The 54398-nt window shown below is 63.7% G+C and carries 59 protein-coding genes and 2 pseudogenes; 34 read left to right on the top strand and 27 right to left on the bottom strand.

Features of this window, described 5'->3' with window-relative positions; all coding sequences use genetic code 11:
• Positions 1-38: 38 nt before the first annotated feature.
• Entirely contained in the window at positions 39-245 is a 207-nt protein-coding gene (locus tag ED21_RS09535; protein WP_369765821.1) for a hypothetical protein, read from the top strand.
• Between the two features lie 51 nt (positions 246-296).
• Here the strand turns inward: ED21_RS09535 and ED21_RS09530 are convergent, their stop codons facing one another.
• The 8 genes and pseudogenes from ED21_RS09530 to ED21_RS09490 all read right to left on the bottom strand — a co-directional run bounded on the left by ED21_RS09530 (position 297) and on the right by ED21_RS09490 (position 8536).
• Positions 297-2435 carry a prolyl oligopeptidase family protein gene (locus ED21_RS09530; RefSeq protein WP_034922171.1) on the bottom strand — a complete coding sequence of 713 codons (2139 nt, stop codon included), beginning with the start codon at positions 2433-2435 and terminating at the stop codon, positions 297-299.
• A 153-nt stretch (positions 2436-2588) separates the two neighbouring features.
• Entirely contained in the window at positions 2589-2846 is a 258-nt protein-coding gene (locus tag ED21_RS09525) for an ATP synthase F1 subunit epsilon (protein WP_006833672.1), read from the bottom strand.
• A gap of 4 nt (positions 2847-2850) precedes the next feature.
• A pseudogene (gene atpD / locus ED21_RS09520) lies at positions 2851-4307 on the bottom strand (F0F1 ATP synthase subunit beta).
• Between the two features lie 19 nt (positions 4308-4326).
• Positions 4327-4689: a hypothetical protein gene (locus ED21_RS09515; RefSeq protein WP_233995730.1), complete on the bottom strand. Its 363-nt coding sequence runs from the start codon at positions 4687-4689 to the stop codon at positions 4327-4329.
• 38 nt (positions 4690-4727) lie between these two features.
• Positions 4728-5540, bottom strand: a complete 813-nt coding sequence (locus ED21_RS14730) for an FkbM family methyltransferase (RefSeq protein WP_006833668.1) — start codon at positions 5538-5540, stop codon at positions 4728-4730.
• Entirely contained in the window at positions 5540-6412 is an 873-nt protein-coding gene (locus tag ED21_RS09500) for a F0F1 ATP synthase subunit gamma (RefSeq protein ID WP_006833667.1), read from the bottom strand. The genes ED21_RS14730 and ED21_RS09500 overlap by 1 nt, the downstream gene beginning before the upstream one ends.
• Before the next feature lie 27 nt (positions 6413-6439).
• Positions 6440-7969: a F0F1 ATP synthase subunit alpha gene (gene atpA, locus ED21_RS09495; RefSeq protein ID WP_006833666.1), complete on the bottom strand. Its 1530-nt coding sequence runs from the start codon at positions 7967-7969 to the stop codon at positions 6440-6442.
• A 12-nt stretch (positions 7970-7981) separates the two neighbouring features.
• Positions 7982-8536 (bottom strand): F0F1 ATP synthase subunit delta, encoded by a 555-nt coding sequence (locus tag ED21_RS09490; RefSeq protein ID WP_006833665.1) that lies wholly within the window; start codon positions 8534-8536, stop codon positions 7982-7984.
• 207 nt (positions 8537-8743) lie between these two features.
• Here ED21_RS09490 and ED21_RS09485 point away from each other — a divergent pair.
• Positions 8744-9571, top strand: a pseudogene (locus ED21_RS09485) (TauD/TfdA dioxygenase family protein).
• Here the strand turns inward: ED21_RS09485 and ED21_RS09480 are convergent.
• Entirely contained in the window at positions 9568-11148 is a 1581-nt protein-coding gene (locus tag ED21_RS09480; protein ID WP_034922165.1) for a S1C family serine protease, read from the bottom strand. The pseudogene ED21_RS09485 and the gene ED21_RS09480 overlap by 4 nt on opposite strands.
• 108 nt (positions 11149-11256) lie before the next feature.
• On the opposite strand from ED21_RS09480, the gene ED21_RS09475 reads away from it, so the two are divergent.
• The gene (locus tag ED21_RS09475; RefSeq protein ID WP_006833661.1) at positions 11257-12306 is read left to right on the top strand and encodes a bifunctional transcriptional activator/DNA repair enzyme AdaA; all 1050 of its coding nucleotides are present in this window, start codon (positions 11257-11259) and stop codon (positions 12304-12306) included.
• A 230-nt stretch (positions 12307-12536) separates the two neighbouring features.
• Here the strand turns inward: ED21_RS09475 and ED21_RS15125 are convergent, their stop codons facing one another.
• Entirely contained in the window at positions 12537-12929 is a 393-nt protein-coding gene (locus tag ED21_RS15125) for a CBS domain-containing protein (protein WP_083800427.1), read from the bottom strand.
• A 192-nt stretch (positions 12930-13121) separates the two neighbouring features.
• On the opposite strand from ED21_RS15125, the gene ED21_RS09470 reads away from it, so the two are divergent.
• Positions 13122-13334, top strand: coding sequence for a hypothetical protein (locus ED21_RS09470; protein WP_006833659.1), 213 nt, complete (start codon positions 13122-13124; stop codon positions 13332-13334).
• A 50-nt stretch (positions 13335-13384) separates the two neighbouring features.
• Here ED21_RS09470 and ED21_RS09465 read toward each other — a convergent pair whose 3' ends face one another.
• From ED21_RS09465 to ED21_RS09455, 3 genes are all read right to left on the bottom strand, one after another.
• Complete coding sequence (locus ED21_RS09465; RefSeq protein WP_006833658.1) at positions 13385-14965, bottom strand: cryptochrome/photolyase family protein; 1581 nt, start codon at positions 14963-14965, stop codon at positions 13385-13387.
• 125 nt (positions 14966-15090) lie between these two features.
• On the bottom strand, positions 15091-15567 hold the full coding sequence (locus ED21_RS09460) for a hypothetical protein (RefSeq protein WP_034922163.1): 477 nt from the start codon (positions 15565-15567) through the stop codon (positions 15091-15093).
• Between the two features lie 85 nt (positions 15568-15652).
• On the bottom strand, positions 15653-17818 hold the full coding sequence (locus ED21_RS09455) for a primosomal protein N' (protein WP_034922230.1): 2166 nt from the start codon (positions 17816-17818) through the stop codon (positions 15653-15655).
• 65 nt (positions 17819-17883) lie between these two features.
• Between ED21_RS09455 and ED21_RS09450 the strand changes: the two genes are divergently transcribed.
• From ED21_RS09450 to ED21_RS09420, 7 genes are all read left to right on the top strand, one after another.
• Positions 17884-18597: a DUF4197 domain-containing protein gene (locus ED21_RS09450; RefSeq protein ID WP_006833654.1), complete on the top strand. Its 714-nt coding sequence runs from the start codon at positions 17884-17886 to the stop codon at positions 18595-18597.
• A 65-nt stretch (positions 18598-18662) separates the two neighbouring features.
• Positions 18663-19322, top strand: a complete 660-nt coding sequence (fsa, locus tag ED21_RS09445; protein ID WP_006833653.1) for a fructose-6-phosphate aldolase — start codon at positions 18663-18665, stop codon at positions 19320-19322.
• 10 nt (positions 19323-19332) lie between these two features.
• On the top strand, positions 19333-21159 hold the full coding sequence (gene cobT / locus ED21_RS09440) for a cobaltochelatase subunit CobT (RefSeq protein ID WP_006833652.1): 1827 nt from the start codon (positions 19333-19335) through the stop codon (positions 21157-21159).
• Positions 21160-21585 (top strand): hypothetical protein, encoded by a 426-nt coding sequence (locus ED21_RS09435; protein ID WP_233995729.1) that lies wholly within the window; start codon positions 21160-21162, stop codon positions 21583-21585.
• Positions 21582-22253: a nitroreductase gene (locus tag ED21_RS09430; RefSeq protein ID WP_006833650.1), complete on the top strand. Its 672-nt coding sequence runs from the start codon at positions 21582-21584 to the stop codon at positions 22251-22253. Before ED21_RS09435 ends, ED21_RS09430 begins: the two co-directional genes overlap by 4 nt.
• A 116-nt stretch (positions 22254-22369) precedes the next feature.
• Complete coding sequence (gene cysS, locus ED21_RS09425; protein WP_006833649.1) at positions 22370-23818, top strand: cysteine--tRNA ligase; 1449 nt, start codon at positions 22370-22372, stop codon at positions 23816-23818.
• Between the two features lie 41 nt (positions 23819-23859).
• Positions 23860-24798 (top strand): D-2-hydroxyacid dehydrogenase, encoded by a 939-nt coding sequence (locus ED21_RS09420; protein ID WP_006833648.1) that lies wholly within the window; start codon positions 23860-23862, stop codon positions 24796-24798.
• Here the strand turns inward: ED21_RS09420 and ED21_RS09415 are convergent, their stop codons facing one another.
• Together ED21_RS09415 and ED21_RS09410 are read right to left on the bottom strand one after the other, a co-directional pair.
• Entirely contained in the window at positions 24799-25152 is a 354-nt protein-coding gene (locus ED21_RS09415; RefSeq protein WP_034922160.1) for a hypothetical protein, read from the bottom strand.
• Complete coding sequence (locus ED21_RS09410) at positions 25142-25354, bottom strand: hypothetical protein (RefSeq protein WP_006833646.1); 213 nt, start codon at positions 25352-25354, stop codon at positions 25142-25144. Before ED21_RS09410 ends, ED21_RS09415 begins: the two co-directional genes overlap by 11 nt.
• Before the next feature lie 177 nt (positions 25355-25531).
• Here ED21_RS09410 and ED21_RS09405 point away from each other — a divergent pair, with 177 nt between their 5' ends.
• Both ED21_RS09405 and ED21_RS09400 read left to right on the top strand, forming a co-directional pair.
• Complete coding sequence (locus tag ED21_RS09405; RefSeq protein WP_006833645.1) at positions 25532-26170, top strand: S24 family peptidase; 639 nt, start codon at positions 25532-25534, stop codon at positions 26168-26170.
• 91 nt (positions 26171-26261) lie between these two features.
• Positions 26262-26588, top strand: coding sequence for a hypothetical protein (locus ED21_RS09400; RefSeq protein WP_156787428.1), 327 nt, complete (start codon positions 26262-26264; stop codon positions 26586-26588).
• Positions 26589-26609: 21 nt separating this feature from the next.
• On the opposite strand, the gene ED21_RS09395 is transcribed toward ED21_RS09400, so the two are convergent.
• Positions 26610-26963, bottom strand: coding sequence for a hypothetical protein (locus ED21_RS09395; RefSeq protein WP_006833643.1), 354 nt, complete (start codon positions 26961-26963; stop codon positions 26610-26612).
• A 123-nt stretch (positions 26964-27086) separates the two neighbouring features.
• Between ED21_RS09395 and ED21_RS09390 the strand changes: the two genes are divergently transcribed.
• Together ED21_RS09390 and ED21_RS15420 are read left to right on the top strand one after the other, a co-directional pair.
• Positions 27087-27728 (top strand): MBL fold metallo-hydrolase, encoded by a 642-nt coding sequence (locus ED21_RS09390; RefSeq protein ID WP_006833642.1) that lies wholly within the window; start codon positions 27087-27089, stop codon positions 27726-27728.
• 107 nt (positions 27729-27835) lie between these two features.
• Positions 27836-28147: a hypothetical protein gene (locus tag ED21_RS15420; RefSeq protein ID WP_156787427.1), complete on the top strand. Its 312-nt coding sequence runs from the start codon at positions 27836-27838 to the stop codon at positions 28145-28147.
• 1022 nt (positions 28148-29169) lie between these two features.
• Here ED21_RS15420 and ED21_RS09380 read toward each other — a convergent pair.
• On the bottom strand, positions 29170-29571 hold the full coding sequence (locus tag ED21_RS09380) for an MAPEG family protein (RefSeq protein WP_006833640.1): 402 nt from the start codon (positions 29569-29571) through the stop codon (positions 29170-29172).
• Positions 29572-29811: 240 nt separating this feature from the next.
• Here ED21_RS09380 and rpmF point away from each other — a divergent pair, with 240 nt between their 5' ends.
• From rpmF to ED21_RS09355, 5 genes are all read left to right on the top strand, one after another.
• Entirely contained in the window at positions 29812-29994 is a 183-nt protein-coding gene (rpmF, locus tag ED21_RS09375) for a 50S ribosomal protein L32 (protein ID WP_006833639.1), read from the top strand.
• A 28-nt stretch (positions 29995-30022) separates the two neighbouring features.
• Positions 30023-31060: a phosphate acyltransferase PlsX gene (plsX, locus tag ED21_RS09370; protein ID WP_006833638.1), complete on the top strand. Its 1038-nt coding sequence runs from the start codon at positions 30023-30025 to the stop codon at positions 31058-31060.
• Positions 31057-32022, top strand: coding sequence for a beta-ketoacyl-ACP synthase III (locus ED21_RS09365; RefSeq protein WP_006833637.1), 966 nt, complete (start codon positions 31057-31059; stop codon positions 32020-32022). Before plsX ends, ED21_RS09365 begins: the two co-directional genes overlap by 4 nt.
• Before the next feature lie 124 nt (positions 32023-32146).
• Positions 32147-32449, top strand: coding sequence for an integration host factor subunit alpha (locus ED21_RS09360; protein ID WP_198005845.1), 303 nt, complete (start codon positions 32147-32149; stop codon positions 32447-32449).
• A 20-nt stretch (positions 32450-32469) separates the two neighbouring features.
• Positions 32470-32835 carry a MerR family transcriptional regulator gene (locus ED21_RS09355; RefSeq protein ID WP_006833635.1) on the top strand — a complete coding sequence of 122 codons (366 nt, stop codon included), beginning with the start codon at positions 32470-32472 and terminating at the stop codon, positions 32833-32835.
• A 15-nt stretch (positions 32836-32850) separates the two neighbouring features.
• Here ED21_RS09355 and ED21_RS09350 read toward each other — a convergent pair whose 3' ends face one another.
• The 5 genes from ED21_RS09350 to ED21_RS09330 all read right to left on the bottom strand — a co-directional run bounded on the left by ED21_RS09350 (position 32851) and on the right by ED21_RS09330 (position 39852).
• A complete protein-coding gene (locus tag ED21_RS09350; protein ID WP_006833634.1) occupies positions 32851-34203 on the bottom strand; it encodes a M24 family metallopeptidase in 1353 nt (450 codons plus the stop codon).
• Positions 34204-34216: 13 nt separating this feature from the next.
• The gene (locus ED21_RS09345) at positions 34217-37639 is read right to left on the bottom strand and encodes a chromosome segregation SMC family protein (protein ID WP_006833633.1); all 3423 of its coding nucleotides are present in this window, start codon (positions 37637-37639) and stop codon (positions 34217-34219) included.
• A 25-nt stretch (positions 37640-37664) separates the two neighbouring features.
• Positions 37665-38411, bottom strand: coding sequence for a thioredoxin domain-containing protein (locus ED21_RS09340; protein WP_006833632.1), 747 nt, complete (start codon positions 38409-38411; stop codon positions 37665-37667).
• Between the two features lie 120 nt (positions 38412-38531).
• A complete protein-coding gene (locus ED21_RS09335) occupies positions 38532-39230 on the bottom strand; it encodes a thioredoxin domain-containing protein (RefSeq protein WP_034922159.1) in 699 nt (232 codons plus the stop codon).
• A gap of 19 nt (positions 39231-39249) precedes the next feature.
• Complete coding sequence (locus ED21_RS09330) at positions 39250-39852, bottom strand: DUF721 domain-containing protein (protein ID WP_006833630.1); 603 nt, start codon at positions 39850-39852, stop codon at positions 39250-39252.
• Positions 39853-39866: 14 nt separating this feature from the next.
• On the opposite strand from ED21_RS09330, the gene ED21_RS09325 reads away from it, so the two are divergent.
• Positions 39867-40889: an A/G-specific adenine glycosylase gene (locus ED21_RS09325; RefSeq protein ID WP_006833629.1), complete on the top strand. Its 1023-nt coding sequence runs from the start codon at positions 39867-39869 to the stop codon at positions 40887-40889.
• Here the strand turns inward: ED21_RS09325 and ED21_RS09320 are convergent.
• Entirely contained in the window at positions 40886-41107 is a 222-nt protein-coding gene (locus ED21_RS09320) for a hypothetical protein (RefSeq protein WP_006833628.1), read from the bottom strand. The two genes, ED21_RS09325 and ED21_RS09320, sit on opposite strands and share 4 nt — an antisense overlap.
• 118 nt (positions 41108-41225) lie before the next feature.
• Here ED21_RS09320 and ED21_RS09315 point away from each other — a divergent pair, with 118 nt between their 5' ends.
• From ED21_RS09315 to ED21_RS09290, 6 genes are all read left to right on the top strand, one after another.
• Positions 41226-42530 (top strand): serine hydrolase, encoded by a 1305-nt coding sequence (locus ED21_RS09315; protein ID WP_006833627.1) that lies wholly within the window; start codon positions 41226-41228, stop codon positions 42528-42530.
• A gap of 82 nt (positions 42531-42612) precedes the next feature.
• Entirely contained in the window at positions 42613-43413 is an 801-nt protein-coding gene (gene nudC, locus ED21_RS09310; RefSeq protein ID WP_006833626.1) for an NAD(+) diphosphatase, read from the top strand.
• Positions 43410-44093, top strand: coding sequence for a DsbA family oxidoreductase (locus tag ED21_RS09305; protein ID WP_006833625.1), 684 nt, complete (start codon positions 43410-43412; stop codon positions 44091-44093). The genes nudC and ED21_RS09305 overlap by 4 nt, the downstream gene beginning before the upstream one ends.
• A gap of 160 nt (positions 44094-44253) precedes the next feature.
• Positions 44254-45333 carry a PAS domain-containing protein gene (locus tag ED21_RS09300; protein WP_006833624.1) on the top strand — a complete coding sequence of 360 codons (1080 nt, stop codon included), beginning with the start codon at positions 44254-44256 and terminating at the stop codon, positions 45331-45333.
• A gap of 8 nt (positions 45334-45341) precedes the next feature.
• Positions 45342-45689 carry a response regulator gene (locus ED21_RS15415; protein ID WP_156787426.1) on the top strand — a complete coding sequence of 116 codons (348 nt, stop codon included), beginning with the start codon at positions 45342-45344 and terminating at the stop codon, positions 45687-45689.
• A gap of 85 nt (positions 45690-45774) precedes the next feature.
• Complete coding sequence (locus tag ED21_RS09290; RefSeq protein WP_006833622.1) at positions 45775-45978, top strand: hypothetical protein; 204 nt, start codon at positions 45775-45777, stop codon at positions 45976-45978.
• A gap of 120 nt (positions 45979-46098) precedes the next feature.
• Here the strand turns inward: ED21_RS09290 and ED21_RS09285 are convergent, their stop codons facing one another.
• The 3 genes from ED21_RS09285 to mgtE form a co-directional block, all read right to left on the bottom strand.
• Positions 46099-46344: a hypothetical protein gene (locus ED21_RS09285; protein WP_034922155.1), complete on the bottom strand. Its 246-nt coding sequence runs from the start codon at positions 46342-46344 to the stop codon at positions 46099-46101.
• An 87-nt stretch (positions 46345-46431) separates the two neighbouring features.
• Positions 46432-46821 carry a DUF1489 family protein gene (locus ED21_RS09280; protein ID WP_006833620.1) on the bottom strand — a complete coding sequence of 130 codons (390 nt, stop codon included), beginning with the start codon at positions 46819-46821 and terminating at the stop codon, positions 46432-46434.
• A gap of 199 nt (positions 46822-47020) precedes the next feature.
• On the bottom strand, positions 47021-48469 hold the full coding sequence (gene mgtE, locus ED21_RS09275) for a magnesium transporter (RefSeq protein ID WP_006833619.1): 1449 nt from the start codon (positions 48467-48469) through the stop codon (positions 47021-47023).
• 103 nt (positions 48470-48572) lie between these two features.
• On the opposite strand from mgtE, the gene ED21_RS09270 reads away from it, so the two are divergent.
• From ED21_RS09270 to miaB, 3 genes are all read left to right on the top strand, one after another.
• Positions 48573-49034 carry a peptidylprolyl isomerase gene (locus ED21_RS09270; protein ID WP_006833618.1) on the top strand — a complete coding sequence of 154 codons (462 nt, stop codon included), beginning with the start codon at positions 48573-48575 and terminating at the stop codon, positions 49032-49034.
• Positions 49034-49372 carry a hypothetical protein gene (locus tag ED21_RS15410; RefSeq protein WP_156787425.1) on the top strand — a complete coding sequence of 113 codons (339 nt, stop codon included), beginning with the start codon at positions 49034-49036 and terminating at the stop codon, positions 49370-49372. The genes ED21_RS09270 and ED21_RS15410 overlap by 1 nt, the downstream gene beginning before the upstream one ends.
• A gap of 128 nt (positions 49373-49500) precedes the next feature.
• Entirely contained in the window at positions 49501-50850 is a 1350-nt protein-coding gene (gene miaB / locus ED21_RS09260) for a tRNA (N6-isopentenyl adenosine(37)-C2)-methylthiotransferase MiaB (RefSeq protein ID WP_006833616.1), read from the top strand.
• On the opposite strand, the gene ED21_RS09255 is transcribed toward miaB, so the two are convergent.
• Positions 50839-51414 carry a hypothetical protein gene (locus ED21_RS09255; protein ID WP_006833615.1) on the bottom strand — a complete coding sequence of 192 codons (576 nt, stop codon included), beginning with the start codon at positions 51412-51414 and terminating at the stop codon, positions 50839-50841. The two genes, miaB and ED21_RS09255, sit on opposite strands and share 12 nt — an antisense overlap.
• A gap of 157 nt (positions 51415-51571) precedes the next feature.
• Between ED21_RS09255 and ED21_RS09250 the strand changes: the two genes are divergently transcribed.
• From ED21_RS09250 to ED21_RS09235, 4 genes are all read left to right on the top strand, one after another.
• Complete coding sequence (locus ED21_RS09250; RefSeq protein WP_034922207.1) at positions 51572-52615, top strand: PhoH family protein; 1044 nt, start codon at positions 51572-51574, stop codon at positions 52613-52615.
• A 96-nt stretch (positions 52616-52711) separates the two neighbouring features.
• On the top strand, positions 52712-53197 hold the full coding sequence (ybeY, locus tag ED21_RS09245) for an rRNA maturation RNase YbeY (RefSeq protein ID WP_006833613.1): 486 nt from the start codon (positions 52712-52714) through the stop codon (positions 53195-53197).
• Between the two features lie 25 nt (positions 53198-53222).
• A complete protein-coding gene (locus tag ED21_RS09240; RefSeq protein ID WP_006833612.1) occupies positions 53223-54140 on the top strand; it encodes a hemolysin family protein in 918 nt (305 codons plus the stop codon).
• A gap of 73 nt (positions 54141-54213) precedes the next feature.
• A partial coding sequence (locus tag ED21_RS09235) for a LysR family transcriptional regulator (protein ID WP_006833611.1) occupies positions 54214-54398 on the top strand: 185 nt, incomplete at its 3' end.

The following is a 54398-nucleotide window of genomic DNA, read 5'->3' as shown; positions in this document are numbered from 1 at the left end:
AGCGCCCTCTTGGGCGGCAGGTGCAGCAGCATCACCCGGTGCCGAAATCCAAGAAGGGGCGCGAGACGGTTCCCGTTCATCCCATCTGCCACAAGACCGTGCACAAGGTCTTCACCAATGCGGAACTGGCGCGGTTCGGGGATGACCGGGCGCGGCTACTGGAAAACGAGGAACTGGCGAATTTCCTGCGCTGGATTGCGGACAAGCCGCCCGACTTCAACGCCCCTGTTCGCCGCAGCCGATAGCAAAAGGGCGGCCCGTACGGACCGCCCTTTCGTTTGCGTGTGAGAACGCGCCTATTCGCTCTCGCTCTCGTTGTCGTCCATCAAACGCTGCATCAGGTAGACGATCTGGAGCGCCTGCAGCTTGGCGCGCTGCGTGTTGTCGACGCCGCCCGAATGGCCGCCGGTCATGTCCTCGTAATACCAGTAGTCCTGGCCAAGGCCCTTGAGCTTGGCTGCGCCCTTGCGGGCGTGCGCCGGGTGGGTGCGGTCGTCGGCGGTCGACGCCCAGAAGAAGGGGGCAGGGTATTCCACGCCCGCTTCGATCTTCTGGTAGGGCGAATAGCCTTCGATCCAGGCGCGCTGTTCGGGGATGCGCGGATCGCCATACTCGCCGATCCACGAAGCGCCGCGGCCGATCACGTGATAGCGCAGCATGTCGAACAGCGGGATGGCGACGATGGCCGCATCGAACAGGTCCGGGCGCTGGGTGAAGGCCGTGCCGACCAGGAGCCCGCCCTGGCTGCCGCCCTGCACGCCGAGCTGACCGGGATTGGTGATCCCGCGCTTCACGGCGTCTTCGCCCACGGCGATGAAATCGTCCCAGGTGCGCTGCTTGTTCTCGCGGATCGCCATCTGGTGCCAGCCGGGACCGAACTCACCGCCACCGCGCAGGTTGGCGAGCAGGAACGCGCCGCCCTTTTCCAGCCACATCTTGCCCGTCAGGGCGCGGTAGCTGGGCAACTGGGATATCTGGAAGCCGCCATAGCCATAGAGCAGCGTCGGCGTGGAGCCCTCCATTTCCATGCCCTTGGGCTTGACGAGGAAATAGGGAATTTTCGCCCCGTCAGGGCTGGTCGCCTCGAACTGTTCGACTTCCATGCCGGTGCTGTCGAAATAACTGGGCGAGGTCTTGAGAACCTGCGGATCGCCCGTGCCGTCCGAATACCACAGCGTGCTCGGCGTGAGGAAGTCGGTGGAGGTGAACATGATCTCATCGGTTTCGGACGAGGTGGTCTGCACACTCAGCGTGGCGTTGTCGGGCAGCGTGACCGCGCGCTGGACCCATTCGCCATCTTCGAAGTCGATCTTCACGACCTTGCCCACGACATTGTCGAGGATCGCCATATAGGCACTGTTGGCGGTCGCGCCGCCACCGCGCTTGGTCTGGCGTTCGGCAGGGGCCCAAATCAGCGTCTTGGTCGCGCCGTTGGGATCGCGCTTGAACTCCTCAAGGTCGACGGCGACGAGCGAGTCGGCGGGGAAGACCTGACCTTGCGTTTCCCAGTCCACGTCGGTGGAGAAAGTCAGGTGGCCATCGACGATGCCGCCGATGCTCGCCTTCTTCGGCATGTCGAGCTCCAGCCACTCGCCCTTGTGCCAGACGTAATTGATGCTTTCGTGGAAGCTGATCGCGCGAAACGCGGTGCGGCCATGGACCACGCCCCTGTTGTCGCGGATGAGGCCCGCTCCGGCCCACACATCGCTTTCCTGACCGCGGAACAGCTCGCTCGCGTCGGCCAGCGGCGTGCCGCGCGTCCACACGCGGGTGGTGAAGGGATATTCGCTTTCGGTGATGGTGCCGCCGCCGAAATCACGGCTCACGAGCAGTGTGTCTTCATCGAGCCACTGGACCCCGCCCTGGCTCTTTTCCTCGATCACGAAGCCGCCCTCGACGAACTGCTTGGTGGTCATGTCGAATTCGCGCAGGATGGTGGCGTCCTCTCCCCCGTCCGAGAGCGCGATCATGCACAGGCGTTGGTCCGGCGGCAGGCAGGTGCTGCCCTTGTAGACCCATTCCTTGCCCTCGGCTGCGGCCAGCGCATCGACGTCGAGGATGATGTCCCATTCGGGATTGTCGGTCTTGTAGCTTTCGAGGCTGGTGCGGCGCAGCACGCCCTTGGGATTCTGCTTGTCCTGCCAGAAATTGTAGAGACCGTCCTTGCGGATCGAAACGTAGGGGATGCGGTCTTCGGCATCGAGGATGGCAAGCGCTTCGGCGGTCAGTTCGTCGAACCGCGGATCCTGCGCCATATGCGCCATGGTGCGGTCGTTTTCGTTGCGAACCCATTCGAGCGCTTCGTCGCTGCGCGCTTCTTCGAGCCAGATGTAGGGGTCTTCGTCAGGGCCGGGTACGCCGTCCTGTGCAGTTGCCATAGTCGTCATGCCCATTGCCAAAGCAGTGCCAAGCGCCGCAGTCGATACCAGTTTCATGAGATTGCAGTCCCTCTTCCCATTGAACCGACAGTCTTGCGGAAGGGGACGGGGGAGACAAGGGGGTTCGCCTATCGAACCAAGCAGTTGGTCGAACGAAAAAGGGCGACCCCGCAGGATCGCCCTTGTTCAATCAATTGTGCGAGGCGTTATTCAGCCTTCGACGTGTTCCGCGAGGACCGTCAGGCCCTTTTCGCCGACCTCGGCAAAGCCGCCGCGGACCTCGATGGTCTCCGGCGCAGCGCCTTCGGTCTTGTAGACCTGCACGGCGCCGTCACGGATGGTCGACATGAAGGGCGCGTGGCCCTCGAGCACGCCGAATTCGCCTTCCGCACCGGGCACGACGACCATGTGGACGTCTTCGGAGCGGACCAGCTTGGCCGGCGTGACGAGTTCGAAGTGGAGGGCCATGTCCTTACGCGTCCTCGGCCAGCTTCTTGGCCTTCTCTACGGCTTGGTCGATGCCGCCAACCATGTAGAAGGCAGCTTCCGGCAGGTGGTCGTATTCGCCGTCGACGACAGCCTTGAACGACTTCACGGTGTCTTCGAGCTGGACGAACTGGCCCGGGATGTTGGTAAAGACCTCGGCCACGTGGAACGGCTGGCTGAGGAACTTCTGGATCTTGCGGGCGCGCGCCACGGTGAGCTTATCTTCTTCCGAAAGCTCGTCCATGCCGAGAATGGCGATGATGTCCTGCAGGCTCTTGTACTTCTGCAGGGTTTCCTGGACGCGGCGGGCGGTCTGGTAGTGCTCTTCACCGACAACGCGCGGTTCGAGAACGCGGCTGGTGGAATCGAGCGGGTCGACGGCCGGGTAGATGCCCAGCTCCGAAATCGCGCGGTTCAGCGTGGTCGTTGCGTCGAGGTGGGCGAACGAGGTTGCCGGAGCGGGGTCGGTAAGGTCGTCGGCGGGAACGTAAATGGCCTGGACCGAGGTAATCGAACCCTTGGTGGTCGAGGTGATGCGTTCCTGCAGGTTGCCCATGTCGGTCGACAGGGTCGGCTGGTAGCCCACGGCCGAAGGAATACGGCCGAGAAGTGCCGACACTTCCGAACCCGCCTGGGTAAAGCGGAAGATGTTGTCGACAAAGAACAGCACGTCCTGGCCTTCGACATCGCGGAAGTATTCCGCCATGGTCAGGCCCGAAAGAGCGACGCGTGCACGCGCACCCGGAGGCTCGTTCATCTGGCCGAAGACCAGGGCTACTTTCGAACCTTCGCTGATGGCTTCGCCAGCGTCGTTCTTGGCGATAACGCTGCATCGAGGAATTCGTGGTAAAGGTCGTTACCTTCGCGGGTACGCTCACCGACACCTGCGAAGACGGACACACCACCGTGGCCCTTCGCGATGTTGTTGATCAGTTCCTGGATGAGGACGGTCTTGCCCACACCGGCGCCACCGAACAGGCCGATCTTACCACCACGTGCATACGGGGCGAGCAAGTCGATGACCTTGATGCCGGTGACGAGGATCGCGGCTTCGGTCGACTGGTCGACAAAGAGCGGGGCTTCGGCGTGGATCGGCATGGTCTGCTCGGCGCCGACCGGACCGCGTTCGTCAATCGGTTCGCCGATTACGTTCATGATGCGGCCGAGCGTCTTCGGACCCACGGGGACCGAGATCTGCGCGCCGGTGTTCACGACTTCCTGACCACGGGTGAGGCCGTCGGTGCCGTCCATGGCGATGGTGCGGACGGTGCTTTCACCGAGGTGCTGCGCGACTTCGAGAACCAGCGTGTTATCGCCGTTCTTCGTTTCGAGCGCGGTCAGGATCGGCGGCAGTTCGCCTTCGAAGGCGACGTCGACGACGGCGCCGATGACCTGGGCGATGGTGCCGTTGGGGCTCTGGTTAAGCTTGGGTGCGGTGGCCATGATCTGTGTTCCTACTGGCTCAGGAGTCTACGTGGTGCACGCCATGTTCGGCGCAAAGGGCTTCGGCGTCGGCGAGCATCCAGCCGGTCTTGTCTTCATTGACCGTCAGCGTTGCCTTGTGACGCAGGTATTCGTCTTCACCGAGGCCGAATTCGCAAGCGACGGTGTCGGCGCCCATGGCGCGGCGGCACACGGCCTGGTTGACCGGCTCGGCGCCTTCGCAGGTTCCGGCGAAGGTGGTGCGGAACAGGTCCTGGTCGGGCGCGGGAAGCGTGCTCACCGGCTCCGGCGTCGCGACCTCGGTGGGGGTCGCTTCCGGCGCGGGTTCTTCGCCGCAGGCTGCGACGAGGACGAGGGGAAGGAGGAGAGCGAGTTTCTTCATATGCATGTTCCGAATAGAGGGGGCTTCAGGCCGGGCCGTCAGAGGGCGCTCACGATTTTGGTGACCCGGTCCTTGTCGGCAGGCTTGGACCAGACCTTGATGCCGGGAATGGTGCCGCAGGACACGTATCCGGCTTCATCGAAGAAGGGGCGGCAGGTGTTGTCGTTGTCTTCCACAAGGATGACCGGCGAACAGCGCGTGACAGTCTCGGCCGCGCCGGCAAGGGCGTGGGCTTCGAAGCCTTCGACATCGAGCTGGAGCAGCGAGAGATCGTCGAGGCCGAGCGCGTCGATCTTCGTCAGCGCTGTCGCCTGTCCGGCCTGCGCTATGCGCGAGCTTCCGCCACGGTGGACACCGTCTTCGCCGCCGGTATCGATGCGGGCCGGCTTGATTTCGGTGCCGAGACCGGCGTTGGTCAGAACGACGTTGTCGAGGCCGTTCGCTTCCACGCCCAGCTTTGCCAGCACGTAGTTTTCGAGCACCGGCTCGAACGCGTAGAGCGTCTTGGGGCAGGCCTTGGCGAAGGTCGGGACCATGTCGCCGAAGAAGGTGCCGGCATGGACCATGCTGCCCGGACGATCTTCGAGCAGCTTGCGCACGAGAACATGCGTGGCGGGCTCGTAAAGCTCGCCGCTGGCAATCGCCTTGGCTGCCGGACGCTCGCTTGCGTAGGCAGGGACGAAATAGGCGTTGTCGTTGAACTCGACCTGCTTGAAGCGGACCGAGAACACGTCATCCTGGGCAAGGGAGAGGGCATGACGCTGGGCATGGTCGGTCGGCTTCTTGCCCGCAAACTTGCGGGCGAAGTTCCAGACCACCGGGGGCGTTATGGCCTTCAGGGCTTCTTTCATCAGAGCGCTTCCGCACCTGCGATGATTTCGATCAGCTCGGTCGTGATCGCGGCTTGGCGGCTGCGGTTATACTGGATGGTCAGATCGTTGATGAGGTCGCCAGCGTTGCGCGTGGCGTTGTCCATCGCGGTCATCGACGCGCCCTGTTCGGAAGCCTCGCGTTCGAGCAGCGCGCCGAAGACCTGTGTCTTCACGTAACGCGGCAGGAGATCTTCGAGAATTTCCTCTTCGCCCGGCTCGTATTCGACAACGGCGTCGCTGCTATCGCCTTCGCTTGTCGGCGAGGGGACAGGGATGAGCTGATCGACGGTCGGATCCTGTGCTAGGGCCGACTTGAAGATCGGGTAGACGAGGTGGGCGACATCGAATTCGCCGTTCTCGAAACGCTCGATCAGGTCGTCGGCAATAGCTTCGGCTTCGGTGAAGCCCGGGTTGCGGACGTCCGAAGTGTCGAAGTGCTTGGCGATGCAATTGGCGTAATCGCGCTTGATCGGCGCGCGGCCCTTCTTCCCGACGAGGTAGAAGGACACGTCCTTGCCTTCCGCGGTCAGCGCCTTCGCCTTGGCCTTGGCAGCCTTGACGATGTTGGCGTTGAGACCGCCGCACAGGCCCTTGTCGGTGTTCACCACTACCAGCATGTGGCGCTTGTCGGCACCCGTGCCGCGCAGCAGCTTGGGGGCGCTGTCGCCGCTCACCTTGCTGGCGAGCGATGCCATCACTCCCGAAAGCCGTTCGGCATAGGGGCGTGCGGCTTCGGCAGCCGCCTGCGCACGGCGCAGCTTGGCCGCTGCGACCATCTGCTTGGCCTTGGTGATCTTCTGGGTCGACTTGACCGAGTTGATCCGGCCCTTGAGTTCTTTAAGCGAGGCCATGACGGCTCCCTGTTAGGCTCGTGGGACTTAGGCGAACTGCTTGGCGAAGGTCTTCAGCGCGTCGACGACCTTGTCCTTGGTGTCGTCTTCGAACTTGCCGGTGGTGCGGATAGTTTCCAGCACATCGGCATGTTCGGAGCGCATGAAGCTCAGCATCTGGTCTTCGTAGTCGGTCACGCGGTCCACCGCGACATCGTCGAGATAGCCGTTGGTGCCGGCGAAGATCGACACGGTCTGCTCTTCGAAGGGCATCGGCGAGAACTGCGGCTGCTTGAGCAGCTCGGTCAGGCGCGCACCGCGGTTGAGGAGCTTCTGCGTTGCGGCGTCGAGGTCCGAGCCGAACTGCGCGAAGGCAGCCATTTCGCGATACTGTGCAAGGTCGAGCTTCATGGAGCCCGAGACCTTCTTCATCGCCTTGGTCTGGGCGGCACCGCCTACTCGGCTGACCGAAAGACCGACGTTAATGGCCGGACGAATACCCTGGTAGAACAGGTCGGTTTCGAGGAAAATTTGGCCGTCGGTGATCGAGATCACGTTGGTCGGAATGTAGGCCGACACGTCGCCTGCCTGCGTTTCGATGATCGGCAGCGCGGTCAGCGAGCCGCCACCGTTGTCACCGTTCATCTTGGCCGCGCGCTCGAGGAGGCGGCTGTGCAGGTAGAATACGTCACCCGGGTAGGCTTCGCGGCCCGGGGGACGACGCAGCAGGAGCGACATCTGGCGGTAGGCAACAGCCTGCTTCGAAAGGTCGTCGTAAACGATCACGGCGTGCATGCCGTTGTCGCGGAAGAATTCGCCCATCGCACAACCGGTGTAGGGTGCGAGGTACTGCAGCGGAGCGGGCTCCGAAGCGGTTGCGGCGACAACGATCGAATATTCCATCGCGCCGTTTTCTTCGAGGCTCTTGACGATCTGAGCGACGGTCGAACGCTTCTGGCCAACGGCGACGTAGATGCAGTAAAGCTTCTTCTTCTCGTCGTCGCCCTGGTGCGCGTCCTTCTGGTTGATGAAGGTGTCGATCGCGACAGCCGACTTACCGGTCTGACGGTCGCCGATGATCAGTTCGCGCTGGCCGCGGCCGACGGGAACGAGGGCGTCGATGGCCTTGAGGCCCGACTGCACCGGTTCGGAAACCGATTCACGCGGGATGATGCCCGGAGCCTTCACTTCGACGCGCTTGCGCTCGGTCGCTTCGATCGGGCCCTTGCCATCGATCGGGTTGCCCAGAGCATCGACCACGCGGCCGAGCAGGCCCTTGCCGACGGGGACGTCCACGATGGTGCCGGTACGCTTCACAGTGTCGCCTTCGGCGATGTCGGTGTCGGCGCCGAAGATAACCGCACCTACGTTGTCGGCTTCGAGGTTCAGGGCCATGCCCTGCGTGCCGTTGGAGAATTCGATCATCTCGCCAGCCTGGACCTTGTCGAGGCCGTGGATGCGGGCGATGCCGTCACCCACCGAGAGAACGGAGCCGACTTCGCTGACTTCGGCATCGCTGCCGAAATTGGCGATCTGGTCCTTGATGACCTTGGAGATTTCTGCGGCGCGGATATCCATGATGTTTGTCCTTTAAGCCTTCATGGCCTGGGAGAGCGAATTAAGACGGGTGCGGATCGAGCCATCAATGCGCTTCGATCCGATGGTGACGACGAGGCCGCCGAGGAGCTCGGGGTCGACCTTCGTGGAAAGTTTGACGGTGCGGCCTTCGCGGGCCGTCAGCTTGGTCTTGAGATCGGCCAGCTGCGCGTCGGTCAGCGCGTGGGCGCTGGTGACTTCGGCGGCGACTTCGCCGCGCTGGGCCGCGGCAATCGCGCGGAAGGCGCGGATGATGCCGGGAAGCTGGCCAAGACGACGGTTCTGCGCCAGCGTTCCGAGGAACTTCTGGGTCAGGTCCGACAGGCCCATGATGGCCGAAACGCCCCACAGCGCCTTTTCGGCCTGCGAACGCGTCACGCGCGGATTGGTGGTGAGCTGTTTCAGCTCAGCTGATTCGGCAAGGCCTGCTTCGAGCTTGTCCATGTCCGATTCGACCGCGGTCACGGTCCCGGCCTCACTGGCCAGATCGAACAGGGCCGAAGCATAACGTCCAGCAAGGCTAGCCTTGATACCGGCGGAAATTTCCACGCGTCTCTCGTCCTCTAGGGTCGGAAAATTGGTCTTTGCGGCCACGCCGTTGAGCGAGCGAAAATGAGTCGCTCCGGCAAGGTTGGCGCGCGCCTAGCAAAGGGGGTGCAGCAAGGCAACCCGAGTCACGCGGGGAATGATGGACTCTTTGCACGAGGCGCGTAGTCTGGTGCCGGATCGTATACGCTCGAGAGCGGGAGAGACGCGTTGATAACCGAACCCCTGGCACCCCACTGCGGGGTCGAAGTGAGGGATGTCGCGCTGGCTATTGCGGAGGGCGAGACGCTCGATGCGATCCGCGACCTTATATATAGGCACGGCGTGGCGGTGTTCCGCGACCAGTCCTTCAGCCCCGAAGAGCACATCGCCTTCGCGTAGCGCTGGGGCGGGATCGACATCAACAAGTACTTCCCGCTGACCGACGAACATCCCGAGATTGCCGTGGTCCGCAAGACCAAGGACCAGCAGACCAATATCGGCGGGGGTTGGCATACCGACCATTCCTACGACCAGATTCCGGCGATGGGCTCCATCCTCGTCGCGCGTACGCTGCCGCCCAAGGGCGGTGACACGCTGTGGGCGCATATGGGCGCGGCCTATGACAGCCTGTCCGACGAGATAAAGCAGCGGATCGAAGGGCTGGAGGCCTATCACACCGCCGATCACATCTACGCGCCCGGCGGAGTCTATGCGAAGACCGACCAGGGCGAGGCGCTCCGCGGGCAGGAGCGGAGGACCGGGGCGACCCATCCGGTCGTGGTCCGCCATCCCAGGACGGGGCAGAAGCTGCTCTACGTCAATCCCGGCTTCACGATTCATTTCACCGGCATGACCCGCGAGGAGAGTGTGCCGCTCCTGCGCGAGCTTTACGATCATGCGATGCAGCCGGCGCACCAGTGCCGCGTCGAATGGGCGCCGGGCACGGTGGCCATCTGGGACAACCGCACGACCTGGCATTACGCCATGAATGATTACCACGGTCATGCGCGCGAGATGCATCGCATCACGCTGAGCGGCGAGGCGCTGGCGGCCTAGGACCCGCCTTCGGTCGGCTCGCAGCGGTAGACCAGCCGCTCGTTCGGCTGTTGGGGCAGCATGCTCAACACCTCGCCCTGCAAATCGCCGAGCCGGGTGGCAGCGCCGTCTGCCCCGCATACGGGCGCCTCGTATTCGCTGCGTGCCGCGCGCGCGTCGTTCATGGCGCTGCGCGAAAGGAGATAGCGTTCGGAGCGGAAGATGCGGCGATCGGGGTCGTAGCTGTTTACCGAAACCGCATCTTCCTGGTTCGGCACGAAGACGCGCGACCAATTGCCCGAAGCATAGCCGTATTGCGTGCGTTCGTTGACGCAGCCTTCCTCGGTCCAGTCGAAGGCGATGTCCGGCGCTTCCGCGCTGGTGATGCGGCTGCGTTCCGGGATCAGTCGGCAGGTCAGCGCGCCATTGCCGTGACCGTTCGCCGCGAGGGGATCGTCCCCGCCCGTGTCGGGCGCGCCCTCCTGCATTTCGGCGGCAACCCGCCGGTCGATCTCGTCGAGACCGGGGCGCGTGAGGAAGGCGATCAAAGCGACCACCACGAGGAAGCCCGCGATGGCGAATGCGATGGTGATCTTGCGGCGCGCAAGTTCGGCGTCTTCCGCCTCCGCATCGAAGCGTTCGCGGCGGCTCCACGCCCATAGCGCGATGCCGAAAGAGCCGAGCAGCAGGACGAAGGCGAGCGCCATCCGGTCCTCGCGGTCCTGCGCCACGCCCAGCTGCGCCTTCAACAGCGCGCGCTCGCGGCGCTCGCGCGTTTCCTCGGTGCGCTGGGCCAGCGCCTGCAGCGCCTCCATCTGTTCGCGTTCGAGCCTTTCCTTTTCCGCATCGTCGAGGTCCTGCAGACTGCGGCAGGGGCTGTCGTTGATGTTCGGCTCGACCTCGTTGGCGCGCAGGAAGGGGACCAGTTCGCGGTTCGAGACCGCGAAGAAGAACTCCGCGTCGCCGCCTTCGTTGTCCGCGCCGAAACTGTTCACGCCGACCACGCGTCCGCAGGCATCGAGCAGCGGGCCGCCCGAATTGCCGCGCGCGATGGGGGCGGTATGGAGAACGGTGTCGAACTGGCGGCTGGGCCTTTCGCCCGAGACGTAGCCGAGGCTTTTCACCGGGGACATCGACTGGAAGATGTCGGACAGGTCCAGCCCCTGCGCGCGGTCGACATTCATCGGATAGCCGACGCTGGTGACCTGCGCCGCGCTGTCTACGGGTCGGCCCGCCAGCGCGAGCGCGGGCAGGTTTAGCGATCCGGTCAGCCGCACCAGCGCCAGGTCGTTGCGCGCGTTGACCGAAACCAGCCGGCCATACACTGCGTCGCCGCCGCCGCTGGGCACGATGCCGATCCGCAACTCGTCGTCGCTCATCGCGTCGCGCACCACATGGGCGTTGGTGACGATCAGATCGGGCGAGACCGCGAAGCCCGTGCCGTGGCTGACCGGGAAGAGCTCGTTGTCGTCACTGCCGATAATCACCACGCGCACCACGCCGCGCGCCGCCGCGTCGATATCGGCCGGGTCGGCCTGCGCCATGGCAGGGGAAAGAAGCGCCATTAGCGCTGCGAGAACCGAAAGAATACGTCCCATCCGGCTCTCCCTTAGCGGGGCCGCGACATTGACCGCAAGCTTCGGGATGCAGCCACCCGCAGCTTTTGCGAACACGCCACTTGCAAGCCTGCGTGACTGGATGAAAGGATGGCCGCGATGAAGGACAAGACCGCCCTGTCGGACGAGGAACGCTGGCGCATCGCGCTGGCCAAGGATCGCCGTTTCGACGGCGTCTTCGTGACCGGTGTCCATTCGACCGGCATCTATTGCCGCCCGTCGTGCTCCGCGCGTCGTCCCAAGCGGGAGAACGTGCGCTTCTACGCGAACTGCGAGGCGGCCGAAGCGGCGGGCCTGCGTGCCTGCAAACGCTGCGCGCCCGACCAGCAGAGCCGCGAGGAAGCGGCGGTGCTGGCGGCGCTCGAACTGCTGCGCGAGGCCGAGGAGACCGTCTCACTCGATCGGCTGGGCCAGCTGACCGACTATTCGCCGACGCATTTCCAGCGCATCTTCACGCGGGCCGTCGGCCTCTCTCCTGCCGCCTACCAGCGGGCCCTCCGGCGCGAGCGGGCCGAACGGGCGCTGGACGAGGGCGGCAGCGTCACGGATGCGATCTACACCGGCGGCTATGGCGCGCCCTCGCGCTTTTACGAGGGCAGGAAGGACAGCGGCATGAGCGCGAGCGACTGGAAGGTTGGCGGCAAGGGTCGCACGGTGCATTGGGCGGTGATCGATACGACGCTGGGCGCGATGCTGGTCGCCGCCACGGACAAGGGCGTGTGCTGCCTTTCCTTCAACGAAGGCGAGGAGGCGCTGCGCCGCCGTTTCCCGAAGGCGGAGCTGGTCGAAGCGGGGGAGGGCTTCCGCGACCTGTTCGACAAGGTCCTCGCCGCGGTCGAGGATCCCACCAGCGTCACCAGTGCCGCCATCCCGCTCGATGTGAAGGGCACCGCCTTCCAGCAGGCCTGCTGGGACGCGCTGCGGCAGATCCCCCCGGGCGAGACGCGTAGCTACGGCGAACAGGCCGCCATGCTCGGCAACCCCAAGGCCAGCCGCGCCGTCGGCAGCGCCAACGGAGCCAACAACATCGCCGTCCTCATCCCCTGCCATCGCGTGATCGCAGCCGATGGCGGGCTGGGCGGCTATGCCTACGGAACCGAGATCAAGGCCGAACTGCTGCGGCGCGAGCGGGGCGGATAGGCGTGTAGGACGCAAGTTGGAGTGGCCGAGGGTGGCCCCACAGGATGGAACACATGGAACACGGTCCTTGAAGGGAACGCTGGGCCGGCCGCGGGGCGCGTCGTAATAGTTGCAGGCGACGTGTGGCGGGGAACGAACCATGGTGCCCGATTGCCACTCGGCGAAAAGGTAGGAAAACGACGCCCGCCAAAGAGCCGATTGCCAAACTCAATATCGGAGCGGATGTAACGCTAGGCCGACGAATGTTCCTCGTGAGGCTCCACTCTCTTTAATACAGATAGCCTTATAACGCCTAGGTAGTCCCGATCCGCTCTCACGACCGGCAACCATCTGTGACACCCAGCTTTCATGAGCGCGCTTAACGTAAATATGTCATCGGTGACCAGCGCGGCATTCGGATCCCGGGTCATATAATCTTCGACGTGGGCCAAAAACCAATCATCTCCTTTAGCAATGCCCCGGTAAACGATATCTTCACAGGAGACGATGCCTTTGAGTTGATCGCCTTCCACGACTGGAAGAGCGTGAAGATAGTTTTCGCGCATCAGGCCTGCAGCTTGTTCGATACGCGCCAGAGGTGAGACCTTTGGAAAATCTGCTTCGATCAGATCGCTTGAAATCATATTCGAACTCTAGGTCAGCGGTGCCCGTCCACTCCCGACGTTGTAATATGCATCGATAACTATCGCAAATCAGGAAGCATCTCTCGGCCCTCCCCGGATTTGCAGCAGGATGTCCGCGTTGATAGGTAACGGGACAAGTATCCTTTATCCGAGCTAGCAAATCGAAGTGTCCAAATCCGGAAAGAGCCGCAAATGCCCCAATACACGCTCGAATTTGAAGACGATGGTTTTGGTGAGCCGAAGCGAGTGCAGTTCAACGCACAAAACCCTGCAGGCGCATTACCTCTTCTAAAAGGCGAGCATGCTTTCAGGCATGCAAAGGTGTGGGAAGGCGATAACCTGATTGCCGATGTTATGAGGGATGGTCAGGGAATCTGGCATATTGACGACCACACTTTCAGATAGCCGTTCGTCGCGCGGCTCTGTCCGCTACGCTTTCTAGAGAGGACATTGGTTTAACCCCGCGCCCACCCGCTTTCGGCAGTTTCGAGCGTACCCAAGAACGCCTCGGCGCTGTCGAGATATTCCTGCCGCCGCTCCTCGTCCATCCGGTCCCAGGTCGAGTATATGCGCCCGATGCGGTGGTTCTTTTCCAGCCGATCGCGGTGGCGGTCCATGAAGTGCCAGTAGAGCGGGTTGAACGGGCAGGCGCCTTCGCCGGTTTTCTTGTTCGGTGAGTAGGTGCAGCCGGAGCAGTAATTGCTCATCTTGTTGATGTAGTTTCCGGAAGCCGCATAGGGCTTGCTCGCGAGCTTGCCGCCATCGGCGTAGAGGATCATTGCGGCGACGTTGGGCAGTTCGACCCACTCATAGGCATCGGCGTAGACGACGAGGTACCAGTCCTGCACTTCGCGCGGATTCACGCCCGCCAGCAGCGCGAAATTGCCGAGCACCATCAGTCGCTGGATATGGTGTGCGTGGGCGTTCTCGCGGGTCGAGCGGATGCAGTCGGCAAGGCAGGCCATGTCGGTCTCGCCGGTCCAGTAGAATTCGGGCAGGCCGCGCTGGGCGTTGAGCGCGTTGGCCCTCTGCAGGTGCGGCATCTGGTGCCAGTAGAAGCCGCGCACATATTCGCGCCAGCCGATGATCTGGCGAATGAAGCCCTCGACCGAGTTCAGCGGCGCCTTGCCGTCCTTATAGGCTTTCTCGGCCCGCTGGCAGAGTTCGAGCGGGCCGAGCAGGCCGAGATTGATGCTGGTCGAGAGCATGGAGTGGAACAGGTCGTCCTCACCCGCGACCATCGCGTCCTGGTAGGGGCCGAAACATTCGATCCGCTCGGCAAAGAAGGCATCGGCTGCTTCCTCGGCCTCTTCGCGAGTGACGGGCCAGGCAAAGTTTTCGAGTGAGCCGAAATGGTCGCCGAAGCGATTCTCGACGAGGTCGATCACTTCTTGCGTGATCTCGTCCGGTTCGAACTTGGGGCGTTCGGGGGCGGAGAGGCCGTCCTTGGGCGGTTTGCGGTTCTCGCTATCGTAATTCCACTCGCCGCCTTCGGGCTTGTCGCCGTCCATGAGGAGGCAGGTCTTGCGGCGCATTTCGCGATAAAAATACTCCATGCGGAGTTCCTTGCGATCCTCCGCCCATGCGTCGAATTCGGCCTGGGTGCAGATAATGCGGTCGTCGCGCAGGATCTCGACTTCGCAGGAGAATTTGTCGGCCCAATGGTCCATGTCCTCGCGAACCCGCCACTCGCCGGCTTCGACCACGCTGATGAGTCGCGGGGCATGCTCCTCGATCGCGCGCGCCACTTCGCCGGTGAAGCTGCCTGCGTTGTTCTCGGCATCGAGCTTCACGTAATCGATCGTCCAGCCTGCATCGCGCAGTTCCTGGGCGAAATGGCGCATGGCCGAGAAGATCAGGACGATCTTCTGCTTGTGGTGTTTGACGTAGGTCGCCTCGTCCCAGACCTCCATCATCAGGATGACGGTGTCGTCCTTGGTCCGCCCGCGCAGCGAGGCGAGCGTGCGGGTCAGCTGGTCGCCAAGGATGGGAACGAGGACGGGCGCGCTGGGCTTTTTGGGCGGGCTATCGGGCATCGCCTGTGACAATGCCCGGACCACGCCGAAGTGCCCCGACGAGCGGCGCTGGGATCAGTCCCCGGCGGTTTCGTCCCCATCCTCGTCGGGAAGCTCGGGTCGGAATTTCGCGCCCGTTTCGCGCATCAATTCGATCCGCTTGACGGCCTTGCGGCCATATTCGGGGTGGGAACGGGCTTGTCGAATTCGCTGAACATGAAGTGGTGCGCGTATTCGTGGAACAGGATGCGCTGGCCGGACAGATCGCGCATTCCGCCACCCTTGTAATGGGCGACGGCGTGGGTTCCATCGACGCGGGGCGAGTAGAACCCGGCCACCGTACGGCTGTCGAGCAGGCTGGCGACCTGCCTCTGGTTTTGAAGCATGTAAATGTCGATCTTGTCGGCAAAGCCGCGATCGGGCTTCTGGAACCAGAAGCGGAGCAGCCCGTCGAATTTTTCCAGTTCGCGCGTAAAATCGACGAGATCGTCACGATCGCCCGAGGAGTAGATTGTGAAATGGGCGCTTTCGGCCTTGTGCCAGATCTCGACTTCACCGGCAGCGGCTAGCGGCATGGCAAGACACGCGGCGACGATCGCCGTAAAAAGCTTCCAGATACGCAAGATAGGCCCCCTTGAGCTAACGACACTGCGATTGCCGCCAAGACGTTCCTATCCCGCTACTATGCGCACTGCAAAGGTTTGCCGGTCACACAAAAGAATAGGGGTCGATATCCACGGCCACGCGTATGCCGGGTGGGTGGTCCAGCCGCCCGAGCCAGCGGCGGATGACGTCCTGCAATTGCACGCTGCGCCGCGCGTTGATGAGCAGGCGATAACGGTAGCGGCCGCGCAATTGCGCCATCGGGGCAGGGGCGGGGCCGAGGATCATGCAGTCGGCCACGTCGGGGCGGGTGTCGCCAATGCGCCGCGCGGCCTCGCGCGCTTCGCTCTCGTCTTCCGACGATACGATGATCGAGGCCCAGCGGCCGAAGGGCGGGGCACCGGCATCGCGGCGCATCTCGGTTTCGGCGGTATAGAAGGCATCGCGGTCGCCGGCGGCGAGAGCGGCGATAACGCTGGCTTCGGGGTGGCGGGTCTGGATCAGGACCTCGCCCGGTTTCGCGCCGCGCCCTGCACGGCCCGCGACCTGTGCGACCTGCTGGTAGGTGCGCTCGCCGGCGCGCAAGTCTCCGCCCTCGAGGCCTAGGTCGGCATCGACCACGCCGACCAGCGTGAGTTCGGGAAAGTGGAAGCCCTTGGTGACGAGTTGCGTGCCGACGATCACGTCGATTTCTCCCGCATCGACCGAGGCGATGAATTCCGCCGCCCGACCGGGAGAATTGAGCGTGTCGGACGTCGCCACGAAGACGCGCGCCTCGGGCAGGCGCTCGGCCACCTCGTCGGCGATGCGCTCGACACCGGGACCGCAGGCGACGAGGCAATCGGGCTCGCCGCATTCCTTGCATTGCCCAGGGCTAGGCGCTTCGTGCCCGCAATGGTGGCAGGCGAGGCGGCGGGTGAAGCGGTGTTCGACCAGCCAGGCGCTGCAATTGGGGCACTGGTACCGGAATCCGCAATTGCGGCAGAGCGTCAGCGGGGCATAGCCACGGCGGTTGAGGAACAGCAGCGACTGTTCGCTGCGCTCCAGTCGTTCGGCGATCCCGTCGACCAACCGCTGGGCGAGCCACATGCCGTGGGGCGGCTTTTCTTCCGTGAGGTCGATCGTGTCGATCGCAGGCATCTGCGCGCCGCCGAAACGGCTGGGCAGATCGACCTTCTCGTAAATCCCGCTCTCGGCCATCTGCAGGCTTTCGAGCGCGGGCGTGGCGCTGGCGAGGATAATCGGAAACCGCTCGAAATGGGCGCGCATCACGGCGACGTCGCGCGCGTTGTAGCGTACGCCGTCTTCCTGCTTGAAGCTGGTCTCGTGCGCTTCGTCGACGACGATGAGGCCGAGCTTGGCAAAGGGGAGGAACAAAGCCGAGCGAGCGCCGACCACGACCTGCGCGCTGCCGCTGGCGACGGCGCGCCAGGCGCGGCGGCGTTCGGTCGATTTGAGCGAGGAGTGCCAGAGCACAGGCGATGCGCCGAAGCGCTCCTCGAAGCGGTGGAGGAAATTCTCCGTCAGCGCGATTTCGGGAAGGAGCACCAGCACCTGCCGCCCCATCCGCAGAGCCTCGGCGACGGGCTCGAAATAGGTCTCGGTCTTGCCCGACCCGGTCACCCCGTCGAGCAGGAAGGGCGCGAATTTGGCCTCGCGCACGGCGGCGGAGAAGATGTCCGAAACCTCGCGCTGCTGCTCGCTCAATTCGACTTGCGCAAAGTCCGGTCGCGCGGCTTCGTAAGGTCGGTCGCAATCGACCTCGACGGGTTCCAGCACGCCTTGGTTGACCAGCCCGCGCAGCACGCCTTCCGACACGCCAGCTATGCCCGACAGTTCGCGGATGGTCGCCTGCTCGCCTTCGAGCGCCTCCATCGCCGCCAGCCGCTGCGGGGTCATGCGTTCGGGCATTCCGCCGGTGAGGCGATATTCGGTGATGCTTGCCGGGCCCTTCAGCGCACCGCCCGAAGACAGCGCCATACGGGCCACACTGGCGAGCGAGGCGACATAGTAATCGGCGGTCCATTCGATCAGGCGGCGCAGCGGGGCAGGCAGGGGCGGAATCGGATACAAACCCCTGAGGGGGCGCAGTTTCTCCGCCGGAACGTCTGTGCCGGGCAGCCGTTCAGCCTCCCAGACGATACCGATGACGGTGCGCGGGCCCAGCGGACATTCGACCACCTGGCCCAGCTCGACCGCCATGCCGTCCGGCACCTTGTAATCGAGCGGGCCGAGAGCGGCGTTTAGGACGAGGCAGCGGACGCGGTTCATCTGGCGGCTCATATGGAGCGGCTACCCATGACGAAACAAGGTGGGACTTTGTGAGGAGTGCAATAATGACCGATATTCTCGTGAAACCCCCGATCCTTGAACGAAAGACCGGCCGCCGCGCCTTTCTCGGCAGAATAGGCCTTGGCACCGCAGGCCTTGCCCTGTCGGGCTGCGCCGGCATCCCCGGCTTCAGCATGGTGGATGCCGTCCAGCGTATCCTGTTCCTCTCCAGCGACCGCGCCTTTTCCCGTATGCTCAACGCGGGCGGTTTCTGGGACCAGCAGGTCGCGACGCTCGGCCTCAACGATTTGCTGGGCACGCGCGGCGATATCCTGTCGACAATCCTGACCTCGGCCCTGTTCAAGAACCGCCTGCAGGACGCGATGGGCGACATCGCTTACGAAGGCGCCGAGCGCGCCGCGCCGCTGGTGACCGATGCGGTGCGCACCATCGGCATCCAGAACGCCATTGACCTCGTAAACGGCGGACCGACGGCGGCCACCGCCTTCCTGCGCAATTCGATGGGCCGGACGCTGGTAGAGGCCATGGTCCCCGAACTGGGCAATGCCATGCGCGTGGCAAGCGATCCGCTGGTCGGCCAGCTGGTCTCGGCGCTGACGGGCGTGAACTTCACCAACGCCACCACCCGCTTCGCCACCAATCTCGACGACACGATCTGGCGCGAGATCGGCGTGGAAGAAGCCGCCATTCGCCGCGATCCGCAATCCACCCGCGACCCGCTGATCATCGGCGTGTTCGGAGCCGGCAGCCGCCTCTAGCCGCGCCCTGCCATCACCGCTAAGGCTGCCGGGGAATCGAAACCGCTTCCCCGGAGCCTCATCGCATGAAATTCTTCGTCGACACCGCCGACATCGCCGACATCAAGGAAATGGCCGACACCGGCCTGCTCGATGGCGTCACCACCAACCCGTCGCTGATCGCCAAGTCGGGCCGCGACTTCATGGAAGTGACGAAGGAAATCTGCGATCTGGTCGATGGTCCGGTCAGCGCCGAAGTCGTCGCGCTCGATCACGAGACGATGATGAAGGAAGCCGAGACGCTGCGGAAGATCGCGGACAATGTCTGCATCAAGGTTCCGCTGACGATCGACGGGCTCAAGACATGCAAAAAGCTCACCGGCGACGGCACCATGGTGAATGTCACCCTGTGCTTCTCGGCCAACCAGGCGCTGCTCGCGGCCAAGGCGGGAGCGACTTTCGTGTCGCCCTTCGTGGGCCGCCATGACGACAACGGCTTCGACGGTATGGAACTGATCGCCGACATCCGCCGCATCTACGACAATTACGATTTCGGCACGGAAATCCTCGTCGCCTCGATCCGCAACCCGGTCCACGTCCTCCAGAGCGCGCGCATCGGCGCCGACGTCGCCACCATGCCGCCGGCCGTGATCAAGGGCCTCTTCAAGCACGTCCTGACCGACAAGGGCATCGAAGGGTTCATTGCCGATTGGGAAAAGACTGGCCAGACCATCCCGGCTTCCTAATTAGGAAGCCATGGCAGACCAGACCCCTCTCGACCTCTTCAAGCAGGCTTTGACCGGCACGGCCCGCGCCATCGCGCGCGAGCCGGAGGTCGAGGTTGCGTGGAGCGCTGACAGCCCGACGCAAAGCGGCAAGAATTTCCGCGTCCCCCTGCCGGGGCGCACCCTGCCGCAGGACCAGGCCCGCGAGGCGCGTGGCTTTGCCGACAGCTTTGCGCTCAAGCTGCGCCACCATAACGAGGCGATGCACGCAAAAGGCGCGCCGCCCGAACCCATCGCGCGTGCCTGCTATGACGCGATCGAACGCACGCGTTACGAAGCGCTCGGCTCGAACAACTTCTCGGGCATGAAGGGTAATCTCGACGCAGCGGTGGAACTGCGCACGGCGAGCGACCCGATTGCCCGCGCGACCGAGGCGAAGGAAGTGCCTCTACCCACCGCGCTTTCGCTCATGCTGCGCGAGGCGCTGACAGGCGAGGCCGTGCCCGAGCGCGCACGGCAGGCTGTCGACCTAGTGCGCGAGGAAATCAGCTCGCGCATCGGCACCGACATGGAAGATCTCGTCGGCGCATTGGGCGACCAGCGCGCCTTCCAGGACCTCACGCTCGACATGCTGCGGCATCTCGAACTCACGCTGCCCGACACGCCCGAGGACGAGGGCCGCGACGATGGCGATGATGAGGAAGGCGACGCGCCCGAAGAGGACCAGGATTCCGACGAGGAAGAGGATGGCGAGGCCCAGCCGCAGGAAAGCGATGCGCGCGGCGAGGTCGTCGACGGCGAGGCTGATGGCGATGCCGAACAGGACGTCGAGGGCGAGCAGGAAATGTCCGATGGCGACCCGTCGGACGAGGACGGCGAGGGCATGCAGCCCGTCCGCCCGAACCGCCCGTGGACGGACCTGCCCGAGGACTTCGACTACCGCGCCTATACCGACAAGTTCGACGAGGTGATCGAAGCGCCCGAGCTTTGCGACCACGAGGAACTGGACCGGCTGCGCACCTATCTCGACAGCCAGCTGGCGGGCTTGCAGGGCATCGTCACAAGGCTAGCCAACCGCCTCCAGCGCCGCCTCATGGCGCAGCAGAACCGCAGCTGGGATTTCGACCAGGAAGAGGGCCTTTTGGATGCCGCGCGCCTGACCCGCGTGGTCGTCAGCCCCGGCCATGCGCTCTCCTACAAGATGGAGCGCGATACCGAGTTCAAGGACACGGTCGTCACGCTGCTGATCGACAATTCGGGCAGTATGCGCGGGCGGCCGATCTCCATTGCCGCGATCAGCGCCGACATCATGGCACGCACGCTCGAACGTTGCGGCGTGAAGACCGAAATCTTGGGTTTCACCACCCGCGCGTGGAAGGGCGGGCAGTCACGCGAGGCATGGCTCGCCGATGGCCGCCCCGCCGATCCGGGCCGCCTCAACGATTTGCGCCACATCATCTACAAGAAGGCCGACGAGCCATGGCGCCGCGCGCGCCGCAATCTCGGCCTGATGATGCGCGAAGGGCTGCTGAAGGAAAACATCGACGGCGAGGCGCTGCTCTGGGCGCATACCCGCCTGCTCGCCCGCCCCGAAGACCGCCGCATCCTGCTGGTGATTTCGGACGGCGCGCCGGTCGACGACAGCACGCTATCGGTAAATCAGGCGGGCTATCTCGAAGGGCACCTGCGCAAGGTGATCGAGTGGATCGAGAAGCAAAGCCCCGTCCAGCTCGCCGCCATCGGCATCGGCCATGACGTAACCCGCTACTACAAGCGCTCAGTGACGATCATGGACGTGGAACAGCTCGGCGGCACGATTATCGAGCAGCTTGCGGGATTGTTCGAGGTGGAGGGGTGATTGGCAGAGTCTGATGTCGCTGGATTGAAAGTTGCAGAATCGCAGCCGCCCAAACCTCAAGGGAATTGGGCCTTATATGAGATTCAGCACATCTCATGGGATGGTCGAACTCTAACCATTCGTATGGACGACAAAGATAGGCAAGTCACTATTTGCTTCGACTTGCCCGCCAGTTTTCGATCACAAGATGAGGGCGATATGTTGGCTTACTGGTCAGCGCGAAGCGACGAAAAAGTCCCAATCGCGACTGTCTACACGATTGAGAGAAGTTCATACTTGGATTGGTTCAAAAGAAGTGGCGTTACAGCGCTTCGTGCCGATTTACAGCAATGGCTAATCGCTGGGATGAACCAGTGCGTAGAGGTGATTTGCGAAGCGGGTGAGGTCCCATCAATCGTCACCGAGAAAATGAGTAGCGAGCAATGACCCCCACCGAAGCCGTCCAGACCCGCCGATCCGTTCGCGCGTTCACCGACCAGCCGGTCGATCGCGAGGTGCTCACCCGCGTGCTCGATAAGGCGCAGCGTTCGCCCTCGGGTGGAAACGTCCAGCCGTGGAATGCCGTCATTCTCACCGGCGAGCCGATGCAGGCGCTGTTCGACCGGGTGGCGCAGGAATTTCCCAAGGGGCGCGCGGCGCTGAAGCCCGAATACGATATCTATCCCAAGGACCTCGACGGCGTTTATGAGGAACGCCGCTTCGGCGTGGGCGAGGACATGTACGCCTCGCTCGGCATCACCCGCGAGGACAAGGCCAAGCGCCTCATGTGGTTCGCCAACAATTTCCGCGCCTTCGGGGCGCCGGTGCTGATGCTGGTCCACACGCCCAAATACATGGGCCCGCCGCAGTGGAGCGATATCGGCATGTGGCTGCAGACGATCATGCTGCTGCTGCGCGAGGAAGGTCTCGACAGCTGCGCGCAGGAAGCCTGGGCCGCCTACAGCCCGCAGGTGCGCGAGATGATCGACATTCCCGATGACCACATCTTCTTCTGCGGCATGGCCATCGGCTACCGCGAACCGGATGCTCCGGTGAACCAGTTCGATGTGAAACGCGCAGAGCTGGATGAGGCGGTGCGTTGGGAGGGGTGGTGAGGTCTGTGGCTGCACTTCGACAGGCTCAGTGCGAACGGACGTGGTGACGGCGTCTTGGCACACAATCCGTTCGGCCTGAGCTTGTCGAGGGCACGCCACCAACCTATGCGCCACCCATGACCGAAACGCCGCTCAAGCTGTTCAACTCGCTCACCCGCGAGGTCGAGACCTTCACCCCCGTCCACCCGGGCGAGGCGCGCGTCTATACCTGCGGGCCGACGGTCTACAACTACCCCCATATCGGCAATATGCGCGCCTATGTCTTCGCGGACGTGCTGGGCCGGACATTGAGCTGGAAGGGCTACGACCTTACCCACATCATCAACATCACCGACGTCGGCCACCTCACCGACGATGCGGACGAGGGTGAGGACAAGATGGAGAAGATGGCTGCGGAGAAGGCGCAGTCGATCTGGGACATCGCGAAACACTATACTGAGGCCTATTGGGCCGATGTGAAGGCGCTCAACATCCGCCAACCGGCCAAGTGGTCGGTCGCCACCCATTACATCGACGAGATGATCGAGTTCGCGAAAGGCATCGCGGACAAGCACTGTTACGAGCTTGAAAGCGGGCTCTATTTCGACGTCTCGACGATTGAGGATTACGGCAAGCTCGCCCGCGCCGTCACCGAGGATGGTGAGGGCCGCATCGACACGGTCGAGGGCAAGCGCAACGCGGCCGACTTCGCGATCTGGCGCAAAACCCCGGCAGGCGAGACGCGCCAGATGGAGTGGGATAGCCCGTGGGGCAAAGGCGCGCCGGGCTGGCATCTCGAATGCTCGGTCATGGGCGGCAAGCTCCTTGGCTTCCCCTTCGACATCCACACCGGCGGGATCGACCACCGCGAGATCCACCACCCGAACGAAATCGCGCAGAACCAGGCGCATTGCTGCACCAACGGCCTCGACGTGGCCGAAAACAGCGGCGCGCGCATCTGGATGCACAACAACTTCCTCGTCGAGCGCAGCGGCAAGATGTCGAAGAGCGCGGGCGAATTCCTCCGCCTGCAATTGCTGATCGACAAGGGCTATCACCCGCTCGCCTACCGCATGATGTGCCTGCAAGCCCATTACCGCAGCGAGCTGGAGTTCAGCTGGGAAGGTTTGCAGGCCGCGCTCACCCGATTGAAGCGCATCGTGATGCAGGTCGAGCGGCTGGAGGACGATCTGGCAGGCGATCCCTCGCACCAGAAATTTGCCCCCATGCGCGAGAAGTTCGCGGCGGCTATTTCGGACGATCTCAACACCTCGGTCGCGCTCGTGGCCTTGGAAGAGGCGCTGGCGGTCAAGAAGGTCGATGGCAGCGTAAAGCGTGCCGTGGTCGAGGACATGGACCGCGTGCTTGGGCTAAACCTGTTCGACCTCACCCGCGAGAATTTGCGCATCCGCCCGAAGGTCGCCAAGATTTCCGAATCCGAAATCGAGGCCGAAATCCTCCGCCGCAAGGAAGCCAAGGTGGCGAAGGATTACGCCAATTCGGACGCTATCCGCGCGAGCCTTGCCGCCAAGGGTGTCGAGGTGATGGACGGCGATCCGCTCGGCTGGGAGTGGAAGCTGGGCTGAGTTGCGGTTAGGGACGAAAACCGAAGAGGAGAGTCCCCCGCATGTCCAAAGCCGTGATGTCCGCCCTGATCCGCCCGCTGGTGGAGCCGCGCCTGCCCGATTGGGTCGAGCCGCTGTGGTTCATGACCAAGGAACAGGCGCTGGAGTTCGCTCCCGAGGCAGAGATCGGCTGGTTCGACCTCAACGAGAAGGAGCCGATGGTCGAGATCGCGCATGCCGCGACCAACCTCAAATGGCTCAACTCGATCTACGCCGGGCTGGACTTCATGCCGCTCGACGTTTTGGCGAAGCGCGGAGTGACGGTGACCAATGGTGTCGGCATCAACGCGCTGACCATCGCCGAATATGTCGTCATGCTGATGCTCGCCCACGCCAAGGGCTATCGCGAGGTGGTGCGCGCGCAGGAGCGGCATGAATGGCTGCTCGACAGTCCGGGCAAGCGCGAACTTGCGGGCGAGCGCGTGCTGCTGCTCGGTCTCGGCGCGATCGGCAGCCTTATCAAGACAAGGCTCGAAGCCTTCGACATGAAGGTCATTCCGGTCCGCCGCTCGGGCGGGGAGGGCGCGCTTCGCCCGGGCGAATGGCGCGAGAAGCTGGGCGAGTTCGACTGGGTCATCCTCGCCGTCCCCTCCACCGACGAGACCCGCCACATGATCGGCGAGATCGAACTGGCCGCCATGCGCCCCAACGCCGTGCTGGTGAACATCGCGCGTGGCGACGTGGTGAAGCAGGACGACCTTGTCGCTGCGCTGGAGGCCAAGACCATCGAAGCCGCGTTGCTCGACGTCACCGACCCCGAACCGCTGCCCGAGGATCACCCGTTGTGGAGCCTCGACAACGCGCAAATCACCATGCACCTGTCCGGCCGCGCGCAGACGAAGATGTTCCAGCGCTCGGCCGACCGCTTCATCGAGAACCTCGAACGCTGGAACAAGGGCGAACCGGTGAGCCCGCAGATGGACCTTGCTGCGGGTTATTAGTCAGGCATCTTCCAGCAACAGCAAGTCGCACTGCACGACCAACCGCGGGCTGGGCGAAAGGCGATGTTCGACCTCGACGATACACGCATCGGCCACCAATTGGCCGGGAATGGCGAACTCGTGATCGGGCAGGGCGGCGATGAAGCGCTCGCCCGCTTCCATCGCCTCTTCGCCCGCGAAAAGCAGCGAGAGGCTGTGGCGCGTGCCGGCAAAAGTGATGCTCGCCCAGGCCTTCTCCGTGTGCGTGATCACCTGCCCCTGATGCTCCGACAGGACCATCAGCGCGGTGCGCAAACGGTCGCCGGCGGAGCGCCGACCGCGGGACGGGCGCGGGGGCTTTCCTTCACTGGACATGGGCGATCTCCCGGGCGCTGTCGCTGCGCGCCGCTTCGAAGCCAGACATGAAGCCGCGGATGCGGGCCTCGGTCTGGCTGCGCGGCTCGCGACCCATGCGCAGGTCGAGGACAAAGCGCGGATCGTGCGCGGCGAGGCGGCCGAACTTGGTCGGCGGCATATCGTGCGCGCTCAGGAATTTCTCGATGGATCGGATCAGCATTGTTCGGGCTCCCCATGGCATGTCCGGATGGCGAATCGCTCGCCCGGTTCTCTTTTCGTTCCACTCGAAATCCTACTTGTCTAGGAAAAATCCTATGCTATAGGAATTTTCTCACACAGGCCCTTGTTTGCCACACGATTTGCGGGTGGCAGGGGAGGCCCGAGAAAGGATCAAAGCATGGCGGACATGAGCCCGGAACGCGCACGGCTGGTCGAACTGACCGAGAAAAGCCGCACGAGCCTTGCCTCGCTTTCCTCAATATTGGGCCGCAATCCCAGCTACTTGCAGCAATTCGTGCGCAAGGGCTCCCCGCGCAAGCTGGAAGAGGCCGACCGCCGCCGCCTGGCGGAATTCTTCGGCGTGGACGAGGTGGAACTCGGCGCCGATCCCGCGCGCCCGACCCCTCGCGAATCGGAGGATTTCGTCGCCGTCCCGCGGCTGGCTCTGGACGCTTCAGCAGGCCCCGGATCGTTCTCGGCGGAGGAAATTTCCTTCGATTCCTTCCGCTTCTCGCGCCGGTGGCTGCGCGAGATGGGCCTGGATGGCGCGGACCTCTCCGCCATCCGGGTCGAGGGAGACAGCATGGAGCCGACCCTGCGCAGCGGGGACGAGATCTTCGTCGACCGCAACAAGCGCGTGGGTGAGGGGGTGCATGTCGTGCGCATCGGCGACACGCTGCATGTAAAGCAGGTGCAGGCCAGCGCCCCGGGCCGCATCGCGCTGATCAGCGCCAACGAGGCCTATGCCCCCATCGAACTCGCGCGCGATGAAGTGGAGATCATCGGCCGCGTGGTGTGGAAGGGTGGGCGTATCTAGCGTTTCGCCTTGCGGAACAATCGCTTGGGGCAGGCGTAATTTCTCCAAACCCCGCACGAGGACGCATGGCGGGGACAAGAGGAGAGAACAGTTGAGAAAAGCCCTTATCCCTGCCGCCCTTGCCGGAACCGTTTTGCTCGGTGGCTGTGCGACCTACGGTGACGGCGGCCTACTCGGCGGTATTCTCGGCGGAAACGATTATGGCTATGACGCGCGCGGAGACTTCGAACGCGCTGCCGTCGAGGCCTGCGGTCGTGAAGCCTCTCGCTATGGCAGCGTCAACATCCAGCGCGTCGATCAGCAGGGGCGCGACTATGTCTATGTTTACGGTCGCATCGAGACCCGGGATTACAACCGCGACGAGTTCACCTGCGTGTTCCGCGAAGACGGTCGCATCGTGGACTTCCAGACAAGGTGATCAACTCGCCGGACGTTATCTTCAGGATGGCGTCCGGCGATAGTCTTCCGACTGGAGGGTGACGATATAGTCGGCAATCGTCTCGACATCCTTGCGATCGAGATCGACATCCATCTGCAGCGGATAGTTGTGCGCGTCCGATAGGAATGCGACCAGAGTATCGCGCGTCATACCTGGACTGTTGGCGATGTCGGCAAAGCCCGGCGCCTGGGGGTTGGGCGAAATCTCGTTCGCGCGAACGGCATGGCAATCGCCGCATACAGCGTGAACGTAGACTGGCACTTCGCGACCTTGTTCTTCAATGATGCCTGCTGCTTGCGTCGTCGCTGCGTGCTGGCATGCCGAAGCCGTGATCCCGACTAGAAAAAGCGTCATCCACTTTCGCATTTCTCGTCCTCCTTGTGATCATCCATACAGGATTCAGCCCCGCTGTACCTTGTCTTGGATCAAGAAAGACCGCATTTCGGGTAAATGACCGACAACCGAACCCAGCCCCCGATGAAAGCCGGCATCGTGCCGGTGACCCCGCTCCAGCAGAACTGCTCGCTGGTCTGGTGCACTGCCACCAACAAGGGCGCGCTCATCGATCCCGGCGGCGATCTCGACAAGCTCAAGGCCGCGGTCGCGCAGACCGGTGTCGAGCTGGAAAAGATCCTCATCACTCATGGCCATATCGACCACTGCGGGGAGGCGGGCATCCTCGCCAAGGAACTGGGCCTGAAGATCGAGGGCCCGCACGAGGCCGACCGCTTCTGGATCAGCCGCCTCGACGAAGATGGTGCGCGCTACGGTGTGAACGGGCAGGTGTTCGAACCCGACCGCTGGCTGGAGGACGGCGACACAGTCACGGTCGGCGAGCTGACGCTGGAGGTAATCCACTGTCCCGGCCATACGCCCGGCCACGTGGTCTTCTTCCACCGCCCGAGCAAGTTTGCCGTGGTTGGCGATGTCCTCTTCCAGGGCAGCATCGGCCGCACTGATTTCCCGATGGGCAACCACCAGGATTTGATCGACGCGATCACCCAGAAGCTCTGGCCGCTGGGAGACGACGTGACCTTCATCCCCGGCCACGGCCCCACCAGCACGTTCGGCCAGGAGCGCAAGACCAACGCCTTCGTCAGCGACGCGGCGCTGGCCTAGGCTGCGTAATCAGGTTCCCGAGGGCAGTAAGTTGCGAGTACTGTCCAAAAGCGGACCGTCAGCTAACGACCCATTGCGGCCGTTGCTGCAGCGGATATAGTTGTCTGATGCCTGCAGCTTCGCCTCCCCTTCCTCCACAAAAACCAGCTTTGCTAGAACAGCACGAAGCAAAATTTATCCGGGAAACGATCAAGCGCTTCTATGGCGAAGACGCTGTCATTCGCAATTACGGGCCTGACCCGGATTCGTTGCAGCTCCACGTAGAGGCGAATGTTGGCCGGGACATGAGACTTTATGACTGTCTTGGTGTTCTATTCACTCGAATTGAGCGTCCATCGGTTAGTTTGGAAATAACAAAGCGTGGAAGCAAAATTCATGGCTCAGCCAAGATCGCTTACCGTCAGGGCGTGATTATCTAGCGTCCGCTTCCCACCCCAAATCGGCCGTTCGCGGCTGTTGAAAACCACACCAAAACCGGACCGGCTGTTTTCTAGCGTTCTGTGTTGAAACCGAACCTTCCGCTAACGACCGCGATTGCGGACTTCGAATGATCGGCTATTCTCGTGATGTGTCAAATAACCTTCAATCGAGGCCTAGGGCCGACACTCCTCAGTTTCGCACACTGTTGCTGCGGAAGCTAAAGAACCTTTACCCAGGTTACGGCTACTCAATCTCGACCGAAGAAGATGGGCTTTCCTTCCAGCTTTTAGATAGTGCTGGAAATGCGAAGGGCTCGCGTTGCCGATTCTATCGGCACAACAATTCGGACCTTGAACGAGCGACGCTTGTGCGTCTCACTGGCGTTGACCCTTGAGTCAGCTTTCCACCCCAAATCGGCCATTCAGCCGTATGGTCCATCATGCAAAAAGCAGACTGGCAGCTAAGATCGTATTTTAGATAAAAGCGGACTGGCAGCAAACGACCCCTTACGGACGCTTGCAGTCGCGAGGTCAACCTGCGCAAGGTTTAGGGCATGAACCGAAAATTCTTGGTCTTCGCAATTGGTATCGCGCTTTCGGGATGCAGTTCAAAGACTCAGCAGCCAGACTGTGGTGACTTTTCGTACGAGTATATGGACCCGGGACAACTTCTCGGGTTGCAGGTTGAAAAGACAAAGATCTCACAGGCCGTCTTGATGGCCGCAGAAAGCTGCATCGATTTCAACCCTATCGAACCCAGCTTGCTAGATGACAATGGGTTGACGCTGGATGAGGCCTACGTGGATGGCTCTTTTCGTTATCTTAGATACTCGTCACCAGCAATCGCACATCTCGATGTCCTAGTTCTGGTTGGTAACGACAATGAGGTCCTTGGCTCTAGACGGCTCACCAGATAGCCAGACGACAGCTTCCCACCCATTCCCGGACGTTCCGTCAGCATTTTCGAACGCCCGAAGCCGGACGGTCGATCTGGTCAATCCGGCCTCGCGCGTCCTGAATGTCTAGAGCACACCCAGCGTAATCAGCACCGCCGCGATGGCGAGGGCGAGCTGGGTCAGCATGGTGATGATCACGCCGATGCTGCGGCCCTTGGCGAGTGCGCCGCCGTCCATGCCGAAGCCGTGCGCCACGCGTCCCAGCATGTAGAGGCCCGCCACCCACGCCAGCCAGGGCTCGCCCCTGCCGGACAGTTCGATGGCGGCGATCAGGACCAGCACAAAGGCCGTATTCTCGACGAAGTTGAGCTGAGCGCGCATGCGGGCGGTCAGCGGGCCGCCAGCGCCATCGTCACCGATGGAAATATTGTGCTTGAGGCGCAGCTGGCCGACTCGGATCGACAGCCACAGATTGATGATGGCGGCGGCTGCGGCGGCGGTCAGCGTGACCGGCAGGATGATACCCATGTGCGTTCTCTCCCTTTGCGTACCCGTGCAAACAGGGCTAGGGGCGAGGGGAAGGCGCGGCAATCGTGCCGTGGCGATTATCCTCCGCTTGGCTTGCATCGCCCGGAAAAATCGCTATAGCGCGCGCCTTCACCGTCACGGTCGGGAAGTTCGTTGTCACCGCGCTCTTGTGCGTTGCCGGACCTTCCCCTAGGGCGGCCACCGAAATTGACTGAAATTGTTTGAGGAACAGGTGCCGAGATGGCCGTCCCCAAGAGAAAAGTATCGCCCCACCGCCGCGGCAACCGTCGCTCGCATGATTCGCTCCAGGTCGAAGCTCATCACGAGTGCTCGAACTGCGGCGAGCTGAAGCGTCCGCACAACCTGTGCCCGCACTGCGGCTACTACAACGGCCGCGAAGTGCTCGCGCCCGAAGGTCTCTAAGACTTTCTAGCTTGATTCGGAGAGCGTCATGAGTTTGCCGCGTATCGCCATTGATGCGATGGGCGGGGATGAAGGCGTGCGCACCATGATCGAGGGCGCCGCGCTTGCGCGTCGGCGCCACGATCGATTCAAGTTCCTGCTTGTCGGCGACGAAACCCGCATCAAGGCGGCGCTCGAAGACCACCCGCACATGGCCGAAGCCAGCGAGATCCTCCATTGCGAGGATGTGGTCGCTGGCGACGAGAAGCCTTCGCGCGCCCTGCGTCGTGCCAAGACCACCAGCATGGGCCTCGCGGTCGATGCGGTGAAGCGCGGCGAGGCGGGCGCAGCCGTGTCCGCCGGCAACACCGGCGCGCTGATGGCGATGAGCAAGCTCGCGCTGCGCACCATGCCCGGGCTCGACCGGCCGGCGCTGGCCGCGCTGTTGCCGACGCTCGGCGACAACGACGTCATCATGCTTGACCTTGGCGCGAACCGCGAATGCGACGCGCGCAACCTCGTGCAGTTCGCGATTATGGGCGCGGCCTATTCGCGCATCGTCACCGGGCGCGAGCGTCCGCGCGTGCGCCTGCTGAACATCGGCACCGAGGAAACCAAGGGCACCGAGGACATCCAGGCCGCCGCCGACCGTCTGCGCGCCGCCGATGGCCTGGCGATGGACTTCGAAGGCTATGTCGAGGCCGACAAGATCAATCGCGGCGAATGCGATGTGGTCGTGTGCGACGGGTTCTCTGGCAATATCGCGCTAAAAGCGATTGAAGGCGCGGCGCGGTTCGTGACCGACCTGCTCAAGCGCGCCTTCTCCTCCTCGATCCGGTCCAAGGTTGGCTTCCTTGTGTCGCGTCCTGCGACCGAGCTGCTGAAGCACCATCTTGACCCGAACAATCACAACGGCGCCGTCTTCCTCGGCCTTAACGGTGTGGTGGTGAAAAGCCACGGCAGCGCCAACGCCAAGGGCGTGGCCAATGCAGTGGAAGTCGCCGCCCGCCTGCTGGAGGACGACATTACCAACCGGATCAAGGACGACCTCGGCGCGATCGACACCGAGAGCCTGGGCGCGAAATGATCCGCGCGGTCATCACCGGCAGCGGAAGCGCGCTACCCAAAGACTGCGTTACCAACGCCGACCTCGAAGCCCGCGTCGACACGAGCGACGAATGGATCGTCGAGCGTACCGGCATCCGCCAGCGCTATATCGCGGGCGAGGGCGAAACCACCTCGACGCTTGCGACCGAAGCCGCGCGCAAGGCGCTCGACGATGCGGGGGTGGATGCGAGCGAGATCGGCCTGATCATCCTTGCGACCGCGACGCCCGATCACACCTTCCCCGCCACCGCCACGCAGGTCCAACAGGCGCTCGGCTGCCGTGGCGGCGTGGCTTTCGATGTGGCCGCGGTCTGCTCGGGCTTCCTCTATGCGCTGGGCACGGCGGAATCGCTGCTGCGTACCGGCATGGCTAAGAAGGCGCTGGTGATCGGCGCGGAGACCTTCAGCCGTATCCTCGATTGGGAAGATCGCACCACCTGCGTCCTCTTCGGGGACGGGGCCGGCGCGGTCGTGCTCGAAGCGCAGGACGTAGCCGAAGACGGCCCTGGCATCCTTGCCACCAAGTTGCATGCCGATGGCGAGCACAAGGACCTCCTCTATGTCGACGGCGGGCCCTCGACCACGGGCGAGGTCGGCAAGTTGCGCATGAAGGGCCGCGAGGTCTTCCGCCATGCTGTCGTGAACCTTGCCGATGTGCTGGGCGAAGTGCTCGCGGATGCCTCCGTTACCGCGGCGGACATCGACTGGGTGGTCCCGCACCAGGCCAACGCCCGTATCCTCGACGCGACCGCTCGGAAGCTTGGGCTGCCGGCGGAAAAGGTCGTGGTGACGGTTGACCAGCACGCCAACACCTCGGCGGCCTCGGTTCCGCTCGCCTTCGACGTTGCGCGCAAGGATGGCCGGATCAAACCCGGCGACCTCGTCATGTTCGAGGCCATGGGCGGCGGTTTCACCTGGGGCGCATCGCTCGCGCGGATATAGCTTTTGTTGGAATTCTCGCGCCCGTCCATTGCGCGAATCGCGGCAAGCTGTTAAAAAGTCTCGGTTACTTGAAACAGGGTTCGCACTCCACTCAGGGTCGCCGCTGAGGGGAAGGATTATGGATATGATGCGCTCGGTGGGCACTCTGACCCGCGCAGACCTCGCAGAAACGATCAACCGCAAGATGGGCCTGAGCCGTGCGGAATCACTCGACCTCGTCGAGGAGATTCTCGGCAAGATGAGCGATGCGCTTGCCCGCGGCGAGAATGTCAAGATTTCCGGCTTCGGGAGCTTCGTGTTGCGCGACAAGAAAGAACGCGTCGGCCGCAACCCCAAGACGGGTGTCGAAGTGCCGATCACCCCGCGCCGCGTGATGACCTTCCGCGCCAGCCAACTGTTGAAAGAGCGTATCGCCAACAGCTACTGAAGCTGGTAGCGTCGCTCACCATGGCCGAGTTCGACGATCACAAGGAAGACGGCGCGCTGCGCACTATTGGCGAGATTGCCAAGGCAACCGGCATCAAGACGCATGTGCTGCGCTACTGGGAACAGCAATTCCCCCAGCTCAAGCCTCTGAAACGCAGCGGCGGTCGCCGCTACTACCGCGTCGAAGACGTAGCGCTGGTCGAACGGATCGATAGCCTGGTAAATCGCGAAGGGTACACGCTGAAAGGCGCCAAGGCCGCGCTGCGCGGCGTGCCCGACCAGCAGGCTGCGGCGCAGGAGATGGCAACGCCCGGCGCTCTCGACGCCAGCGTCGTCACCAGGCTCAAGGCTATCCGTGACGATCTGAGGGCCGCGCTAGCCTCCTGAGCTATCGCGTGCCGCTCAGTCGAAAGGAATGAGTGTCAGCTCGGTCTGGCGCCCGTCGAGATAACGCACGGTTTCGCCGTCGAAATAGGCGTCTTCCTCGGATCGGAAATCGACCCTCTGTCCGCCCCATTCGGGGACTTCGAAATAGTTGGTGAACTCAATCGACCAGGTCGTGCCTGCGCGGACTTCGTAGGTGCCGCGCGGGTCGCTATCCTGATTGTCCCAGAAGCCGATCGACGTCCCCGCTCCGTGGCCATGGAAGCCGATGGGGTGGCTGTAAATCGACGGGTCGAGCCCTTCTGCAAGCGCTGCGTCGCGGGCCCTCGCAAGGATTGCGTTGCCGCTGTCGCCCGCCCGGAACGAGGCGGTCAGGATGTCCCCGACCCTGTTGGTGCGCGCCAGCCCCTCGCGAAGCCCCGCCGGAGCCTCGGTCTCACCGGGCTTGAGCACATAGGCGAGGTGCTGCGTATCGGTGTTGAGGCGGAGGTAGGTCAGGCCGAAATCGGTCCACAGCAGGTCGCCCGGCTCGATGACGGTCTCGCCCGACAGCATGCCGTCGGTGCCCTGCCGTTGGATGCCGACCGACGGGTGGAACCATGGGGCGATTCCAAGCGATGCGAGCCTTTCTCGATACCACCATTGGACGTCTTGAGCCGTGGTTACGCCCGGAGTGATGACCTCGCGCGAAAAGGCTTCGGTAATCAGCGCATGGGCTATGCGGACGATGCCGGGATAGAGCGCCAGTTCGCGCGGCGTCCGGCTTTCGAGCCAGCGTACCGACAGATCCTCACCGCTGACGATGCGGTCCTCAAGCTCGTCGGGGAGCGCGGCGGTCATCGCGCGGTACTGGCTCAGCGTCATGCCGTCGCCGAAACGCGTGGCGTCCGAGTAGTTGATTGCAATCGTCGCCGGATCGCGCGCGGCGATGATGTCGGCGACGGCCTGCCACTGGTCGGGCTGCTCGGCGGGGTCCCAAGCAGGCTCGACAAGGCCCGCAAGCCCGTATCGGCTGACCGTAAGCCGCTCGATCGGCTGCCCGTCACCGGGATCGAAGAAGATCAGGATGGTCCGCCGCCGCGCATGAAAGCTCTCGGCGTCGAGCATGGTGGCGAGCACCGGCTCCTCGAAATACTCGCGCGACATCAGCAGCCACATATCGATGCCTGCCTCGCGCATGATCTTGGGGATGATCGTTTCGAGCCGTTCCGCAAGGATTTCGTCGACGATCTCGGCCCGTTCCTTGAGTAGGAGGATGGGAGGAAGCGCGGGAGTGGATTGCTCCGTATCCGACATCGAAATCGTTGGCGTGTGGGCGAATGCAGGCGCGGCAAGGGCGATCAGGCCCGCTACGGCTAGGGTCCGGATCATCCTGGTCGGTCTCCTATTCCGCCGCCAGCAATTCTTCCGCGCCGCCAAGGTCAACGCTGACGAGGCGGCTGACGCCGCGTTCGATCATGGTGACGCCGAACAGGCGGTGCATGCGGCTCATCGTTACGGCGTTGTGGGTAACGATGAGGTAGCGGGTGTCGGTTTCCTTCACCATCGCTTCGAGGAGGTCGCAGAAGCGGTCGATATTGGCGTCGTCCAGCGGCGCGTCGACCTCGTCCAGCACGCAGATCGGCGCGGGATTGGTGAGGAAGAGCGCGAAGATCAGCGCCGTGGCGGTCAGCGCCTGTTCGCCGCCCGACAGCAGGGTGAGCGACTGTAGTCGCTTGCCCGGCGGCTGGGCGAAAATCTCGAGGCCGGCTTCAAGCGGATCGTCGCTGTCGATAAGGGCGAGGTGGGCCTCGCCGCCTTCGAACAGGCGCGAGAACAGGCGCTTGAAGTGCTCGTTCACCTGCTCGAACGCTTCGCGCAGCCGTTCGCGTCCTTCGCGGTTGAGGTTGCCGATCGAACCGCGCAGCCGGTTGACCGCTTCGCGAAGCTCTTCCTGTTCGGCGGCGTTGGTGTCATGCTCGCTCTCGATCTTTTCGAGTTCGTCGGCGGCAACGAGGTTGACCGGACCGATCCGCTCGCGGCTGGCGGTGAGGCGGTCCATTTCCTCGCTCTCGGCCTCGGCGGATTTCACGCTGTCTTCGGCGAAGTCGAACTTGCCGGGCAGGAGCGGGGGAGGGGACTGGAAGCGTTCGCCCGAAAGGCGCGCCATTTCCACGCGGCGAGCGTCCTCGTTTTCGGCCCTTGCGGACAGGCCGGCGCGGCTTTCGCGCGCTTCGGCCAGCGCCTCGTTGGCGGCGCTGAAGTCGCGGTCGGCCCCTTGCGCGACCTCGTTCGCGGCGGCGAGCGCCTTTTCGGCTTCGTCGAGTTCTTTGCCCAAGCGCTCGCGCACCGTGTCGCCCTGTTCGATCTCGCGCATCAGGCCTTCAGGCTTGGCGGCGAAGATGGCGCGCTGTTCCTCGATTTCCTCGAACCGGCGGGCCATGTCCGAGAGGCGGCGCGCGGCCTCGCCAGAGCGGGCCTGCCAGTTGGCCATGTCGCTGCGCTGGGCGGCGGTGCGTTCGCGCGCGACGGCGAGCGACTGGTCGTGCGCGGCGAGTTCGGCGGCGCGGGCCTGCAGCGCGGCGCGGGCGGCCTCGTTCTTCGCGCGCGCGGCTTCCAAGGACACGCGGCCGGCGGCCGGATCGGGCAGGGCGGCGCGCTTGGCCTCGCTCGCGGCAAGGTCGGATTTGGCGGAAGCGAAGAGGTCCGCGTGGTCCTTCTCGACCTCGGCCAGTTCGGCAAGGCGGGCGGCGACGCGTTCGCGGGCGGCTTCGGCCTGGTCGAGCGCGCGCAGGGCGTGGCGTTCGGCCTCGCTGGCAGAGGAGAGCTCGCGTTCGGCTGCGACGAGGTCGCGTTGGAGCGTGGACAGCGCCTCGGCGGCCTGGGCCTGCGTCGCTTCGGCGCGTATCACGGCGGCTTCGAGATCGGGGACCAGCGCGTCGAGTTCGGCGAAGCGGTTCTCCGCTTCCAGCCGCGCCGCTTCCGCTGCGCCTTCCCCGCGCACGACGAGGCCGTCCCAGCGGCGCAGCTTGCCGTCCAGTGTGACGAGGTTCTCACCCGGCGCGAGGGCGCGGCCGTCGTCACTTTTCGCCACATGGACCAGCGCCAGCTTGGCGCGCAGTTCCTCGGGGCATTCGGCCACGTGGTCGGCAAGGCTGTCCGCAACCGGTTTGGGCGCGTCGGCCCCGGTCCAGTAGCGCCCGTCGCTGCCCTCGTCGGGCAGGCCGAGCAGCGCCTTGCCATCGCGGCCCAGCGCTGCGGCAACGGCGCGTTCGTAGCCCTTTTTCGCGCGCACACCGTCGATCGCTTGCTGGCGGCCCGAACGCTTGGCAGCGGCGCGTTCCCGCGCTTCGCGGTCGCGCTTGAGAGCGTCGTATTCGCGGGCGACACCGGAAAGTTCGGCCTTGGCGGCGGAGTAGGCGCTGGCGGCCTCGTCACGTTCGGACTGCAGGTCCGCCTTGCGCGCCTGCATCTCCTCGATCGCGGCGCGCTTCGCTTCGACTTCGGCGGCCGCGTCCTTCGCCGCGTCCTGCGCCTGCTCAACCGCCCCATCGAGGTCTTCGCTCGCAAGCGCGGCGCGCTGGTCGGCCATGCGGCGACCCTCGGCCTCGACCCGGTCGAGCCGCGCCCTGGCCTGCGCCACTTCCGCCTCGACCACGCGCCACTCGGCTTCCACCCCGGCGTTGTCCGCCGTCGCCTTGGCGAGAGCGAGTTCGGCCGTGCGGCTGGCGCGCTCGGCATCCTCGCTCTGCGCGACCAGGTTGGGACGGCGCTCCTCGTCGGCGGCCAGAGCCTTCTCGCTTGCGGCGAGTTCCTTTTCGAGCCGCGCCAGAGCCTCGGCCGCATCCTTGGTCATGCGGTCGGCATCGCCGCGATCTTCCTCGAGCCGGACCTTCTGGCGTTCGAGATCGGCGAGTCGCTGTTCGGCGGCTTCGAGCTGGCTGGTGAGCGCGGCCATGCGGTGGCCATGCGCGCTGGCATCGTCGCGGCGATCGGCCTGCTCCTCGCGCGCCTCGGCGAGCTTCTCTGCCGCCTCGCGCTGCGCTTTCTGCGCCGCGTCGGTGCCTTTCTGCGCCTCGGCCACCCGCGCATCGGCGGCGGCGGCGGCTTTCTTGGCCTCGTCCGCCGCAGCAGTGGCATCGCGCCAGCGGGCGAAGACGAGCCGCGCCTCGGCGGTCTTTATCTCGTCGGACAGCTTGCGATAGCGTTCGGCCTGCTTGGCCTGTCGCCTGAGCGAGGCGATCTGGCTGTCGAGCCCCGCCATCAGGTCTTCGAGCCGCTCTAGGTTCTTCTCGGTCGACCTCAGCTTGCTTTCGGCATCGCGGCGGCGGACGTGGAGGCCCGCGATCCCGGCGGCCTCTTCCAGCATCATGCGCCGTTCGACCGGTTTGGCGGCAATGACCTGAGCGATCTTGCCCTGACTCACCAGTGCGGGGCTGTGCGCCCCCGTGGCCGCGTCAGCGAAGGTGAGGGCCACGTCCTTGGCGCGGACATCCTTACCGTTGACGCGGTAGGCGGAGCCAGCGCCGCGTTCGATGCGGCGCACGACTTCCAGTTCGTCGCCATCATCGTCCTCGGCGGAAAGGACCACTTCGGCAAAATCGCGCGGCGGACGGCTGGCCGTGCCGGCGAAGATCACGTCTTCCATCCCGCCCGAGCGCATGGACTTGGGCGAGTTTTCGCCCATGACCCAGCGGATCGCTTCGAGTAGGTTGGACTTGCCGCATCCATTGGGGCCGACAACCCCTGTCAGCCCCGGTTCGATGCGCAAGGTGGAGGGCTCGACGAAGCTCTTGAAACCGCTCAGCCTGAGCTGTTTGATGAGCATCGCCTGTCGCCCCCCGTCCTAGGTCTTACCTCGCGCCGGCGCGCTGGAGGATGGGTTCGAGCGCCGTCCACTGGTTGGCTTCGACACGCTGGCCATTGAGGAAGAAGGTCGGCGTGCCGGTAACGCCGTCGGCGCTGGCCTGCTCGCTCGATTTTTGGGCCATGGCGGTGATCGCCTGCCCATCGGCGAGGCATGTGCGCGCCTGGTCGGCGGAGATACCGCGCGCGGCGAAGAAGTCGACTAGGCCGGCGGCTTCGGCAATGCGCACGAACCGCTCGTTCTCGGGCGCGTTCATGGCCGCCTCATAGGCTCCGGCGTTGGACTGCAGCGCGTCGCCGAATTCGGGAAGCGAGGCCCAAGCCTGGTCGGCCAGCGCGTGGAAGCTCGCAGGCGAACCGCAGCGGGCCAGCGTCGAGATCGTCACGTCCAGCGGATCGCGCAACAGCGGGCGGATTTCGTAACTCACACGGCCGCTTGCGACATATTCTTCCTGCAGCGGGGCGGAGCCGGTCTCCGCAAACATGGCGCAGGCGCCGCAAGTGTGGCTGGCATATTCCACTAGCTTGAGCGGGGCGTCCGGATTGCCGATCACGAAGCCGCCTTCCTCGGTGCCGCTGGCAGTTTCGAGCCAGCTGCTGCCATCGGGTGCGGCGATTTCGGCGATCTGTTCGCCTTCGAGATCCCCGGCGGTTCCTTCTTCGGCGCCGCCATTGCAGGCGGCCAGCGCCAGCGCGATGGGGGCTGCGAGAGCGAAACGAATGCTGCGGTTCATGCAAAATCCTCTGAAATGAGCCCGAAAGGCTATGGCAAGGTCCGTCCTAGGTGAAGGAGGGGGAGGCCTGTGTCCACAGGGCTGTCCCCCACAAAATGGCCGTTTTCGCCCTGAAACGCGTCAGTATAGACGGTCGAGGATCGGCTGGAGGCTCTGCCAGTCGTGCGCCTGCAGCTTCTTGCCGCCCATCAGGAAGGTCGGCGTGCCCTGCAGGGCGAAAGTCTCGATGTCCGCCTGGCTCTGCTCGGCAATGGCGCGGGCCTCGGCCTCGTCGGTCAGGCACTGGTCGAGCTTTGTGCGCGAATAGCCGCGCGCTTCCATGATTTCGTAGAAATCGAGATCGCTCGCGATCGCCTGCGCGCGGCTGGCGAAGCTGCCGAATTTCCAGCGCGCCATCTGCGCTTGCGTCATCGACCGCGCCTTTGCCATCCATTCGGGATGCTTGAGGATCAGCGCCTCGTGATTGGCCGGGAATTTCGCCGGTTCTCCGCATTGCGCGGCCAGTGCAGCCGTGAGGTCGATCGGGTCGCGGATAAGGTGGCGGATCTCGTAGGAGATCTTGCCGGTGGGCACGTAGAGGAGCTTGATCGCGCCTTCTCCGGTGCGCGCGAATTCGGCGCAGTGCGAGCAGGTGTAGCTCATGTACTCGACCAGCTTGCCCTCGGCATCGGGATTGCCGATCAGGTGGCCACCCTTGGTCTCGGTGACCATTCCGCCCCAATTGCCCTTCTTCTCCAAGCCGGGGAGGAGCGGCTTGTCCTGTGCGGTTGCGCCGACGGCCAGCGCGGCGGCGGCGGCAAACATGATGGGCCTGGTCAAGCGGGCAAGTCGCGACACGTCAATCGTTCCTGTCTTCACTATCCGAACCGAAGCTGCGCGCGAGCGATTCGAGCACGGTGCGCAGTTCGGGATCTCCGATATCGCGCAGACTGTCGCCCAGTTCCATCGGAATCGGCTTGAGCGACGGCGGCGCTTTCGCCTTGTTCCTGTCCTCCGGCGGCTTAACCGCACCTTGCCGGAGCTTGATCCGCGCCACCGCCTTGTAACCGAAGAAGCGGTTCACCCGGTCGATGATCTCGGGCAGCACTTGCTGGATGAGCGGGGCATGGGCGGGTTTGACGACGAGTTCGAGGATGCCTTCCGACTTTTCCCCTGGCGGAAAACGGATCATTTCCGGCATGCAGACGCGCGCGTGCGTCTCGCCCACGATTTCGGGCCAGCGGCTGAGGATCGAGCTTTGCACGAATCCGAAGCGGCGGAAGGCCGGGCGGCCGATCTGCGGCATGAGGTCGCTGATCGCCTTTGCGGCGCCCCCACGCGGGCGTTCGTAAGGCTTGGGGGATTTTTTGCGGCCTACGGCTGCGCTGCTTGAGGCCGGGTCCTTGCCCCTGCCACTCTTCTTCGATTTCGGCTTGTCGCTTCCCATTGCGGGCACGCTCATGCCATAGGCGGGGCGTGGCCGCCATAGTTTCCGACAAATTGCTCGACTGGTACGATGCTCATGCGCGCGACCTGCCGTGGCGGGCGCGTCCGGGCGAGCCGGCGCCCGATCCCTATCGCGTGTGGCTGTCCGAGGTCATGCTCCAGCAGACCACCGTCGCGGCGGTGAAACCCTATTTCGCGGCCTTCACCTTGCGCTGGGCTACGGTGGAAGCGCTGGCCGCCGCGCCGGAAGAAGACGTCATGGCCGCCTGGGCGGGGCTGGGCTATTATTCGCGCGCCCGCAACCTCGTGAAGGCGGCGCGGGCGGTGGCCGATCTGGGAGCCTTTCCCGATACCGAGGAAGAACTGCGCAAACTGCCGGGGCTGGGCGCTTATACCGCTGCGGCGGTGGCGGCGATCGCTTTCGGGCGGCGCGCGGTGGTGGTGGATGCCAATGTCGAGCGGGTGGTGGCGCGGCTATTCGCGCTGAAGGAGCCGCTGCCCGGCGTGCGCAAGGCGATCCGAGCTGCGACCGATACGATCACGCCGGATAACCGCGCGGGCGACTTCGCGCAGGCGATGATGGATCTGGGCTCTTCGATCTGCACTGCGCGCGATCCGAAGTGCCTGCTCTGCCCGCTGGAGCGCGATTGCCGCGGCCGGGCGGAGAGCGATCCTGCCCTATTGCCCGTCAGGGCGCCCAAGAAAGCCAAGCCGGTCCGGCAGGGATGCGCGTGGTGGATCGAGCGCGAGGGCGCGGTGTGGCTGGTCCGGCGCGAGGGCACGGAGATGCTCGGCGGCATGCGCGCGCTGCCCGATGATGGCTGGTCGGCGAAGGGTGACGGCACAGGCGTTCCGACGGTCGAAGGCGACTGGGAGTCGCTGGGAATGGTGCGCCACACCTTCTCGCATTTCGCGCTCGAACTCTCGGTGCACAGGAGCGCGGCTCCCGAACAGCCGCAAGGCGCAGGCGAATGGTGGCCGCTCGACCGGCTGGAGGAGGCGGGCCTGCCGACGCTGTTCGCGAAAGCGGCCCGGCTGGCGCTGGCTGGTTAGATAACCCCGCCGCCGAGGCTCAGGCGGATAACGGCGATCAGCAGCACGACGAGGTTGAAGTTGCGCCCCGAATTGCTCGACGAGAGCTGGCCGACGATGACGCCGATCACGATCAGTGGCAGCGCGATCCAGTTGGCCCAGCCCAGCAAGGGGATGGTGGCGGGGATCACGATGACCAGCGAGATGATCCCGAAGAGGAAAGAGAGAAGGTTCAGCATGTGTCCTATATGGGTAAGGCACCCCATACTTGCAAGTCCTATCGCCTTTCGCAATTGACCGTTCAATTTCAAATCCGCATCAATCGCCCGAACGCATCACACTCCAAGAGGATCGCCCATGGCCTATCGTGAATTCGACGCTCCCCAGTACTCGCGCCGCTCGCTGCTGAGAGGCGGGGCATGGCTGACCGCCGGGGCGGTGCTATCCGCGATGCCGATGGGCCGCGAGGTCTTGGCGCAGGGAACGCCGGTCGGCTGGACCAATGTCGGCGCGATGGTCGATAAATATGTCGGCGAGCGCAAGGTCGCCAACATGGTCGCGGCGCTCGGTTGGGGCGACAAGAAGCCGGTCTATGTCGCGCGCGGCAACCTTGCCCTTGGCGGGACGGTCCGTGCCGGTGCGGACAGCCTTTATCGCATCTATTCGATGACCAAGCCGGTCACCGGCATGGCTGCGATGCAGCTGATCGAGGACGGCAAGATGGGTCTCGACCAGCCGATCGCCGAGCATCTTCCTTTGTTCGGCAAGATGATGGTGCAAAAGACCTATGACGGCTCCGTCACCGATCTGGTCCCCGCAGAGCGCCCGATCACCGTGCGCCACCTGCTCACCCACACGGCCGGTCTTGGCTATTCCATCGTCCAGAAGGGCCCAATCCGCGACCAGTATGTGAAATACGGCGTGGTGCCGGGACAGGTCAGCCGCCTGCCGATCCCGGGTCTGGGCCGCGAAGAAGCGATCCGCGGGCTCGACAAGTTCGCCAACAACCTGTCGCAGCTGCCACTCGTCCTCCAGCCCGGCACCAAGTGGAGCTATTCGGTCGGTCTCGACCTGCTTGGCCGGGTGATCGAAGTCGCCAGCGGGATGAAGTTCGACGAGTATTTGCACGCCGCGATCTTCGAGCCGGCGGGCATGAACAGCACCTATTTCCGCGTGCCGGAAAGCGAAGTGGGCCGCTTCACTACCAATTACGGCATCCTCAACGGTACCCCGCTGCCGATGGATCCGGCGGCATCCTCGGTCTATCTCGACGATCCGGCCTTCCCCTTCGGCGGGGCAGGCCTCGTCTCGAGTGCGCATGATTACGACCGCTTCCTCAAGATGCTGCTGGGCTACGGCATGATCGACGGCAAGCGCGTGCTGGCGGAGAACGCCGTGCGCGTCGGCACGTCGAACCTGCTGCCCGAAACGGCCACGACCAAGGGCACCTGGGTCGAAGGCCAGGGCTTCGGCGCGGGCGGCCGCGTGCAGGACGGCGCCTATGGCTGGGGCGGGGCGGCCGGGACGGTCGGCTTCGTCAGCTACAAGGCGGGCCTTCGCGCCACGCTGATGACGCAGTACATGCCGTCCGAAGCCTATCCGATCCACGAAGGCTTCCCGCGCGCCGTGCTCGCCGATCTTGCCGCCATGCAGGGAGCCTAGAGCCATCTCCCTTTCCTTTACCGGATCGAAGATCGACCGCGCCGATCACGTCCGCGCGGACCCGGAGCGGCTTGCGGGCTACATGAACTGGAAGGCGCGGCTCCTCCGCCTCGACGGGCTGATGCCCGCGCTGGACGATCGCGGGCGGCTCGCCTGGGGCACGCTGGCCGATGCGCCGGAGGAAGCCGAGCTGGTCTTTCTCGGTTTCGACCGCACCGATGGCGGGGAAAAGGCATGCTTCGCCGCCGTCCCCCCGCGCGGCGATGCCACTCCGCGATTGTCCAATCCGCAGCTGTGGTCGCTCATGGTGACGCTCGCGCCCGACGACCTTGCGCTTTACGGCGGGGCGCGCAGCATCGTGGACTGGCACGCGCGGCACCGCTTCTGCGCGCAATGCGGGGGCGACACGAAGCTCGCCAAGGGTGGCTGGCAGCGCGACTGCACCTCCTGCGGCGCGAACCATTTCCCGCGCACCGACCCGGTCGCGATCACGCTGGTCGAACATGACGGCAAGCTCATGCTCGGGCGGGGCAAGGGGTGGCCGGAAGGCCGCTTCTCCGCGCTCGCCGGTTTCGTGGAGCCGGGCGAAAGCATCGAGGAAGGCGTCGCGCGCGAGGTGTTCGAGGAAAGCGGCGTGCGCATCCGCGACGTGAGCTATGTCGCCAGCCAGCCCTGGCCCTTCCCGAGCCAGCTGATGATCGGCTGCCACGCCTATGCCGACGACGAGGAGGTGACGATGGACGAAACCGAAATGGCCGAAATCCTGTGGTTCACGCGCGACGAGATCGAGGCGGCCTTCGCTGGCGCCCCTTCCGCGCCCTTTCACAAGCCGGTGGAGCAGGCCATTGCCACCCACCTCATGCGCTGGTGGCTCGCGCGATGACCCGCACGCTCACCATCGACATCTGGTCCGACGTCATGTGCCCCTGGTGCCTCGTCGGCTGGGGCAATCTGGGCCAGGCGCTGGATCAGCTGGAAGGCGAAATCGCCGCAGATATCCGCTGGCACGCCTTCGAACTCAATCCGGATATGCCGGAAGAGGGCGAGGAGCGCACCGCGCATATCGCGCGCAAATACGGCCGCACGATAGAGCAATCGAAAGAGGTGCAGGACCAAATGCGCCAAGCGGCCGAGGCGGCGGGTGTATCTCTCGATTACGAGGGGCCCGAGCCTGCGCCCGAGGCGATGATGTGGAACACCTTTGACGCGCACAAGCTGCTGACCTGGGCGCTGGAGGAACACGGGGCCGAGGCGCAGACGCGGCTCAAGCTCGCGCTGTTCGAGGCGCACTTCAACCAGCGCCGCCGGATCGGGGAACGCGACGTGTTGCTCGCCGTGGCGGAGGAAGTTGGGCTCGATCGCGAAGCCGCCGCCAAGGCGCTCGACAGCGAGGACCTCGCCCGCAAGACCCGCGTCGAAGAACGCGCGGCGATGGAAATGAACATTACCGGCGTGCCAGCCATAATCGTGGAAGGCCGCTTCATGATCCCCGGCGCGCAGCCGCCCGAGGCCTATGTGAACGCGCTGAGACGGGTAACGGAAAGAAGCTCTCCCCGTGCGTGACCCGTTCGCCAGATCGCAATTCGCACGCTCCTCCAAATATCCGGACAGATTGATTAGACTATCCGCCGAATGCTCGTAAGAAGGTTTTTCAGGACCTGCTAGGCGTTGCGAACGTTTGCAACGAGAACCTGACGCATCGTGTTTTTCGGGAAGGGGCTTGATGGACAAAGGCGACGATAACAAGCGCGGCCTCAGATCGTCTGACCAGGCCCACCGTCCGATCTATCCGAACCAGAGTACGAGAATGAGTTTCGAAGGAGCGAGCGGGCTCCTGTTCGAGCAAGCCATGGCTCAGACACGGATGGCGGTGTGTCTTACCGACCCTCACCAGCAAGACGACCCGATCGTGTTTTGCAACGAAGCCTTCGAACAACTAACGGGCTACCGCAGAGAAGATATTCTGGGGCGCAATTGTCGCTTCCTGCAAGGTCCGGACACCGACCAGCGCCAAATCGCCAAGATCCGTGAGGCGATAGCGGCAGAGGAAGTCGTGGTGGTCGAACTCCTCAATTATCGCAAGGACGGATCCACCTTCTATAATACCCTTCATCTCGGGCCGATCTATGATGCCGAAGGGCGGCTTACCTACTTCTTCGGAAGCCAGTGGGATGTCACCGACATTCACCAATCCCGCGCGGAAGAGCGACACGCGAAAGCACTCGCTCGTGAAATTTCGCACAGGATGAAAAATGTATTCGCGGTCATCGGGGGTATCGTGAATATCACGGGACGTTCGATGAATGCGAAAGACGTTTCTCGTAAAATCAACGAACGAGTGCAGGCTTTGGGCCGTTCATACGAGCCAACCCTGGATGATGCCGCGCTGGGTACGATACAAGTCGGCCAGGCTATCCGCTCCGTTCTGGAACCTTACGATCCGGAGGGCGACCGGATAATATTCAAGGGAAATGGTGTGCGCACTGAACCGAACGCGATTTCGGCAATCGGCTTGGCGCTCCACGAGCTGGCCACAAATGCCACAAAATACGGGGCATTGTCCAATAAGACGGGGAAGATCGAAGTCGCCTGGGCCCACCAGAAGGACAAGCTTGATCGCAATTCTCTCGAAATTACATGGGTCGAATCCGGCGGCCCGGCTATCCTCGGTGAACCCGATTCGAATGGTACGGGTTTTGAAATCGCCGACACGCTGCTTTCCCATTCGCGGGGAACCCTTGACCGGTCGTGGAATGCGGACGGTTTGCGTGCGTTGATCACCGTTCCCATTGCAAACCGTTAGGTCGATCCTTGAAAAGAATACTCGTTCTGGAAGATGAGCCGCTCATCGCGATGGATCTTAAACTTGCGATCGAAGACTCCGGACACGAAGGAGTCACCGTCGTGACCAATGCCGAAGCGCAGAACGTTATCGACGAAGATGGAATTGCCGGTGCAATCCTCGATGTCAGCCTCGGAGGGGGAGAGACCTGTCGCCAGACAGCAGATCGGCTTTGGGAACGGGGTATACCGTTCATCCTGCATACCGGGGACTTGAACCGAGTGGGTGAATACCTGCGCGAGATCGATGCGCCGGTTATCGCGAAACCCCGACCGGCCGATGACGTAGTCGCTGCCCTCCTGCAACTAGTTGCATGACCGCCTCCAACCGGTGTCGGGACAATGCAATACGCCGTTTCTTAACGGAACTTGCAGCAGATGCGATAATGAATAAAATAGCAGCATGGACTATGAAAAGCGCGAACTTGACCATGAGCTTAAAAATGCAGAGCAACAGAAGCTTGCATTGAAGGGGCTGGTGAAACGGGCGGCGGATGAAATCGATGATCTCGCCGATGCCAACTGCTCGGAAGAAGCTGTGGAGAGTGCGAAAGCTCAGGCAAAGCGTCTGCGAGAGGCCACCAAATCGATCTCATCCGGCGATTGACGCCGACCGGTCGTTGTTTCTTGATTTCCACCACAATCGCCAAGGCAACCGCAGGGTCCAACGAAAGCAAATGACCCGCCGGCAAGGGCGGGTCATATTCAATCAGGTAGTGATTATGCTTTAGCTAGATCGCTCGTTTTGAATTGCCTGACGGGTCTTCTCCCCTTTCTTGGCATCCTGCGCCGGATTATCCGAGCCGACTTCCGGCTCGCGGTTATCGGGATCGAAGGCGCGGTTCAGTTCACCACGACTGCCGACCCGGCGGTTCACCTCGCCGCCCGAGGCGCTCTGCTGCGAAGGGGTGTCATACTCGGTCATCTTGTCGATGAGGTCATTGTCAGGGTGCATTGACTGGCGTTCAGGCATGAGAATTTCTCCTTTGCCTAGTCAACGGGTCGGACGCAGCCACCGTTCCGGATTTCATCGCACTTAGGGACCGCTTCGGAGAGGATGTCAGATCAGGCCCAGGCGCTCGAGCTTCCCGGCCAGCTTGCCGGGCAGGACGTCGCCGATATCCTCGCCCTCCTCGAGATCGCGCGGGGGTTCTCCTTTGAGGTAGCGCCAGCCCTGGTGGGCGCGCTTGGGGCGGGGGTGGACGCGGACCAGCTCGGGCTTCAGGTCGATCGACCAGCGGCCGGTCGCAGTCTCGCTGAAGCCGAGGATTTCGCTGCGGGCGACAATGCTGTGCTGGTGGATCCAGTAGAGCGAACCGCCGATGCACTGCTCCCACTTGGTGGGGCGATAGCGGGTGGTGAGGTTGGGGCTGCGCCGCTGCGCGTACCAGCTCTCGATATCGGCAAAGCTCTGCGCGCCGAAGGCGATCTTGGTCAGGTGAAGCGGCATGGGATGGAGATAGCCATTCCCTGCACAATCTCAACCGAGCGCAAACGTCTTTCCTACATTGCGCCGCCTGTTGCAGGCCGTGGGAATGCTCGCCCGCTCCCGCTCGCATTTCCTGCAATTCCGCCACTTCGCAGCCGCAAACCGTCCCCGGAGCCTTTTCTCCCAGGACCGTGCTCCATGTGTTCCAGCCTGTAGGAGCCTAGCCGACGATCCCGCTCGCCACGGCCAGGCCGAGGAAGGCGAAGAAGCCCATCGAATCGGTGATCATGGTGACGAAGACGCTGGAGGCCACCGCCGGATCCTGGTCCAATCGGTCGAAGGCCACGGGCACGAGCACCCCGGCAAGGCCTGCGGTGATGACGTTGACGACCATGGCAACGGCGATGACCATGCCCAGCATGGGGGTGAAGATGACCGCGGTGGCAAGACCAATCAGTATGGCGATGGTCACGCCGTTGAGCACGGCGACCCGCAGCTCGCGCATCAGGATGCGGCCCGTGTTCGAGCGGGTGAGCTGGTTCATCGCGATGGCGCGCACGGTCACCGCCATGGTCTGCGTGCCTGCGTTGCCGCCGATGCTGGCGACGATGGGCATCAGCACGGCAAGCGCGACAAGTTGCTCGATCGCGGCCCCGAAGGCGGCGATGATGAGGCTGGCGACCAGCGCGGTGCCGAGGTTCGCCACCAGCCAGCGCACGCGGCTGGAATAGGCCTCGCGGATCGGCTCGTTGATGTCGCCTTCGCCCGCGCCCGACATCAGCAAGGCGTCCTCGCCCGCTTCCTCGGCGATGATGTGGACGATGTCGTCGACCGTCATCTGGCCGACCAGCCGCCCGTCCTCGTCGATCACGGCGGCGCTGATGAGGTTGTACTTCTGGAACATCAGCCCGACCTCTTCCTGGTCGAGCGTGGCCGGGATCAGCGTCTGGTCACGCTTCATCACATCGCCCAGCTGCACCTCGCGCGGGGTGCGCAGGATCCACGAAAGCTGACAGGTGCCGACCGGATGCATGCGCTGGTCGATCACGAAGACCTCGAAGAAGTCCTCCGGCAAATCGCGCCCGTCGCGCAGGAAATCGATGAGGTCGCCCACCGAGATGTGCTCGGGCACGGCCACGAAATCGCGGCTCATCAGGCGGCCCGCGGTCTCCTCCGGATAGGAAAGCGCGGTCTGGATCGCGATCCGGTCTTCGGGTTCGAGTTCGGCGAGGATTGCCTTCTGGTCGTCCTCGTCCAGGTCTTCGATCAGCTGGACGGCGTCGTCGGTTTCGAGCTGTTCCGCGATCTGCGCCACCGCATCGGCGGGCAGCGCCTCCATCATCTCTTCGCGCACGTAGTCGTTGAGTTCGGCAACGACTTCCGAGGTCATCAGGTCGGTGATCTCGGTGGCGAGGCGGTGACGGTCTTCACGCTCGAACAGTTCGAGCAAGTCGGCCACGTCGGCGGGGTGGAGCGGTTCGACAAGGTCGTAAAGCTCGCCGCTTGCGCCCGCTTCCAGCGCATCCTCGACCGAGCGGACGAACTCGCGCTTGAGCGTGTTCTCCTCATCCATGCGCTCGTCGTCGATGCGGTCGTCCGGACGCGCGCCTTCCTCGGGCGTATCCGCCACGGCCAGTTCTTCGTCTTCGAGGCGCGTCTCTTCGACCATTGGGTGAGGGGCTTAGGCAGGCGCACATGAAAAGCAAGCGGAGGGTGACTTATGCCCCGCAATCCCTATGTAGGCGCCAACCGAATTACAGGAGACAATACCAATGGCCGACAAGCTGACCTTCACCCTCGACACCGGAGATGGCGAGAACAAGGACGTGGTGATCAAGCTGCGCCCCGATCTGGCACCCGGCCATGTCGAGCGCATTACCGAACTCGTCGGCGAAGGCTTTTACGACGGCGTGGTCTTCCACCGCGTGATCCCCGGCTTCATGGCGCAGGGCGGCGATCCGACCGGCACCGGCATGGGCGGCAGCGACAAGCCCGACCTCAAGGCCGAATTCAACAGCGAACCGCACACCCGCGGCACCTGCTCGATGGCCCGCACCCAGGTGCCCGACAGCGCCAACAGCCAGTTCTTCATCTGCTTCGACGATGCCGAATTCCTCGACGGCCAGTACACCGTCTGGGGCCAGGTCGAGAGCGGCATGGAACACATCGACGCGCTGCCCAAGGGCGAGCCGCCGCAGAACCCGGGCAAGATCGTGAAGGCGACGGTTGGGTAATGCCTGACAAACGTCGCCGCGCACCTGCCGAGAAAAAGGCGCTGTCCTACGCAAAGGACAGGCGCGGCGACTATTGTGGCAACAACGAAAAGCTGGCGAGGAAGTCAGTTCCAAAGAGTAAAGCTGGAAGCAAGCGTGCCGATCGCCGGAAGGCTTCGGAGAATCTCGCCAAGTATGAAACACTCGATAAAGGCGAAGCTGAGCTTGTCGAAAATGAGATCGTGAACGATGTCAATCGAGCGAAGCGTTTCAAGAAAGGCCCGGGTGTGCCGCTCGGTGAAGCCGTGAAGGGTTCTATGGAAGCCCGTGTGAGCCGGGTTAATCGGAAACAAAGATAAAGAAAACGGCAGGAAGCTATCGCGAACGCCGATACGATTGAAGACTTCGTGCGCGCACTTCAGGCTGACCATGACTGATTGGCGAGACATTGAACCTCTAGAGACAAACCGCTAAAGCGCCCACTCCCATGAAACCGACCAATTCCCCCAAGACCTACAGGGTCAAGAGCTTCGGCTGCCAGATGAACGTCTATGACGGCGAGCGGATGGCCGAGATGCTGGGCGAGCAGGGCATCGTGCCCGCGCCCGAGGGCGAGGAAGCCGACCTCGTCGTGCTCAACACCTGCCACATCCGCGAGAAGGCGGCGGAGAAGGTCTATTCGGACATCGGCCGCCTGGCCAAGGCCGGCCGCAAGGCGGGCAAGGAGCCGCTGATCGCGGTCGCGGGCTGTGTCGCGCAGGCCGAGGGCGAGGAGATCATGAAGCGCTCTCCGGCGGTCAGCATGGTCGTCGGTCCGCAGGCCTATCACCGCCTGCCCGAAATGCTCGACAAGGCAGTGAAGGGCGAACGGGCGACCGACACCGATATGCCGGCCATCGCCAAGTTCGCCGCGCTGCCCGAACGCCGCCGCACCAATCCGGCGAGCTTCCTCACCGTGCAGGAAGGCTGCGACAAGTTCTGCACCTACTGCGTGGTGCCCTATACCCGCGGCGCGGAAATCAGCCGTCCCTATGCGGATCTCGTGACCGAAGCGAAGAAGCTGGTCGACGCGGGTGCGAAGGAAATCACGCTGCTGGGCCAGAACGTCAGCGCGTGGTCGGGCGAGGACGAGAAGGGTCATCGCGTCGGCCTTGCTGGTCTGATCCGCGACCTTGCGAAGGTCGATGGCCTCGCACGCATTCGCTACACCACCAGCCACCCCGCCGACATGGACGACGACCTGATCGCCGCGCATGGCGAGATCGACAAGCTGATGCCCTTCCTCCACCTACCGGTGCAGGCGGGCAGCGACCGTGTGCTCAAGGCCATGAATCGCAGCCACACGGCGGAAAGCTATCTCAAGCTGCTCGACCGGTTCCGTGCTGCGCGGCCCGACCTCGCTCTGTCGGGGGATTTCATCGTCGGCTTCCCCGGCGAAACCGATGCCGAGTTCGAGGAAACCCTCGCGCTGGTCGACGAGGTCAGATACGCGCAGGCGTTCAGCTTCAAGTACAGCCCGCGCCCTGGCACGCCCGCCGCGACAATGGACGGGCAGGTGTCGAAAGAGGTCATGGACGAACGCCTCCAGCGCCTTCAGGCCGCGCTCAACCGCGACCAGCTGGCCTTCAACGAGGCGAGCGTCGGCAAAACATGCGAAGTCCTCGTCGAGCGCAAGGGCAAGCACGCCGGGCAATGGCTTGGCAAGTCGCCTTGGCTGCAGAGCGTGTGGTTCGAGGGCGAGGCGCGGATTGGCGATCTCGTGCAGGCCGAACTGGTCGAGGCCGGACCCAATTCGCTTGCAGGCCGCTTGCGCGAACCGGCGCGGTCAGCCGCCTGAGCCGTCGTCCGCGGCGAGCTCGGTGAAGTCCGGTTGCTTGGCGATCAGCACGGTTCCGGTCACGCCGGTGACCTCCGCCGGCTGGACCGTGGGGTTCGAGGGATAGCCCTCGCCATCGAACCTGAGGAGAGCGTCGCCCGCCTCGCCGCCGCCGCCCGAAATGGCGACGGTAATGTCCTTCCAGCCGTTGCTGCTGGTGTCCATCACGGTCACAGGCGTGCGCGAAACATTGATATCGGCCACCTTGCGCCACATCGGGCCCGCCGCCGTCAGGACGAGGGTGGGGCAGCCGCCGGTGCCGCAGAAATAGGAGCCGACCAGGTGCACGATGGCTTCGTCCGCGCCGTCACCATCCAGATCGCTCCACGCCAGCGCATAGCGCATGGGCAGGCCATCGGGATATTCCTGCATCAGGAAGTGGCGAATGTCGTCTTCCGGAGCGGGGGAAGGGGCGGCCTGCGTATCCGCGGCAACCGTGTCTTCGGCAGGCGGTTCGGATTCCTCTGCCGGCGAACAGGCTGCAAGCGAAACGAGCGAGGCGGCAAGAACGAGCGGACGGAACATGCTGATCTCCCGGGGCTTCGAGTCGGTGGCAGAGTGTGGTCGCGGGCCGTCCGGATGACAAGCCGGTTACTTTCCACCGCCATCACCCGGCCCCCTTCTTGCACGATACGCGTTGAAGAGTAACCTTCCGACTCGATAGCTAATGCGAAAGGAGCAGATGGCTCGCAAACCCGCCAAGAGGCAGCCCGGACAGGCCGAACCGGCCTTGACCAAACCGCCCGCACCCCAGCGCGGGGTTCGCCGCGCACAGGTCGATGTGAACTTCGAGAACCAGAGCCTCCTTGGCGCGCTGTTCGGACAGTTCGATGCCAATCTGGTGCAGATCGAAAACCGGCTGGGCGTGTTCATCTCCGCCCGCGGAAACGCAATCCACATCGAAGGGCCAGAAGACAGCGTGGCGCGCGCCCGCGATGTGCTCAACGAAATGTACGACCGCCTCGCGATGGGGCAGGATCTCGATGCAGGAGCGATCGAATCGCTGATCGCCATGTCGAACGAGCCGACGCTCGACGGCATTATGGACGGCAAGCCGGAAGGCCCGCCGATCATGATCCGCACACGGCGCAAGACCATCGTGCCGCGCAGCGCCATGCAGGCGACCTATATGCGCAGCCTTGTGCGCGACGACATCATCTTCGCGCTCGGCCCGGCGGGTACGGGCAAGACTTACCTCGCGGTGGCACAGGCGGTCGCGCAGCTCATCAACGGCAGCGTCCAGCGCCTTATCCTTTCGCGTCCTGCGGTCGAAGCGGGCGAAAAGCTAGGCTTCCTGCCCGGCGACATGAAAGACAAGGTCGATCCCTATCTGCGGCCGCTCTACGATGCGCTCTACGACTGCATGCCACCCGAACAGGTGGAACGGCGGCTGGCGAGCGGAGAGATCGAGATCGCGCCGATCGCCTTCATGCGCGGCCGCACTCTGGCCGATGCCTTCGTCATCCTCGATGAAGCGCAGAACACCACGCGTGAGCAGATGAAGATGTTCCTCACCCGCTTCGGCCAGAACAGCCGCATGGTCGTGTGCGGCGACCCGCGCCAGGTCGACATCCCGGGCGGTGACGGCATGAGCGGCCTCGCCGATGCCGTGGCAAAACTGGAGGGCGTCGAAGGCTTCGGCACGATCCGCTTCACTGCCGCCGATGTCGTGCGCCACCCGATCGTCGGTCGCATCGTGGAGGCCTATGAGGGGCCATCTGCCTAGAGCCCCGTCATTGGAGCCGCAGGCGACGCGGCAATTCAGAGTTAGCCCTGTGCCGCTCTGGATTGCTTCGCTACGCTCGCAATGACGGATCAAATAATGGACCTCGATATCGAAATCGATGGATGGCCGGACGCCGAGGACTGGGAGGTCATCTCGCAAAAGGCCTATGAGGCAATCGCGCAGGTCGAGTTTGCGCTTGCTCATCCGCGCCTGACGACCAGCTTGCTCTTCACGTCCGAAGAGCAGGTACACGAACTCAACAAGGAATGGCGCGGCAAGGACAAGCCGACCAACGTACTTTCATTCCCCATGCTCGAGCGAGTGGACCTGATTGCGCTGGAGGCGGACGGACCGCCCGAAATGCTCGGCGATATCGCGCTCGCCTTCGAGACCTGCCAACGCGAAGCGGACGAGAAGGGCGTGAGCGTTCGGGACCATACTGCGCACCTCCTCATTCACGGTTTCTTGCATCTCGCAGGCCATGACCATGTCGATTCCGACGAGCAGGCCGCGGCGATGGAAAAACTAGAGATCGAAGCGCTTGCAAAACTGGGTATTGCGGACCCATATGGGGACCGCTGAAATTTAGGAGTTTACGACCCGGCCCATGGCCAATTCCTCACCCCCCGCCGGAGACGCGGAGAGTAGCAGCGGGCTTTGGCCCGCCATCAAGAAACTGTTCGACGCCGAGGGTGGCGAGCGGAGCCTGCGTGCCCAGCTTGAAGAAGCCATCGACGAGCACGAGGGCGAGAACGGCTCCGAAGATACCGAGGATACCGGAAAGGGCGATCTTTCGGGCGTCGAACGGCAGATGCTGCGCAATTTGCTGCATTTCAGCGAGCACGATGCCGACGATGTCGCCGTGCCTCGCGGAGAGATTATCGCCGTCAACGCCGAGGCTAGCTGGGTCGAAGTAGTCGCAACCTTCTCCGAGCACGGCCATTCGCGCATGCCGGTCTATCGCGGCCAGCTCGACGATGTGATCGGTATGATCCACATCAAGGACATCTTCCCCTTCCTCGCCGAGAAGAAGGCGCCGCCGACGGACTGGACCACGCTGATGCGCCAGCCGCTCTACGTTCCGCAGACCCGCAACGCGCTGGACGTGCTGGCCGATATGCGTTCGCAGCGCATGCATCTCGCCATCGTGCTGGACGAGTTTTCCGGCACGGACGGGATCATCACCATCGAGGACCTGGTCGAAGAAATCGTCGGCGAAATCGAGGACGAGCACGACGACGCGCCCGAAATCTGGATCGCCTCTATCGGCGAGGGCATGTGGGATTGCGACGCGCGCGCCGAACTCGACGATGTGGCCGAGAAGATCGATCCACGCCTCGCAGAGGTCGAAGAATCGGTCGATACGCTGGGCGGCCTTGCCTTCGTGCTGGCCGAACAGGTGCCGCCGGTGGGCAAGGTGCTTGAGCATCCCAGCGGCTGGCGGATCGAGGTCACCGATGGCGATGAGACGCATGTGACCCGCCTGCGCCTCCATGCTCCGGAAGAGGTCGGCGCAGAACCCTAATGATTTCGTGACAGTTGCACGAAACCGCACATTCTCCCTCGACACCCTGCGCACAGGTGCATAACACACCGCCATGGCCACCCGCCGCCTTCCTCCCTTGCGCGCCCTCGAGGCCTTCGTGCGCACCGTCCGTCTGGGCTCTGCGCGGGCCGCGGCCGATGAATTGGGTCTAAGCCCCTCGGCGCTGTCCCGACGTATCGGCAATCTCGAAGATTTCGTGGGCAAGAAGCTCTTCACTCGCGCACGGCAATCGATGCA

The organism is Erythrobacter sp. SD-21, assembly GCF_000181515.1.
Classification (GTDB): Bacteria; Pseudomonadota; Alphaproteobacteria; order Sphingomonadales; family Sphingomonadaceae; genus Qipengyuania.
Note: the sequence above shows the minus strand (reverse complement) of the source record. Positions and strands in the feature narration are given on the sequence as shown.

Coding starts and splice junctions, on each gene's coding strand:
- ED21_RS09530 (WP_034922171.1), bottom strand. CDS start 2,435: ATGAAACTGGTATCGACTGCGGCGCTTGGCACTGCTTTGGCAATGGGC.
- ED21_RS09525 (WP_006833672.1), bottom strand. CDS start 2,846: ATGGCCCTCCACTTCGAACTCGTCACGCCGGCCAAGCTGGTCCGCTCC.
- ED21_RS09515 (WP_233995730.1), bottom strand. CDS start 4,689: ATGAAGAAACTCGCTCTCCTCCTTCCCCTCGTCCTCGTCGCAGCCTGC.
- ED21_RS14730 (WP_006833668.1), bottom strand. CDS start 5,540: ATGAAAGAAGCCCTGAAGGCCATAACGCCCCCGGTGGTCTGGAACTTC.
- ED21_RS09500 (WP_006833667.1), bottom strand. CDS start 6,412: ATGGCCTCGCTTAAAGAACTCAAGGGCCGGATCAACTCGGTCAAGTCG.
- atpA (WP_006833666.1), bottom strand. CDS start 7,969: ATGGATATCCGCGCCGCAGAAATCTCCAAGGTCATCAAGGACCAGATC.
- ED21_RS09480 (WP_034922165.1), bottom strand. CDS start 11,148: ATGGGACGTATTCTTTCGGTTCTCGCAGCGCTAATGGCGCTTCTTTCC.
- ED21_RS09475 (WP_006833661.1), top strand. CDS start 11,257: ATGGCCGCGATGAAGGACAAGACCGCCCTGTCGGACGAGGAACGCTGG.
- ED21_RS15125 (WP_083800427.1), bottom strand. CDS start 12,929: ATGATTTCAAGCGATCTGATCGAAGCAGATTTTCCAAAGGTCTCACCT.
- ED21_RS09470 (WP_006833659.1), top strand. CDS start 13,122: ATGCCCCAATACACGCTCGAATTTGAAGACGATGGTTTTGGTGAGCCG.
- ED21_RS09465 (WP_006833658.1), bottom strand. CDS start 14,965: ATGCCCGATAGCCCGCCCAAAAAGCCCAGCGCGCCCGTCCTCGTTCCC.
- ED21_RS09455 (WP_034922230.1), bottom strand. CDS start 17,818: ATGAACCGCGTCCGCTGCCTCGTCCTAAACGCCGCTCTCGGCCCGCTC.
- ED21_RS09450 (WP_006833654.1), top strand. CDS start 17,884: ATGACCGATATTCTCGTGAAACCCCCGATCCTTGAACGAAAGACCGGC.
- fsa (WP_006833653.1), top strand. CDS start 18,663: ATGAAATTCTTCGTCGACACCGCCGACATCGCCGACATCAAGGAAATG.
- cobT (WP_006833652.1), top strand. CDS start 19,333: ATGGCAGACCAGACCCCTCTCGACCTCTTCAAGCAGGCTTTGACCGGC.
- ED21_RS09430 (WP_006833650.1), top strand. CDS start 21,582: ATGACCCCCACCGAAGCCGTCCAGACCCGCCGATCCGTTCGCGCGTTC.
- cysS (WP_006833649.1), top strand. CDS start 22,370: ATGACCGAAACGCCGCTCAAGCTGTTCAACTCGCTCACCCGCGAGGTC.
- ED21_RS09420 (WP_006833648.1), top strand. CDS start 23,860: ATGTCCAAAGCCGTGATGTCCGCCCTGATCCGCCCGCTGGTGGAGCCG.
- ED21_RS09415 (WP_034922160.1), bottom strand. CDS start 25,152: ATGTCCAGTGAAGGAAAGCCCCCGCGCCCGTCCCGCGGTCGGCGCTCC.
- ED21_RS09410 (WP_006833646.1), bottom strand. CDS start 25,354: ATGCTGATCCGATCCATCGAGAAATTCCTGAGCGCGCACGATATGCCG.
- ED21_RS09405 (WP_006833645.1), top strand. CDS start 25,532: ATGGCGGACATGAGCCCGGAACGCGCACGGCTGGTCGAACTGACCGAG.
- ED21_RS09395 (WP_006833643.1), bottom strand. CDS start 26,963: ATGACGCTTTTTCTAGTCGGGATCACGGCTTCGGCATGCCAGCACGCA.
- ED21_RS09390 (WP_006833642.1), top strand. CDS start 27,087: ATGAAAGCCGGCATCGTGCCGGTGACCCCGCTCCAGCAGAACTGCTCG.
- ED21_RS15420 (WP_156787427.1), top strand. CDS start 27,836: ATGCCTGCAGCTTCGCCTCCCCTTCCTCCACAAAAACCAGCTTTGCTA.
- ED21_RS09380 (WP_006833640.1), bottom strand. CDS start 29,571: ATGGGTATCATCCTGCCGGTCACGCTGACCGCCGCCGCAGCCGCCGCC.
- rpmF (WP_006833639.1), top strand. CDS start 29,812: ATGGCCGTCCCCAAGAGAAAAGTATCGCCCCACCGCCGCGGCAACCGT.
- plsX (WP_006833638.1), top strand. CDS start 30,023: ATGAGTTTGCCGCGTATCGCCATTGATGCGATGGGCGGGGATGAAGGC.
- ED21_RS09365 (WP_006833637.1), top strand. CDS start 31,057: ATGATCCGCGCGGTCATCACCGGCAGCGGAAGCGCGCTACCCAAAGAC.
- ED21_RS09360 (WP_198005845.1), top strand. CDS start 32,147: ATGATGCGCTCGGTGGGCACTCTGACCCGCGCAGACCTCGCAGAAACG.
- ED21_RS09355 (WP_006833635.1), top strand. CDS start 32,470: ATGGCCGAGTTCGACGATCACAAGGAAGACGGCGCGCTGCGCACTATT.
- ED21_RS09350 (WP_006833634.1), bottom strand. CDS start 34,203: ATGATCCGGACCCTAGCCGTAGCGGGCCTGATCGCCCTTGCCGCGCCT.
- ED21_RS09345 (WP_006833633.1), bottom strand. CDS start 37,639: ATGCTCATCAAACAGCTCAGGCTGAGCGGTTTCAAGAGCTTCGTCGAG.
- ED21_RS09340 (WP_006833632.1), bottom strand. CDS start 38,411: ATGAACCGCAGCATTCGTTTCGCTCTCGCAGCCCCCATCGCGCTGGCG.
- ED21_RS09330 (WP_006833630.1), bottom strand. CDS start 39,852: ATGAGCGTGCCCGCAATGGGAAGCGACAAGCCGAAATCGAAGAAGAGT.
- ED21_RS09320 (WP_006833628.1), bottom strand. CDS start 41,107: ATGCTGAACCTTCTCTCTTTCCTCTTCGGGATCATCTCGCTGGTCATC.
- ED21_RS09315 (WP_006833627.1), top strand. CDS start 41,226: ATGGCCTATCGTGAATTCGACGCTCCCCAGTACTCGCGCCGCTCGCTG.
- nudC (WP_006833626.1), top strand. CDS start 42,613: ATGAACTGGAAGGCGCGGCTCCTCCGCCTCGACGGGCTGATGCCCGCG.
- ED21_RS09305 (WP_006833625.1), top strand. CDS start 43,410: ATGACCCGCACGCTCACCATCGACATCTGGTCCGACGTCATGTGCCCC.
- ED21_RS09300 (WP_006833624.1), top strand. CDS start 44,254: ATGGACAAAGGCGACGATAACAAGCGCGGCCTCAGATCGTCTGACCAG.
- ED21_RS09290 (WP_006833622.1), top strand. CDS start 45,775: ATGGACTATGAAAAGCGCGAACTTGACCATGAGCTTAAAAATGCAGAG.
- ED21_RS09285 (WP_034922155.1), bottom strand. CDS start 46,344: ATGCCTGAACGCCAGTCAATGCACCCTGACAATGACCTCATCGACAAG.
- ED21_RS09280 (WP_006833620.1), bottom strand. CDS start 46,821: ATGCCGCTTCACCTGACCAAGATCGCCTTCGGCGCGCAGAGCTTTGCC.
- mgtE (WP_006833619.1), bottom strand. CDS start 48,469: ATGGTCGAAGAGACGCGCCTCGAAGACGAAGAACTGGCCGTGGCGGAT.
- ED21_RS09270 (WP_006833618.1), top strand. CDS start 48,573: ATGGCCGACAAGCTGACCTTCACCCTCGACACCGGAGATGGCGAGAAC.
- ED21_RS15410 (WP_156787425.1), top strand. CDS start 49,034: ATGCCTGACAAACGTCGCCGCGCACCTGCCGAGAAAAAGGCGCTGTCC.
- miaB (WP_006833616.1), top strand. CDS start 49,501: ATGAAACCGACCAATTCCCCCAAGACCTACAGGGTCAAGAGCTTCGGC.
- ED21_RS09255 (WP_006833615.1), bottom strand. CDS start 51,414: ATGTTCCGTCCGCTCGTTCTTGCCGCCTCGCTCGTTTCGCTTGCAGCC.
- ED21_RS09250 (WP_034922207.1), top strand. CDS start 51,572: ATGGCTCGCAAACCCGCCAAGAGGCAGCCCGGACAGGCCGAACCGGCC.
- ybeY (WP_006833613.1), top strand. CDS start 52,712: ATGGACCTCGATATCGAAATCGATGGATGGCCGGACGCCGAGGACTGG.
- ED21_RS09240 (WP_006833612.1), top strand. CDS start 53,223: ATGGCCAATTCCTCACCCCCCGCCGGAGACGCGGAGAGTAGCAGCGGG.